The following is a 57,671-nucleotide window of genomic DNA, read 5'->3' as shown; positions in this document are numbered from 1 at the left end:
GTCCAGCGTCCGCCAGTCGAGGTGGACGATCGGGACCGTGACGGACCGCTCGACGACCTGCACGGGTTCGTCGAGGCCGTCCCAGACGACGCGGCTGCGCAGCACCGGCGTGTCCGCGACGACCTGCTGCCACGCCCGGGCGAGGCGCTCGGGGTCGGTGACGCCGGTCAGCCGCAGCCGCACCTGGTTGAGGTAGGTCCCGGCCGCGCCGTCGACGAGGCTGTGGAAGACCATGCCCGCCTGCATCGGGGTGAGCGGGTAGATGTCCTCGACCGTCCGGCCGGTGCCGGCGAGCCGGTCCACCGCGGCCTGGTCGAGCCGGGCCAACGGGAAGTCCGACGGCGTGCGGCCGCCCGCGTCCGGCCGGGCGCAGTGGCCGACGATCCCGGTGAGCGCGTCGAGGAGGGCCTCGGCCAGCCCGCGGACGGTGGCCTCGGTGTGAACGCCCGCGGAGTAGTGCCAGGTCAGTTCGAGTTCGTCGCCGACGACCGCGCCGACGACGTCGAGCTGGTGCGCGCGGGTCTGACCGGGGTGCGCGGCGCCGCCCAGGCCGCCACCGTGGTCGAAGCGGCCCAGGTAGTTGAAGCTGATCCGGGGTTCGACGCGCGGGGCGGTGCCGGCGAGGTAGCGCAGGGCGCCGTAGCCGATGCCGCGGCGGGGAATCGCGCGGAGCCGTTCCTTCGTCGTCTTCAGGGCTTCGCCCCAGTCCTCGCCGCACGACGTCAGCTCGACCGGGAAGATCGAGGTGAACCAGCCGACGGTCCGGGACAGGTCGATCCCGGGGAACAGGTCCTCGCGCCCGTGGCCTTCGAGGTCGACGAGGACGCGGTCGCGGCCCGTCCAGTCCCGCAGGACGCGGCCGAGCGCGGTCAGCAGGACGTCGTTGACCTGCGTCCGGTACGCCCCCGGCACGTCGTGCAGCACCGCCCGGGTCCGGTCCGCGGGCAGCCGCACGACCAGCGAGCGGGCCGAGCCGTAGGTGTTTTCGCCCGCCGCGTCGACCGGCAGGGCCGGGTCGGCGTCGATCGCCGCCCAGTGGGCGAGTTCGTCGTCGAAGAAGCCTTCCGCCGCGTGGCTGGTGAGGGCGCGAGCCCAGTCGCGGAAGGACGTCGTCCGGTCCGGGAGTTCGCCGCCTTCGAGAAGGGTTTCCAGGTCCTCCAGCAGGACCCGCCACGAGACGCCGTCGACGACCAAGTGGTGCGCGGCGAGCGTCAGCGTCGTGCCGGACAGCTCGGCGCGCAGCAGTGGTCCCTTTTCGAGGTCGATGGTGGCGTCGAGGACGTCCACGGCGTCGGGCACGTGATGCGCGCCTTCGGGCGTGAACCGCAGTCGCAGGGCGTCGTGGTGCAGCTGGAGGTCGCGCAGCGCGCGGCGCAGTACCGCCGGGTCCGGCACCTCGGGCAGTTCCACCGACACGGACTGGACGAACTGCTCCGGGTGCACCGGGCGCGGGTCGAGGTACCAGCGCTGCACCGGCGTCAGCGGCAGCTCGCCGGTCACCGGTCCGGCGACGGCCGCGACCGGCGCGGCCGGGGTCGCGGCGCGGGCGAGCGCGGCCACGGTCGGGTGGTCGAACACCTGCCCGGGCATCAGGTCGAGACCCGCCCGGCGGGCCCGGGACACCACCTGGATGCTGAGGATCGAGTCGCCGCCGAGCTCGAAGAAGTTGTCGTCGGCGCCGACGCGGTCCACCCGCAGCACCTCGGCCCAGATCCCGGCGAGCAGCCGCTCGGCGTCCGTCGCCGGTTCGCGGTACCCGGGCCCGCCGTTCCAGTCGGGTGCGGGGAGCGCCCGCCGGTCCACCTTGCCGTTTTCGTTGAGCGGCAAGGCCTCCAGCGGGACGAACACCGCCGGGACGAGGTAGTCCGGCAGGGATCGCAACAGGAACTCGCGCAGGTCCGGCGTCCCGGCCGCGACGACGTAGGCGACGAGCCGCTTGGTCCCACCGGACTCCACCGCGACGACGACGGCCTCGGTGACGTCCGGGTGGGCGGTCAGCGCGGTCTCGATCTCCCCCAGTTCGACGCGGAAGCCGCGGATCTTCACCTGGTCGTCGGCGCGGCCGACGAACTCCAGCACACCGGCGCGAGTCCACCGGACGAGGTCACCAGTGCGGTACATCCGCGCACCCGGCGCACCGAAGGGGTCGGCCAGGAACCGTTCCGCCGTCAGCCCCGGCTGCCCGAGGTAGCCGCGGGCCAGCCCGGTGCCGGCCAGGTACAGCTCGCCGACGGCACCGCGCGGCACCGGCCGCAGCCCGTGGTCGAGGACGTAAGCCGCCGTGTCGTCCAGGGGCCGCCCGATCGGCAGCACGTCCGGCACCGGCTCACCCGGTGGCAGGGGGAACCGGGTGGCGAACGTCGTGGTCTCGGTGGGGCCGTAGACGTCCACCACGGTGAGGCCCGGGCACGCGTCCGACACCTGGTGCACCGCGGCGGGACGGACCACCTCGCCGCCGGTCCACACCTCGCGGACGCCGCGCAGGCAGCCGGGATCCTCCTGCGCCAGCACGCGGAACAGCCCCGCGGTGATGAACACCGCGGTCACGCCGTGCGCGGTGATCACCCGGCGCAGCACGTCGGCGTCGATGTCCCCCGGCGGGGCGACGACGACCCGGCCGCCACTGAGCAACGGCACCCACATCTCATAGGTCGAGGCGTCGAAGGCCAGCGCGGAATGCATGAGCACGGTCCGGTGGGCGGGGACGGCGAAGGACCGCTCCCGGGCCAGGGCGATGATCGCCCGGTGGCTGACGGCCACCCCCTTGGGCGTCCCCGTCGACCCGGAGGTGTACATGACGTACGCCAGATTTTCCGGACTCAGCACGACATCCGGCGTCTCGGACCGCTCGTCGCCGACGTCGCCGATCGACACCACCGGTCCACTGTGGACTTCCTGGGCGAAGGACCGCCCGGCGTCGTCGGTCACCACCACGCGGACGCCGTCGAGCAGTGTCCTCAGCCGGGTCCGCGGCGCGCGGGCGTCCAGCGGCAGGTACGCGCCGCCGGCCTTGAGCACCGCCAGTTCGGCGACGACGACGTCGGCCGAGCGGCCGAGCAGCAGCCCGACCAGCCCGTCCCGCCGGGCGCCGAGGCCGAGCAGCCGGTGGGCCAGCCGGTTCGCCCGGGCGTCCAGTTCCGCATAGGTCAGGGTTTCCTCGCCGGTGACGGCGACCGCGTCGGGGGTGCGCCGCACCTGCTCGGCGAACAGGGCGGGCACGGTCGTGTCCGGGTGGTCCTGTGCGGGGCCGTTCCCCAGCTCCAGGACGTTCTGCCGGTCGGCGTCGGTGAGCATGCGCAGCCGGGAAAGGGGCTCGTGCGGCCGCGTCGCGAGCTCGGAGAGCAGGGTCTCCAGCTGCCCGGCGAACCCGGCGATCGTCTCGGCGTCGAAGAGCTCCGGGTCGTAGCCGAAGAGCAGTTCCAGGCGTTCCTCGCCGGGGTAGGCGACGACGCTGAGCGGGTAGTTGGTGGTCTCCACGCCCCGCAGGTCGCGCAGCCCCAGCTCGGCGGTGACGGGGTAGTTCTCGAACACGAGGAGGGTGTCGAACTCCCCGCCCCAGCTCTGCAGGCGCGCCAGGGAAAGGTGGTCGAACCGCCGCGCCTCCGCTTGGGCTTCCTGGAGGCCGCGCAGCCAGTCGACGGCACGGGCGCGCTCGTCGACGTCGGCGACGGCCGGCAGGGTGGTGATGAACATGCCGGTGATCTCGTCGGCGCCGGGCAGTTCGGCGGGCCGTCCGGCGACCGTGGTGCCGAAGCAGACCTCCGGCCGTCCGGTGTGACGAGCAAGCAGCATCGCCCAGGCACCCTGGACGAGCGTGTTGAGGGTCAGCCCGTGGCGTTGCGCGGCCGCGCGCAGCGGCGCCGAGGGCAGCTGGATCCGCAGCGCGGCCGTCGACTCGACCGGGTGACCGTCGGGCGCGTGGTCGGTGCGCAGCCGGGCCGGCTCGGGCCGTCCCGAAAGCTGCTCGCGCCAGAACCGTTCCGCCGCCGGCGTGTCCTGTTCGGACAGCCACCGGACGTGGTCGCGGAACGGGCGGCGGGCGGGCAGGGGCCGCCCGGCGTGCGCGGCCGAGACGTCGGCGAGGACCTGGAAGAGGCTCCAGCCGTCGAGCAGGAGGTGGTGGAACGTCCAGACCACGCGGACTTCGGTCGCCGAGACGCGGGCGAGCAGCAACCGCATCAGCGGGAGCTCGCCCAGGTCCAGTCCGGCGTCGCGGTCGGCCGCCAGCACCGTGTCCAGGTCTTCGGGTGCGGTCGTCCAGTCCCGGTGGTCGACGGGCAGGGTGACCTGCCGGTGGACGACCTGCACGGGCTCGTCGAGCCCGTCCCAGACGACCTGGGTGCGCAGCACCGGCGTCCGGTCCACGACCCGCTGCCAGGCGTGGGCCAAAGCCTCGGGGTCGGGGACGTCGCTCAGCACGAACGTCACCTGCTGGAGGTAGGCGTGGCGGCCGCCGCCGGTGAGCCGGTGGAACAGCATCCCGGCCTGGGCCGGGGTGAGCGGGTAGATGTCCTCGACGTCCCGGCCGTCGCCGGCGAGTCGGTCTACAGTGGACTGATCGAGGGCCGCCAGGGGGAAGTCCGACGGCGTGCGGCCGCCGGCGCCCGGTTCGGTGCAGTGCGCGACGATTTCGGTGAGACCGTGGACGAGGTCGTTGGCGACCGTGCGGATCGTGGCTTCCTCGTGGAGCTGTTCCGAGTAGAACCAGGTGATCTCCAGGCGGCCTTCGGTCACCCGGGCGACGACGTCGACGGCGTGCGCGCGGACGTCCTCGGGGTTCTGCTCGAGTTCCAGTTCCCGTTCGAGGCCCCGGTACAGCCCACCCTCGGCCTCGAACCGGCCGAGGTAGTTGAAGCTGAGCCGGGGCCCCACCGCGGGAGCAGTCTCGGCGCGGTGCCGCAGCACGCCGTAGGACAGGCCGCGGGCCGGGATCGCGCGCAGTTGTTCCTTCACGGACTTGAGCAGGGTCGCGGCGCCGTCGTCCGGCACGTCGAGGGCGACGGGGAACAGGGACGTGAACCAGCCGACCGTGCGGGACAGGTCGACATCGTCGAAGACGTCCTCGCGCCCGTGGCCTTCGAGATCGACCAGCACGCGCTCGGCGCCGCTCCAGCGCCGCAATGCCCCGCCGAGTGCGGCGAGCAGCACGTCGTTGACCTGGGTGCGGTAGACGCCCGGGACATCCTGCAGCAGCGCCCGGGTCAGCTCGGCGCCGAGCCGCGTGGTGACCGTCCGGGTGCTCGCCACCGTGTTGGCGCCGTCGGTGTCCAGGGGGACCTGGGCGCCCTCGACCGCCTGCCAGTACGGGAGGTCGCCGGTGAAGTCGTGCTCGGCGAGCCGGTTCGCCCATTCCTGGAAGGACGTCGTCCGGGCGCTGAGGGCGCGCCCGTGGTAGGCGTGGTCGAGGTCCTCCAGGAGGATCCGCCACGAGACGCCGTCCACGACGAGGTGGTGCACGGCCAGGCGCAGCGTCGTGCCGGTGAGTTCCGCGCTCACGAGCGGACCGCGTTCGATGTCGATCTTCGCGCCGAACACGTCGACTTCGCCGGGAGCGGCGTACTCCTGCGTCCAGCCATCGGCGTTACGGCGGAAGCGCAGCCGGAAGGCGTCGTGGTGGGCGACGACCGTGTTCACCGCGGTCCGCAGCCGGTCTTCGTCGACGTCGTCGGCGAGCCGGACGCCCAGCTGCTGGACGAAATGGTCCGGGTCGGCGGGGTCGGTGTCGAGGAACCAGTGCTGGATCGGGGTGACGATCACCTCGCCGGTCGCCGCCGCCCGCTCGGCCACGGGTGCGGCGACCCCGGCCGCCGCCGCGAGGGCCGCGATCGTCTGGTGCCGGAAGACGTCCTTGGTGGTGATCCGCAGGCCCGCCTTCGCGGCCTCGGAGACGAGCCGGATGCCGAGGATGGAGTCGCCGCCGAGTTCGAAGAAGTTGTCCTCGACGCCGACCTCGGGCAGCCCGAGGGCGTCGGCCCAGATGGCGGCGAGGAGCCGTTCGGTCTCGGTGCGCGGCGCGACGCGGGTGGTGGCGCCCGCCCAGTCCGGGGCGGGCAGGGCGCGCCGGTCGAGCTTGCCGCTGGGGTTGAGCGGCAGCCGGTCGAGGGGCACGAACGCCGACGGCACGAGGTGGGCAGGCAGCGAGGCGCCGAGGAACTCCCGCAGGTCCGCGGGAGCCTCCGGGACGACGTAGGCGACCAGCCGCTGGTGCCCGGCGTCGGTGCGCGCGACCACCACCGCCTCGGTCACGTCCGGGTGCTGCCGCAGCGCGGCCTCGACCTCCCCGGGCTCGATCCGGAAGCCCCGGATCTTGACCTGGTCGTCGGCGCGGCCCAGGTACTCCAGCTCGCCGCGGGTGGTCCAGCGGACGACGTCGCCCGTCCGGTACATCCGGGCGCCCGGCCCGCCGAAGGGGTCGGCCACGAACCGCCCGGCGGTCAGGCCCGGACGGCCGAGGTAGCCGCGGGCCACGCCGGCGCCGCCGAGGTGCAGTTCTCCCGGCACGCCGACGGGGACCGGCCGCATCCCGCGGTCGAGCACGTACGCGCGGATCCCGGCGATCGGACGGCCGATCGGCGGGGTGCGGTCGGTGTCGTGGTACCACGCCGTGGCGTACACAGTGGACTCGGTGGGCCCGTAGATGTTCGCGATCCGGCTGTCCGGCAAGGCTTTCCGGATGTCGTGCAAGGCGTGCAGCGTCAGCGCCTCACCGGCCAGGACCACAGTGGACGGCCGGACCGAGACCGCGCCCTGGGCGAGCAGCTGGGCGAACGCCGAGGGCACGCCGCTGACCAGGCCGACCGGCCGGTCGTCGTGCTCGCCCTCGCCGAGGGCCAGCACGTCCCGGACGATTTCGACGGTGGCGCCGGTCATCAGCGGCGCGAAGATCTCGAACACCGAGACGTCGAAGTTCAGCGACGTCGAAGCGACCACTGTGGACTCCGGCCGGAAGACGTCCCGGAAGTCGTTTCCCGCCCACGCCATCAGGTTCGCGGCGCTGCGGTGGGCGACCACGACGCCCTTGGGGCGGCCGGTCGAGCCGGATGTGTGGATCACGTAGGCCGGGTGGTCCGGGTTCGTGGCGCGGCCGAGCGGTGCCGGGGACCGGCCGTCGAGCAGGGCGGGGTCGTCGAACGCCAGGGCGGGCACCGATCCGGGGCTCCGGCCGTCCGGGGTGAGCAGCAGGGCCGGGGCGGCGTCGTCGAGGATCAGCTCCTTCCGCTCGACCGGGTAGGCCGGATCGACCGGGAGGTAGGCGGCGCCGGACTTGAGCACGCCGAGCAGCGCCACGAGGATCCGTTCCGTGCGCGGCAGGGAGACGGCGACGAACCGCTCGGGCCCGGCGCCCCGCTCGGCCAGGACGCGAGCCAGCCGGTTGGCTTGCTCGTCGAGCTCGCGGTAGGTGAGCGAGCGGTCCTCGCAGACGACGGCGACCGCGTCCGGTGTCCGGGCCGCCTGGGCCTCGAACAGGTGCGGCAGCGTGGTTTCCGGCGCTTCGAGCACCGGCCCGCGCGCCAGGTCTTCCAGGTGGGCCAGCTCGGCGTCGCCCATGAGCGGCAGCTCGGCGACCGGCCGGCGTGGATCGGCGACCACCGCCTCGGCCAGCACCCGCAGGTGCCCGGCGAAGCGGTCGATCGTCTCGGCGTCGAAGAGCGCGGTGTCGTACTCGATCGCCACGCTCCGGCCCTGCGGCTGGAACTCCAGCACCAGGTCGAACCGGGCCCGGGGGCGGGGCAGATCGTGCTCGCCCAGGCGGAGGGCGCCCGCCTCCCGGGGCCGGACGAGGTCCTGCCGCAACACCAGCAGCACCTGCACCAGCGGGGTCCGGCTCGGGTCGCGGGCCGGCCGCAGGTCGTCGACGACCTGGTCGAAGGGCACCTCGCCGGCGGCGAAGGCCGCCAGCGTCGTTTCCTTGACCCGGCCGAGGAACTCGTCGAACGGCCGGCCCGGATCGACCGCGGACCGCAGGACGAGGGTGTTGACGAAGAACCCGGCGAGCCGCTCGAGCTGGTCGTGGTCGCGGCCGGACACCGCGGTGCCGACGGCGACGTCGTCCTGCCCGGTGTACCGGGCCAGCAGCACCTGGACGAGCGCGGTCAGCGTCGTGAACAGGGTCGCGCCGGTGGCGGCGCCCAATTCGGCGAGACCGGCGGGCAGCTCGTACCGGCGGATCGCGCCCTCGGTGGCGCGGACGGGCGGGCGGGGCCGGTCGGTCGGCAGGTCCAGGGGTTCGAGGCCGGCGAGCTGCTCGCGCCAGTACGCCAGCTGCCGCTCGCGCAGCGGCCCGGCCAGCCGCTCGCGGTGCCACCGGGAGTAGTCGCGGTAGCCGATCTCCAGGGGCGCGAGCTTCTCCCCCGCGTAGAGCGCGGCCAGCTCGTCGACGAGCAGGCCCACCGACCAGCCGTCGGTGATGATGTGGTGCTGGCACAGCAGAAGCAGGTGTTCGCCCGGGCCGCGGCGGATCAGCGTGGCCCGGGTGAGCGGGCCGGTCGTGAGGTCGAAGGGGCGGTCCAGTTCGGCCGCGAGCTGCGCGTCCAGGTCCGCCTCGGCGTCGGCTTCCCGCAGCGGGACGGTTCCCTCGTCGGCGACGACCTGGACGCCCTCGCCGTCGACGGTCCGGAACGTCGTCCGCAGCGACTCGTGCCGCGCGGCCAGCGCGTCCAAGGCGGCGCGCAGGGCCTCGCGGTCCAGCGGGCCGGACAGGGTGAGGCCGACTCCGGCGTTGTATTCGGTGCTGCCGGGGTTCTGCTGGTCGAGTACCCAGAGACGGCGTTGCACCGGCGAGAGCGGCACCACGGCGTCGTGCGCCACGGGCTCGATCCGGCCGGCCGGAGTGCTGGATCGAGCCGGCAGCAGCTCGGCGAGTCTCGCGATGGTGCGGGCGTCGAACACCACCCGCGGGGACAGGTCGGCCCCGAACCGCGCGCGGATGCGGGCGAGTGCCCGCGCCCCGAGGATGGAATCGCCGCCGAGTTCGAAGAAGTCGGCGTCGACCCCGATGTCCGGCACGCCGAGGACGTCGGCCCAGATTTCGGCGAGCGCGTGCTCGACCGGGGTCCGGGGCGGCGTGTGGGCGGCCTGGACCTGCGCCTGCCAATCGGGTTCCGGGAGCGCGTCGCGGTCGAGCTTGCCGTGGTGGGTCAGCGGCATCGCGTCCAGGGGGACGAACGCGGCCGGGACCATGTATGGCGGAAGCCGGTCGGCCGCGGCCGTGCGCAAGGCCGCCGGATCGGCGTCGCCGGCGAAGTAGGCGACCAGGCGTTTGACACCGGGCCGGTCCTCGCGGGCGACGACGACCGCCTCCCGGACGTCCTGGCGGCTCAGCAGCAGCGCTTCGATCTCGCCGGGTTCGATCCGGAAGCCGCGGATCTTGACCTGGTGGTCGGTCCGCCCGACGAACTCCAGCTCGCCTGCGGCGGTCCGGCGGACGACGTCGCCGGTCCGGTACATCCGGGCCCCGGGACCGCCGAACGGGTCGGCCACGAACCGGCTCGCGGTCAGCCCGGGCCGGTCGAGGTAGCCGCGGGCCAGTTTCGGGCCGGCGAGGTAGAGCTCCCCGGTGGTGGCCGGGCGCAGGGCCTCGTCGAGCACGTACGCGGTCGCGTCCGGCAGCGGACGGCCGATCGGGGGCGTGCCGCCGGGGACGAGCGGGTCGCTCCAGGTCGCCACGACGGTGAACTCGGTGGGGCCGTAGGAGTTGATCATCCGGCGCCCGGGCGCCCAGGTCCGGACCAGTTCGGGCGGGCAGGCGTCCCCGCCGACGATCACCGTCCGGAAGTCCGGCAGCGCGGCGGCGTGTTCCGGTGACAGGGTGGCCAGCGCGACCGGCGGGACCAGCGCGTGGGTCACCTTTTCCGCGGCCAGGACCTCGGCGAGCCGGTCGCCGAGCAGCGGCCCGGGCGGCGGCACGACCAGCGCCGCGCCCGTCGGCAACGCCATGCACAGCTCCAGGATCGAGGCGTCGAAGCTGGGTGAGGAGAACTCCAGGACGCGGTCGCCGGGCCGCACGTCGTAGCGCTCCCGCATCGCGGCGGCGAAGCCGGCCAAGCCGCGGTGGGTGACGAGCACGCCCTTGGGGACGCCGGTCGAGCCGGACGTGTAGATGAGGTAGGCCGGGTTGTCGACGTGCGCGGGACGCGTTTGGTCCGGGTCGTCGCCGGGTAGGCCGTCCAGCAGCCCGGGCTCGTCGAGGTGGAGGGTGGTGGTGGCCGGCTCGGTACCGGCCCGGTGCACGGACGAACGCGTCACGACGAGCACCGGCCGCGCGTCGGCGAGCATGAACGCGATCCGTTCGGCGGGCTGGCCGGGGTCGACGGGCAGGAAGGCGGCGCCGGCCTTGGCCACCGCCAGCTGCGCGACGACCAGGTCGGCCGACCTCGGCAGGACGAGCGCGACGACGCGTTCCGGACCGGCGCCGTGGCGCACCAGCAATCGCGACAACCGGTTCGCCCGCGCGTTCAACGCCGCATAGGTCATCGTGCCGTCGGCACCGGTCAACGCAAGCGCTTCCGGGGTACGGGCGGTTTGCGCGCCGACCAGTCCGGCGAGGGTCGAACTGTCTTCGTCTCCCGGCACAACGGCGGCAGGAATCGAGACGTCGTATCGCGGCATTGCGGGAACCTTTCGAGCACAGGGGGACGTCAGCGCGGGGTCGCTTCTTGCCACTCGTTCAATAAACGTCCCGGCACTTCGAACGCCAGGTGAACGCGACGGAACAAGCGCGCGACACAGTGATCCTTTCCGCCGTGAAGCCGCGCAGCGAAGCCGGAGAAACAGTTCCGTTTTCGACGATCGCCACCGCGGTACCGATTCGGCCCCAGCGGCAGTCGAACGCTCGCGACAACCGGTGTTCTTGTGCGACAGGTAGTCATCCGGCGGTCGAGAGGCCCCCCAAGACCAGCCGGATTGGCCTCACGCTACCCAGCAGAAGCCCTGCTCGTACCGCCGAACGGAGCATTAAGAGAAATGCCGAAAAAACGCGGAAGAGAGCCCGAACGGGGAGTAGTTCACAGCGCGTTATTGTTCACTCTTCTGCCGGAAAATGTTACCTCGATTGGGAGGTTTGACTTCGCGGCGACGCGCTCACCTGCGAAGACTCGCCGTCACCGGAAGCCCTCAGTCGCCACCGGAGAACGGCCGGGATACCAGTCAGTATGCGGGGAACGAAAGTCGCGGCCCACCGGGTATCACCCGAATGGAGCGTAACGAGTGCGGCGCGAGCACTTCGCAGAAGTGCCTTACCGGCCGGTCATTCCGCAACTTTCGGGCGGACGGCGTCGACAACGAGATCGAGCAACCGCCCGATCCGCTCCGCGTCCCGATCAGCGGTGGCCAGGAAAACCCCGAGAAGCATCAGGACGACGTCCTCGGGGTCGACGTCGGCCCGCAGCGTGCCCGCGCTCGCCCCGCGCTCCAGAATCGCCCCGATCGCCGCCGTGAGCCGCCGGCGCGTCGCCGGGGTCGCGATGCGCCCCGAAGCCACGCTCGCGCGGAGCAGGTCGCCCATTCCCCGTTTCGCCTCGACGAAAGCCGCATAGCGGTCCATCCACGCGCGCAGCGCGACTTCGGGCGGGAATTCGGCCAGCAGCGCCGGAGCGCCGGCCGTGACGTCGTCGAGTTCGGCCGCGTACACCGACTCGACCAGCGCCTCGCGCGTCGGGAAGTGCCGGTAGAGCGTGCCGATCCCGACCCCCGCCTCGCGGGCGATCGCTTCGAGGGCGACGGCGCCGTCGGCCGTCGCGAAGGCGCGTCGCGCGACCGCGATGAGCTTCTCGCGGTTGCGGCGCGCGTCGGAACGGGCAGGACGGGACGGCGATTCGGGCGAAGACAAAGCGGAGGCACCTCCGGTTGTGCTACCTTGCGGTTAGCGGAGGCTCCTCCGCTTCGCCATCATCGCACGAAAGCGGGACAACCATGTCTTCTCTCCTGGCCGGCCGTGCCGTCTCCCGCGTCGGGTACGGCGCCATGCGGCTCGAAAGCCTGCACGGCGACCCCGGCGCGGCCGTCGCGCTCCTGCGCCGCGCCTTCGAACTCGGCGTCGACCACGTCGACACCGCCCAGTTCTACGGAAACGGCTTCGTCAACGACGTCATCCGCCAGGCGATCCGGCCGGGGGACGACGTCCTCGTCGCGAGCAAGGTCGGCGCGGACCCCGACCCCGGCGCGCCGATCCCGCTCCGCCTCGCGCAACGGCCCGAAGAGCTCCGCGCGAGCGTCGAGGACAACCTCCGGGCGCTCGGCCTCGAGGAGATCCCGCTGGTGAACCTGCGCCGCGCCGACCGGCGGCCCGGCCTGCTCGCCGAAGGCGACCAGCTCGTCGACCTCGACGACCAGCTCGCGGTGATGACGGCCCTGCGCGACGAGGGCAAGATCGGCGCGATCGGGCTCAGCGGCATCACCCTCGACATCCTGCGCCGGGCCCTCCCGGCCGGCATCGCCTGCGTGCAGAACGCCTACAACCTCGTCGGGCGCGACGACGAGGACATGCTGGCCCTGTGCGTCGCGGAGGACATCGCCTGGGTCCCGTTCTTCCCGCTGGGCGGCGCCTTCCCCGGAATGCCGGTGGTGACCGACGAGCCGGCGGTCCGGCAGGCCGCGCGGGCCCTCGGCCGCACGCCGGCGCAGATCGGCCTGGCCTGGCTGCTGCACCACACCCCGAACACCCACCTCATCCCGGGCACCGCGAGCGTGACGCACCTGGAGGAGAACATGGCGGCCGGCGACATCGTGCTCGACGCGGCCACGCTCGCCGCGCTCGACGCCATCCCGGCCCGCTCGATGAGCGTTCCGCTCGGCTGAGCCGAACCTCCCATCGGGCGTTGCGCGGACCGGCGGTGTACGCGGGCACCCCCGGACGACACTTTGGTCAGGAGGGCCACCGACCGTTCCGGGGGACGACTTGCCGCGGTTGCGCATCCACTTCACCGACGCGGATCTCGCGCACACGCGGCTGAAGCCGGAACCGGACCTGATGTGGGAGATCGTCAGCAGCGCCCAGATCCTGCAGCACGCGGACGGCGCGCTGTCCTTCGCCCGGTGGCGCCGGTTCGTGCGCGAGCAGGCCGCCCACGACACGCGGCTGCGGAGGGCACTGCACACCGTGGTGACCGTGGCGCCGCACGCGGCCTACTTCCCGGACCTGCTGACCCCCGCCCAGGACGTGACCGGCATCGACGAGGGCATCGACGCGGTCCTGTCGGTCTCCTCGCGGCGCCTGCGCGAGGAGATCGGCCGCATCCGTCCGGCGTCCGATCCGGCGGCGAGCCTGCTGCACGACCTCGCCCGGGGAAAGCCGGCCGCGCTCCGGCAGCTGCGACGGGACTTGCGGGTCTACTTCCGGTCCGCGATCGAGCCGCACCTGCCGGCGATCGAGGACGGGCGGCGCGCCGACGTGGCCGCCGGGATCCAGCGGTACCTGCACGGCGGGCCGGAAGGGCCGCTGCGCGGGCTCGGCCGGGCCGCGCGGTGGGATCCGCCGGTGCTGTCGGTCGACTACCCGCACGACCGGGACCTGCACCTCGACGGCCGGGGGCTCGTGCTGATCCCCTGCTACTTCGCCCTGCACCACCCGGTGGCCCTGGCGGATCCCCGGCTGCGCCCGGTGCTGGCGTTCCCGGTCCGCACCGAGGCCCGGCTCCTGGCCGGCGGGCGCCCGGCCGGCGACCACGTCACCGCACTGCTGGGCGCCACCCGGGCGTCGATCCTGCGGTCGGTGATCGGCGGGAACACGACCACCCGGCTGGCCGGGGTGGTCGGCGTCGCTCCCGCCACGGTGAGCCACCACACCCGCGTCCTGCGCGAGGCGGGGCTCATCACCACCGAACGCCACGAGAACCTGGCCCGGCACCTCATCACGCCGCTGGGGTTGCGGCTGCTCGGCGCGGACCGGTGAACACGGCGGGGCCACCGCGGCAGTGTCCATTCAGGACACTGCCGGGCGGCCCCCGTGATCAGCAGGTGGTGCCGCCGGCGCCGGCGACCCACTTGTGGGAGCGGATCTTCACGCCCGGGAACGCCGGGCCGGTCTGCACGCCTTGGCGGATGTAGTAGGCGCTGCCCGTGTAGTTCGCGCCGGTGTACAGGCACACCCTGTCGTAGGACGAGCTGGTCCCGTGGTTGTAGGCGACCATCACCGCCCGGGACGACGACCAGGAGCACCGCACCGACCCGGCCTGCCAGTCGTTGTCGGCGTTCGACCAGCTGCAGCGGCTGCTGCTGCCGTCGCTGACCGGCCACACGCACAGGTCGCCGGAGGGGCAGGACAGGGCCAGGGCCGAAGCCGGCGCGGGCACGGCGGGGGCCGCGGACGCGGTGCCCAGCAACGACATCAGCGCCGCGGCGACGATGAACAGGACGGACAGCGTTCGTTTCATGGCTCTCCTCGTGACGATCGACGAGCAGGACCCGCGGAGTATGCCGAGCCGGTCATCCGCCCGGAGGGTCCTTCGAACCTCGTCGAAACACCCTCGCACAGTTAGTAATGCTTGCTTGACTACTTGTTCGGTCTTTTTCTTGTTTGACCGCCAAGGTAGTAATAAGTACAGTACTAATCGTGGAAGATGAACTCGCCGCGGCCCGGGCGGTGCGATCAGGAGTCCTGCGGCTGGCGCGGCGGCTGCGCGGCGCCCGCCCGGCCCACGCCCTGAGCCCGGCCAAGGTCGGCGTGCTGGGCTACCTGTTCCGGCACGGCACCGCCAGCCCCGGCGAAATCGCCGCCGCCGACGGGCAGCGGCCGCAGGCGCTGACCAAGGTGTTCGCCGAGCTCGAGACCGAGGGGCTGATCACCAGAGCCCCCAACGAAAACGACGGCCGCGGCGCCGTCCTGGCCCTCACCGGCCGGGGCACGGCGGCCCTGCAGGACGACATGCGCGAACGCGACACCTGGCTGGCCTCGGCGCTCGACGAGCTCACCGAAACCGAGATCGGCCTCTTGAGGCTGGCCGCTCCCCTGCTCGAGCGCCTCGCCGACCAACCGGCGCCGCGGCCGCGCGAACACACCGCGGAGGACGTGTGAGCGAGCCTCTTCCGACCACCAGGAAGACGCGTGAGCAAGCTCTTTCCGTTCCCCCGCAACCACCTCCACGCCCCACCACCACGGCCCACCCAACGCGCCGACGACCAGGAGGACGCGTGACCGAACCATTCCCCTTCCCCCGCGACTGCCCCTACGACCCACCGCCGCGGCTCGCGCAGCTGCAGCGCGACGCGCCCATCAGCCGGGTGCGGATCTGGGACGGCAGCACCCCGTGGCTGCTCACCCGCTACGACGACGTCCGCGCCGTGCTCGCCGACCGGCGGTTCTCCGTCGACCCCGCGCGGCCCGGCTATCCCGCGCGCGGTCCGGCCGGCCGCGCGCGGCGGCGGGGCGCCGGCTCGTTCATCAGCATGGACGCCCCCGAACACACCCGCCTGCGCCGCATGCTGATCACCGAGTTCACCCCGCGCCGCATCGCCGCGCTCCGGCCCGCCGTCGAACGCACCGCCGCCGAACTGCTCGACCGGCTCACCGTCGGGCCGGAACCCGCGGACCTCGTCCGGGCCTACGCGCTGCCGCTGGCGTCGATCGTCATCGCCGATCTGCTCGGCGTGCCCTACGAAGACCACGAGTTCTTCGAAGAACGCGCCCGCGTGATGGTCGACGACTCCGCATCCGGGGAAGCCAACCGCGCCGCCACGGCCGACCTCGCCCGCTACCTCGGCGGCCTCCTGCGGAACCGGCGCGCCGACGACCTGCTCGGCAGGCTGAACGCACAGCAGGTCGAACCGGGCCGGCTCGACCGGGCCGGGGCGGTGTCGATGGCCGTCCTGCTGCTCGTCGCCGGGCACGAGACGACCGCCAACCAGATCGCCTTGTCGGTCGCCTTCCTGCTCCGGAACCCCCGGCACGCCCAGACCTTCCGGCGGCCGGACGGCCCGCCCGCCACCGCCGTCGACGAGCTCCTGAGGCTGCTGACGATCACCCACACCGGACGGCGCCGGGTCGCGACCGCCGACGTGCCGATCGGCGGGGTGACCATCCGCGCCGGCGACGGTGTCATCGCCGCGGCGGACATCGCCAACCGCGACCCCGGCCGGTTCCCCGGCCCCGCCGACCTCGGCCGGACCCCCAACCACCACCTGGCGTTCGGCCACGGCGAGCACCTCTGCCTCGGCCACCACCTGGCCCGGCTCGAACTGGAGGTCGCGCTCACGGCGTTGCTGCGGCGGCTGCCCGCCCTGCGACTCGCCGCGGCGGAGGAGGAGCTGCCCTTCCGCCACACCCACCCGATCTACGGGGTCGACCGCCTGCCCGTGGCGTGGAGCTGACCGATCACCAGGGCGGCGGCCCCGTACTCCCCCGCACCACCAACGACACCGGCACCGGCTCGACCGCCGTGACCCGGATTCCCGTCGCCGTCTCGTCGAGCAACGTCCGCACCACCCGGCGGCCCAGCTCGGAGAACGACTGCCGGACCGTCGTCAGCGGGGGCCAGAAGCTCGCCGCTTCGGGCATGTCGTCGAAACCCGCCACGCTCACCTCGCCCGGCACCGAACGCCCCGCTTCGTGCAGCGCGCGCAGCAGGCCCAGCGCCATCTGGTCGTTCGCCGCGAACACCGCCGTCACCGCGGGGTCGTGGCACAGCATCCGCCCCAGTGTGTAGCCGGATTCGGCCGTCCAGTCCCCGACCACCGGCAGCGGGACCCGGCGGTCGAACCGGTTCAGCGTCGCGCGCCAGGCCTGTTCGCGGCGCTCGGCCGCGAACGAATCCGTCGGTCCCGCGATGTGCCAGACCGTTTCGTGGCCCAGGCGGAGGAGGTGCTCGGTCGCCAGCGTGGCGCCCTGCGCCTGATCGGTGTCGACGGCCGGGTAGCCGGCGCGGGGGTTCGAGTCGACCACCACCACGGGCACGTCCCGTGGGAACTCGATGCCGGGCCAGTCCAGGTCGTATTCCTCGACGAGGACGACCATGCCCTCGACGTTCTGCGTCCCGAGCTGCCGGAACGCCCGCGTCACCGCGGACCGGGTCGGCTTGCCGAGTGACATCAGCTTGACGGCGTACCCATCGGCGGCGGCCGCCTGCGCGATCGCGTCGAGCGTCCGGCTGTTGCCCAGCGTGGCGAGCGTCGAGGTGAGCACGCCGATCGCGCGCCCGGGGTCCGGCAGTACGGCGGCGCCGCCCGGCAGGGGATCCCCTGTCGTCCGCTCCAGCATTCCGCCTCACCCCTCACCGGCTCCGAGTCGACTTCGAGGTCACCACAATGACGCTCATTGTTCACCTCGATGTCGACAACACCACTCGTGAACAACGTCACTGACCGGTAAAAGCACCGGGCGGTGGCGCACGGAACGCCACCGCCCGGGAATGCGCTAGCGCTGGGTGTAGACGAAGCCGGCCTTGTCGAGCTCGTCGCCGGAACGGCCGTGGAAGCCCGCGATCTGCCAGCCGGCCGGGGCCGTGCGCGTCACGCAGTCCGACGTCGTCGAGCCGCCCGCGAGCACCCGCCCGAGGTTGGTGGTGAACCGGGCCGAGAAGATCCGCGTCGTGTTGTTGTACTTGCCCTGGCACAAGGTCGCCGTCGTGACGTACTCGCCGCTGCCCATCGTCAGCGACGACGCCGTCCCCCCGGATCCGCCGTGCGCGAGGGTCGTGCCGTTCTCCAGCGTCACGCCGACCTGGTCGACCCGGTTCCCGGCGCGCAACGACCACGTCCGGACGCGCGCCCCGGCCGGCACGGCGTCGACGTCGGTGAAGTAGTCGCCGTGCGGGCCGCCGTACTGGTCGGAAAGCCGCAGCGCGGGGTTGCGCGTCCAGTCGAACCGGACCGTGACCGGGTCGTGGTCCGACAGCATCCGGCCGGCGTCGTCGAGGAACTTCGCGTGTTCGTTGTTGTACGCCGTCGCGGTGAGCGAAACGAGCTTGCTGCCGCGGTAAAGGATCTTGTCGACGACCTCGCAGTCGTTCGTGACCTGCGCGTCGCAGAGCAGCGCGGGGCTGCCGGGCGCGGGTGCCACGCCGCCGCGCACGAGCTTCACCCAGGCGTCGGTGAGGCCGTTGTCCCCGGCGAACTGGGCGATCGTGTCGGCCGCGCGGGTGTAGCGCGTGTTGGTGTCGCCCATGACGATGACCGCGTTCCCGGCCGAGTGCGTCCGGATGAAGTCCGTCAGCTGCGCCAGGTTCGACGCGCGGGACGCCTCGTCGCCGTCGTTGGTCCCGGCGTTGGTGTGCAGGTTGTAGACGTCGGTGTAGACGCCTTCGGCCAGCCGGAGCCGCATGAACGTGAAGCCCTTGGGGGTCAGGCAGTCCCCCGAGTCGAGCTGGCAGGACTTCCAGCGCGCGCGCTCGAAGTCGTCGGTGTCGTAGGGCAGCGAAGAAAGCGTGTTCAGGCCGCTGCCGATCCCGGCGCCCCCGCTGGTGGGCGTGCGGTACGGGTGGTTGTCGGCGGCGTAGAGCGCGGCGTGGAAGTTGAAGTCCTCCTCGACGTGCACCAGGTCGTACGCGCCGATCCGCTGCCCGATCGCCGTCGTGGCCGGCTCCCGCGGCTTCGGCGCGCTGTTGATGGCTTCCGGCAGGCCGGCGACGTTGTAGCTCAGCACCGAGAAGCTGCCGCCGTCGGTGGCGTCGGCGTGCGCGACGGCCGGGGCCAGCGCGCACGCCGCGGCCACGGCGGTCAGGACGGCAAGGCGTTTCTTCACGAGAACTCCCGCAGGATTCGGAGGGACAAGCCGGTCGGGGTGTAACGCGGGACCACCCGGAAGCCCGGGCGGTCGGCCTTGACGACGGCGAACCGTCCCTGGACGCGGCGGGCGCTCAGCACCGGGATCTCCCGGACCGGGCACGAGCCGTCCACCTGGATCTCCAGCGTGCTGCCCGGGCCCAGGGCGACCGTGCCGGAAACGGCCAGCGCCGGGCCCGCGCCGGGCCGCACGGACAACGTCCCGCCGGCCTGGTGGTACCCGCCCACGCGCAGGCCGGAGACTCGCAGGACACCGCCCGTCACCTCGACGGCCCCGGTGCCGAGCGCGCACGCCGACGCCGCGGCCAGCGTGCCCGCCGTCAGCCGCGTGCCGCCGCGGTAGCTGTTGTCGCCGTGCAGCGTCAGCGTCCCGCTGCCCGCCTTGGTGAGCCCGCCGAGGCCGCCGATGTCGTTGCGCCAGCTGTCGTTCGCGTGGAACCCGCCGCGAGCCGCGTCCTGCTCGACGCGGACGTCGGCGTCGAAGGCGCCGTACCCGTCGGCGGCCGCGAACAGGTTCAGCCGCCCCCACTGCTCCGGGCCGTCGAGCAGCGGGTGGCCCGCCGGGAACGCGGTCGTGCGCAGCACCTCCCGCCGCTGCGCGGCGGTCAGGTACGGGAGCCGGGTCTCCAGCAGTACTTCGGCGCCCTTCGGCACGGTCATCGGGACGTTCCGGCCACGGCGCGGGAGCCCGTACGTCGCGCGCCGCGCGACCTGGGCGGCGTTCGCGCACCGGTCGCCGTACTCGTCCGCGCCGGTGTGCGCGCGGGCGAACAGCGTGTCGGCCGTCGTCCCGGTCTTCGCGGTGAAGTACGCCAGGGCCTGCTCGCGCGCGCTCGCCTTGAGCGTGGCGTTCTCCGGGTCCGCGAGCGTCGCGGCGGCCAGGGCCGTGGCCAGGATCCGCCCGCCGATGACGTCGGCCGGGGAGTGCATCCCGGCGACGATCCGGGTGTCGGACAGGTCGTACGCCCGCGCCACCAGCTCCTGGAACCGCTCGGGCACGGCGTAGGCGAGCGCGAGGCAGGCCAGGTGGAAGGCGTTGGTGTGGCCGCTCGGGAAGCCGGCGTCGTCGACCGGGCTGGTGCTGCGCTGCCGCAGCAGCTGCGGGGCGACGACCACGTCGGAGCGGTAGACCGGGTAGCCCAGCGAGTCGACCCGGCCGGTGTCGACGACCCGGCTGTCCTCGGTCAGCCGCCACGGACGCGGGTACTGGTAGGCGTACTTGCTGGGGTTGCCCGACGCGAAGGTGCCGCGCAGGGTGTCGACCAGCCGGGCCACCAGGCCGAGCTCGGAGTCGTACGAGCCGGCGCCGAGCGCCGATCCCGCGGGTGCGTCCGCCGGGACGGCGTCGTCGATCTTGGTCGCGGGGGTGCCGTCCGGCGCGCCGGTGATGCTCGTGACGGCCTTGGCGCCGCCGCGGTAGAGGTCCGCGAGGGGTCCGAGGCCGCCGATGGCGGCGTAGGACTGGTGCTGGCGGTCGTAGACGAAGGCCCGCTTCGCCTCCGCGGCGGTCCTGGCCCGGGTGACGGCGACGACGTGGCGGACGTTCGCCCGCAGCACCTCCGCGTCGAGCACGGTCCCGGTGTCCCACGACGGCCCGGTGCGCCACAGCCGCTGCATCCCGCTCAGCGCCCGGACCGCGGCGTTGGTCTCCGGCGTCCGGTTGGCCGGTACGTTGGTGCGGTAGGCGTCGACGAACGCGGCTTCCTCCGCCCAGGCGGGGACGCCCAGCAACGCGGGCGCGGCGACGACGGCGGGAACCAGCGCGGTCCGGCGCAGGAAACTCCGTCTGTCCAATGTGTTCGGTGTCAACTCGTTCTCCTGGTGACGCCTGCACGGCGGATCGTCGAGGTGCGCACTCGCCCGCGCCGGAACGCCGGGTGGGCGCGCGAAAGCCAGGTCGGCCGACGGGAATGATCAGCGCCGTGATCACCCGCGTCAAGGGCCGTCGGCAGGAATTCGGCCAGGAGTAACCGGCTGTCCGCACAGGCGGTTCGTGAATTCGTCGAATTCGACCCCTTCGCCGGCCCCGCCCGGTCCGGTCGGCGTAACCGCGGTTGGTCCGGTCGCGCTCAGTCCACTGTGGACGGTTTCACTCCCCGGCGCGCTCGAAGGCCAGCGTCGGCACGTCCACGACGTGCGCGCCGCCGTCGACCACCAGGACCGCGCCGGTGATGTAGGACGACTCCGGGGAGCCGAGGAACCGGATCACCGCGGCGATCTCCGCCGGTTCGGCCGGACGGCGGAGCGGGACTTCGGCCGTCACCCGCCGGTACCCCTCTTCGCGGCCGCCGTCGAACCCGGCGTCGGCGGCGAACTGGTCCATCTCGGCGTCGGCCATCGGGGTGCGCACCCAGCCGGGGCAGACGGCGTTCGCCCGGACGCCGTGCGGCCCGAAGTCGCGGGCGATCGACCGCGTCAAGCCGACCAGCGCGTGCTTCGCGACGGTGTAGCCCGCCACGTTCGGGCCCGCGAACAACCCGGCCAGCGACGACACGACGACCACCTGGCCGCCGGTCGCGATCAGCGACGGCAGGGCGGCCCGGCAGAACACGAACGCGCTCGAGAGGTTGACACGCAGCGCGCGTTCCCATTCTTCGTCGCCGGTTTCGGTCACCGGGGAAAGCCCGTGCCCGCCGGCGTTCGCCACGGCGACGTCCAGCCGCCCGAACCGCCCGGTGATTTCGGCGATCGCGGCGTCCGCCTCCGCGCGCACGCTCGCGTCGCACACGATGACGTGCGCACCGGTCCGCGCGGCCACCTCTTCCAGCGGCTCGCGGCGCCGCCCGAGGACCACGACGCGCGCACCCTCGTCCGCGTAGCGCCGGGCCACCGCGGCCCCGATGCCCGTCCCGCCGCCGGTGATCGCGACAACCGCCCCTGTTGTGTCCATTGTGGATCCCTCCCTGACGGGGAACGACGCGGTCGCCGTTATCTTCCCCCACTACTCCGAACAGCCCATGAACCGGCCATCCGGGTGCAACTTGCAGATCCGCGTTGCTCCCTGTCGCCAATTCCGGGCTTGCGGTGACTTCTCTCCCGCAGATCAAGGATTCGTCGCGAAGACCCGGCACGAGTACTCAATTGATACAGGCAACGCGCCGTGGGGAGGAATTCCCTCGCAGGGCGGGATGTGTATAGACTCCATAGTGGAGCAGTGAATTCTCACCGTCGGTCACAATAGCGTCACGCTGCTGGTCCCCGCGTTGTTCAAGGAGCAGGAATGGCCCAGAAGGTCCTCGTCGAGATGCTCGACGACATCGATGGCACGCCCGCCGCCCGCACCATCCCGTTCGCCCTCGACGGCGTCACCTACGAGATCGACCTGTCCGAGGAAAACGCCGCCGCGCTGCGCGACGAACTGGCCCGGTACATCAGCGCGGGCCGCCGCATCGGCGGCCGCAAGGTCCGCGTCGCGACCGGCCAGCCGTCCACCACGACCGCGTCCGACCGCGAGCGCAACCAGCAGATCCGGTCGTGGGCCAACGCGAACGGCTACGAGGTTTCCGAGCGAGGACGCCTGGCTTCCGAGGTCATCGCCGCCTTCGAGCAGGCGCAGATCGCCGAAGCGGAGGAGTCGGCGAAGGGCGCGCGCAAGCGGGCGCCGCGCAAGAAGGTCGCCGTCGCGAAGAAGTGACCACGGCATCGTCGTTGTCACTTCTTCACGACGCGGAACCCGCCTGAAGAATCGACGAGCCGCGCCGGCGTCCGCCGGTCGCGGCTCGTGCTCGCCCCCACCTCGGTGATCGGGTATCCGCGCGCTCTTGGATCTCCGCCGCGAATCAGCGCGTATTGCCGCATCGCCCCCGGACGGCCGTCCCCCAGCGGCTCGAGGACCATTTTCGGCCGCTTACCGGCGACGACCCGGGCGGCGCCGGGCAGGGGCGATGAGTAGCCTGAACGGGTGGTCGACGCACGCTCTCGCCCGGTCATCCCGGATCTCGGTCCCCCGCCGGAGCGCCTCACCGTCCACGTTGGACAGGTACGCCGCTTGATCGGCGAGCAGTTCCCCCGGTGGGCCGGCCTCCCGGTCCGGCCCGTGGCACGGGTCGGGTGGGACAACTTCACCTTCCACCTCGGCGACACGATGGTGGTGCGGCTGCCCAGCGCGGCCGAGTACGCCCTGGCGGTCGGCAAGGAACAGCGGTGGCTTCCCGTGCTCGCTCCCCAGCTGCCGCTGCCCGTCCCCGTGCCGCTGGCCCACGGGCGGCCCGGCGCGGACTACCCGTTCCCGTGGTCGGTCAATCCTTGGCTTCCCGGCGAACCCGCGAGCACGGGGCGGGTTTCGGACCCCGTCCCCTTCGCGCTCGACCTGGCCGGGTTCGTGGCCGCCTTGCAGAAGGCCGGCACCGAAGGCGGTCCCCGGCCGGGAAAGCACAACTGGTTCCGGGGCGCCACCCTGCGCACGTACGACGCGCAGGCCCGGCGCGCGCTCGCGGCGCTGGACGGTCACCTCGACGTCGGCCCGGCCGACGGGATCTGGCGGACGGCGCTGGCCGCGCCGTGGGACGGCGTCGACGTCTGGTTCCACGGCGACCTCGCCCCGGGCAACCTCCTGCTCGGCGACGACGGGAAACTGGCGGCCGTCATCGACTTCGGGACGTGCGGCATCGGCGACCCGTCGTGTGACATGGCCATCGCGTGGACGCTCCTGACGGCCGACGGACGGCAGGCGTTCCGCGAGCGGTTGTCCGTCGACGAGGCGACCTGGGCACGCGGACGCGGCTGGGCCCTGTGGAAGACCCTCGTCACGTGCGCGCGGACGGTGGGCCGGACCGATGAAGAGGCCGCGAACGCGCGCCGCGTCCTCGGCGAGATCTTCTCCGGCTAGCTCACACCCCGCCGCGCGTGTTCCGGTCAGCCGCTCCGGACAGCGCACGAGCGGCCCGCCGGCTCCAGACCGCGGCGGCGACCGCCAGCAACAGCACGGCCGGCAGGCCGCCGAGGAGCCAGCCGTCGGCCTGAGCCACCGAGACGTCCGGGGACGTGCCACTGTGCGCCAGCACCAGGTTGGCCTCCGGCGGCCCGCCGCCACAGCCGTTCTGGGCGTGCCAGTGCTGGGCGACCGCGTACTCGATGGCGGTGGGCATCCCGGGTACCTCCTCGTGCCGAGCCGACTCTCGGGAACCACCAGACAGTGTGACGTCGCGGGTGGCGGAACTCCACCAGGTGTCAGGTCATCGTGATGGCGTTGAGCTTTTCCCGCAGGTAGTCCGCCGCGATCACCTCGGGGTAGACCCGGTTGCCCAGCGGCGGCGCCAGTGACGTGATCCGCGCGTCGTGGTCGGTTTCGTAGAAGAAGATCAGCGACACCAGGTCCTCTTCCGGCGCCGTCGCCGACGGCGGGAGGACGCGGTGGCGGGTCGAGCGCCAGCGGTCGCCCGTCCAGCGGGCCATCAGGTCGCCGATGTTCACCGTGAACGCCTCCGGGTGGAACGGGGCATCCTGCCACTCGCCGTCGGCCGTGCACACCTGCAGCCCGCCGACGCCGGCCTGGCGGTCCAGGACCGTCACCGTGCCGAAGTCGGTGTGCGGGCCGATGCGGAACTGGTCCGGCTCCGGGACGCCGACCCGGCTCATCGGCGGGTACCAGTTGATGTTGAACGTGTACGTCGGGTGCGCGGTGTGCCGCGTGAAGTGGCTTTCCGCGAGGCCGAGCGCCGCCGCGAAGATCTCCAGCAGGTGGTCCGACAGCGCCCGCATGCGGCGCATGTACTCCGTCGCCGTCTCGCCGAAGCCGGGGACCTCCGCCGGCCAGACGTTGGGCTGGAACCAGAATCCGTCGATGTCGGCGACGCCGGTGCGGGTGTCCGCGCCCGCCGAGTACGACTCCTTCAGGTCCGGCGGGGTCTCGGTGCCCTCGGCGTAGCCGTTGGCCTCCACGCCCGGCGGCAGCCAGCCGCGGCCGCCGACGGTGACGGCGTAGCGCTGCTTGACGTCCTCGGGCAGCGCGAAGAACTCCCGCGCCAGCTCGCGCGTCCGGGTGCGCAGGTCGTCCGGGACGCCGTGCCCGGTGACCAGCAGGAAGCCGGACTCACGCAGCGCGGCGTCGATCCGGGCCGCCACCTCGGCCCGGCCCTCGGACGTGCCCGCGAACCACGGCGAAAGGTCCACGAGCGGAACGGATGACGGCATACCGGCTCCTCAAGCACTGTCCTGTTCGGACTTCTCGACCCCGATGTCCTCGAACCACAGGTCCGGGCGCGCGGCGATGAACTCCTTCATCAGCGCGGTGCACGCGGGATCGTCGAGCAGGGTGATCTCCACGCCGAGCCCGGCGAGCCAGTCGTGCCCGCCGTGGAACGTCTCCGCCTCGCCGATGACGACGTGCCCGATCCCGAACTGACGGACGAGCCCGGAGCAGTACCAGCACGGCGAGAGCGTCGTGACCATGATCGTGTCACGGTAGTGCGGGCGGCGGCCGGCGTTGCGGAACGCCGCGGTCTCGGCGTGCATCGACGGGTCGCCGTCCTGCACGCGCCGGTTGTGCCCGCGCCCGAGCAGGGTGCCCGCGGTGTCGAACAGCGCGGCCCCGATCGGCACGCCGCCTTCGGCCTTGCCCAGCTCGGCTTCTTCACGGGCGACGGCGAGCAACGCGTCCGGGTCGATCGGCATGCGCCACTCTTTCCGGCCGGGGCGGTCCCTGGCAAGTGTTCGACCGGACTGCTGCCCCATCCGGCGGATCGCGGACCGGAGCTGTCCTCGATGTCTGACACACTGCGTGGCATGTACGGGACTTCGGAACGCCTGCTCAGGCTGCTTTCCCTGCTGCAGGCGCGGCGCGACTGGCCGGGCGCCGACCTGGCGTCGCGGCTGGAGGTCGACGTCCGCACGATCCGCCGGGACGTCGAGCGGCTGCGCTCGCTCGGCTACCCGGTGCACGCGACCCCGGGCGTGGCCGGCGGCTACCGGCTCGGCGCGGGCGCCGCGCTGCCGCCGCTGCTGCTCGACGACGACGAGGCCGTCGCGGTCGCGGTCGGCCTGCGCACCGCGGCGAGCGGCACGGTCAGCGGCATCGAGGAGACGTCGGTGCGCGCGCTGGCGAAGCTGGAGCAGGTGCTGCCCGCCCGGCTGCGGCCGCGGGTGGGCGCGCTGCACGCGGCGACGCTCTCGCTGCCCGGCACCGGCCCGACGGTCGACGCCTCGGTGCTGACGGCGATCGCCGCGGCCTGCCGCGACCACGAGCGGCTGCGCTTCGGCTACGGCGACCGCGACGGCGCGCGGACGCAGCGGTCGGTCGAGCCGCTGCGGCTGGTCCACACCGGGCGGCGCTGGTACCTGGTCGCCTTCGACCTCGACCGCGCCGATTGGCGCACCTTCCGCGTCGACCGGATCGCGGACGTGCCGGTGGCGGGCTTCCGGTTCACCCCGCGCGAACCTCCGGCCGACGACCTCGCCGCGTATGTCTCGCGCCAGATCTCGACGGCGCCTTACCCGCACCAGTTCGTGCTGCGGGTGGCCGCCCCGGCGGAAGCGGTGGCGCGGCGCGTCCCGCCCACCGCCGGGGTGGTCGAGGCCGTCGACGAGCACAGCTGCCGGGTGCGGACCGGGGCGAACACCCTGGACACCGTGCCGTACTACCTGGCGCAGTGGGGCTTCGACTTCGTGGTCGAGGAAGCGCCGCCCGGGCTGGTCGAGCGGCTGCGGGAGGTCGCCGGCCGGTTCGCCAGGGCCGTGGGGTGAGCTGGTCCGGCGGCCTGGCGACCGCACGGCCGGCGACCCGTTGCCGGTCAGGGCGTTTCCACCCGCACCCGGTCGCTCTCGCCGTCGCTCAGGAACGCGGCCAGCGCGCTGCCCTCGGCCGCGACCTCGCCGCGTTCCGGCCGGGACAACCGCCGCAGCGGCCGCACCACCACCGCGGCACCGTCGACCGTCCACGTCGCCGAAACGCGGCCGTCCACCAGCACCACCCGTTCCCCGGCCACGGACAGCCCGCGGTGGGCGTCGTCGATGATCCGGGAGCGGTCGTCGTAACCGAGGATCGCGTTGTCGAACGCGGGCAGGAACCGCACCGGCGCCGGTGTGCCCGGATCAGGACGCGGTGCTTCGGGCAGGTCGAGGAGCTCGCGGCCCCGCTCGTCGCGGAAGACCACCAGTTCCTCGCGCACGGCCTTCACCGCCGCCGGCAGACCGGCCAGGCCGGACCACGCACGCAGGTCCGCCGTGGCCGCCGGGCCGAACGCGGCCAGGTAGCGCCGCACGAGCGGCCGGTCGTCTTCGGCGAGCGGCTCGATCTCCCGGCCCAGCCAGGCCGACAGCGGGAGGTTGCGCACGCCGCCCTTGGTGCGCCACAGCCCGCGGGGCGGTAGCTGCGCCGCCGGGATCAGCGCGGCGATCAGCATCTCGCCGAGCGGCCGCGACCCGGGTCCGGGCCAGCGCGCGGCGACCGCCCGCGCGAGCTCGCCCATCGAGCGCGGCTCGCCGTCGGCCAGCACCGCCCGGCCCGCGGCCGCGAGCTCGTCGAGGTCCACACCGGTCAGCTCGCGGCGGTAGGTGCCCAGAACCCGCTGGCGCAGCATGGTGTCGAAGCGCGCCCGCCACGCCAGGACGTCCTCGGCGGTGAGCAGGTGGACGGTCCGGCGCATGAGGTGCGTCCGCACCACGCGACGTCCGGTCAGCAGGTCCGACAGCTCCGCCGGGTCGAACGCGCGCAGCCGCGACCACAGCCCGGCGAAGGGTTCCTGCGGTTCCTGCGCCTGCAGGCCGCACAGGTGACCGACGGCGGCGTGGACCGGCAGGGCGGAGCGGTCCAGCAGCAGCTGGCGGGCGAGCGTCGCGCGGTTGAGCGACCGGACGTCCAGCACGGTGGGGTTCGGCATGGGACCCACCGTGTCAGAAGTAGCGGACAGCATATGACCGCTTTCGCCGGTGGGTTTGACCGACTGCTTAGTTCGTGACGGGCGTCTCAGGCGTGACGCCGAGCATGCGCAGCACCAGCCCGCCGTACTCCTTGCCCAGCGCGGTCGGCGTCTGCCGCGCGCGGTCGCTGTACCAGCGGGCGACGTCGACGCCGAGCGAGAGCACGGCCCGGGCCGAGATGTGCGGGTCGGACACCGCGAACGCGCCGCTCGCGACCCCCTCGGCGATCACCTCGCGCACGATCCGCTCGATCCGGCGCCGCAGCTGCGCGACCACCTCGAACTCCTCCTCGGGCAGCGCCTGCAGCTCGTACTGGACGACGCGCGCCACGGTGTGGCGCCGCGCGTGCCAGGCCACGAAGTCCTCGACGATCAGCCGGATCCGCTCGACGGGATCGGATTCCTTCGCGACGACGTTCTCGACCAGCGCGAGGGTCTGCTCGTGGCCGTACCGGCTGATCGCGAACAGCAGCGCGGCCTTGGAGGGGAAGTGCACGTAGAGCGCGGCCGGGGACATTCCCGCGGCGCCGGCGATGTCCCGCGTGGTGGTGGCGTGGTAGCCCCGCTTGGCGAAGGCCTCGACGCCGGCCAGCATCAGCCGCCGCGCGGTTTCCGGCTGCACGTCCGGCCACAGTTCGGCCGACAGCGACATCGTCATCCGGTGATCCTCCCAGATCGCCCCGCCCGCGGGCCGGGCACGACGGCCGGCCCGGTCGTGACCATTGTAAGCGCCCGCTAACCTGAGGCCGGGGCGAACCATCTCGTCGAAGGGATGACGGACCGGAAACGGTCACCGGGGACACCGTCGCGCCGGGCGGCCGCGAACACGGCCGTCGCCGGCGGACTTATTCCGGTTCGGCGCAAACGGTCCGGTTGCGCCCCGCCGCCTTCGCCCGCAGCAATGCCGCCTCCGCGGCCACCAGCGCCTCCGAGAGCAGGCCGGCCGCGCAGCCCGCCACGCCGATCGACACCGTCACGCCGACGAACTGGGGGCCGTCGCCCGAGGCCTTCAGCGCCACCAGTGTCGAGGCGATGCGCAGGCGGATCCGCTCGGCGATCGCCATCGCGTCGAACGGGCCGGTGCCCGGCAGCAGCACCGCGAACTCTTCGCCGCCGGAGCGGCCCACGAGATCCGCCGCACGGACCTCGTCGCGCAGCGTGCCGGCGACCGCGCGCAGGACCGCGTCGCCGATGCGGGCGCCGTAGCGGTCGTTGAGCTGGCGGAAGTGGTCCAGGTCGAGCAGCAGCACCGCCGGGCCCGGGCCGTGCCTGCCGAGCCGGTCCAGCTGCGCCTCGGCCGCGCCGCGCCACGACGTGGCCGTCAGCACGCCGGTGCCGGGATCGAGGGTGACGTGGTCGCGGCGGCCGGCGCCGAGGCCGCCGCGGTGCAGCACGACGGTGGCGCCGCCCAGCAGCGGCACGAGCAGCGGCGCCGCTCCGGCGGCCCAGGCGAGCGGCAGGCCGAGCGCGGTCATCGCGGCGTCGAAGGCGTATCCCGCCGCGGCCTCGCGCGGACGGCGGGGGCCGTCGGCGGCCGTCACCAGCGCCGCGTTCACCGCGAGGAACGCCAGCCCGGCGACGGCGAGCAGGGCGACCGTGCGGGCGTCGAGGACTTCGCCGAGGGGCCGGACGCCGGTCGCGGTGAGGAAGGCGCCGGCGACGAGACCGGCCAGCGCCGTCGCCGCGGCCCCGAACACCTGCCGGTACACGGGTCTTCTGCGGACCCGGACCCATTGGTGCAGCGCGGAGAGCGCGATCAGCGCGGCGGCGAGCCCCGGCCGCAGCACGAGCACGCCCGCGAAGATCCACGGGGTGTCGACACCCGGGCCGAGGAGGGTGTCCTCGCGGTGGCGCTCCACCGGCCGCGCGAGCTCGGCCGACACCAGCATCCCGCCCAGGAGCAGCGCGAACGGCACCAGCATCGCCGCGAGCGGCGGGAACCGGAGGGCGGCGAGCACGACGGCGGCGACGGCGAGGACGTCGATCAGCACGAAGTAGCAGACCTGGCCGCGGCGCGGCAGCCGCCACAGCGCCCAGCGGGCCAGGACGACGGCGGGCAGGAACCGGCCCGGGCGGCGTTCCCCGCCGGCGGCGACCGTGGAATCCCCCACCATTTCGGCAAAGTAGCCGGTATACGGGTTCCTGTCACTCCGCCTTCAGGGGAATTTCACCTCGGCGGCGAACCCGGACACCGTGGGTCATTTTCCGACCGAAGAAGGGTTGACACCAAACATTGGTCTAGTCCACTGTGTGGTGGCACACAGCACTCCTCCCGGGTTGATCCCGCCGCCTCAAACCGGAGGTGCTCCACCCTGCACGTCTGGAGGACCCCCATGAAATCTGTGCGCCGTCTGCTCACCCTCGCGGTCGCGGCTTCGGCCTCGATGGCGACGGCGATCGGGCTCGCCCCGCAGGCCATGGCCGCGGTGGACCCGGTGCTCGCGTCCCCGTACCTGTACCAGTGGGGCGGGCAGACCAGCCCGACCGCGGCGATGTCCGCGACCGGCGTGAAAGCGTTTACGCTGGCGTTCGTGCTGTCGGACGGCGGCTGCAACCCGAAGTGGGACGGCAGCCGCTCGCTGACCGGCTCGGACAAGACGATGATCCAGAACATCCGCAACGCGGGCGGGGACGTGATCCCGTCCTTCGGCGGCTGGTCCGGCACGAAGCTGGGCTCGAAGTGCACGTCGGCTTCGGCGCTGGCCGGCGCGTACCAGAAGGTGATCGACGCCTACGGCCTCAAGGCGATCGACCTCGACATCGAGAACACCGACGAGTTCGAAAACAACACGGTCCAGGACCGGATCTTGGGCGCCGTCAAGCTCACCAAGCAGAAGAACCCGAACCTGCGCGTGGTGATCACCATCGGCACCGAGACCACCGGCCCGAACAGCTGGGGCAAGCGGCTGATCACCCAGGCCAAGGCGATCGGCGCGAACGTCGACGTCTGGTCGGTCATGCCGTTCGACTTCTCCAGCGGCGGCGACATGGCCGCGCACACGAAGTCCGCGGTCGACGGGCTGAAGAACCAGCTCAAGACCACGTTCGGCTGGAACGACGACACCGCCTACCGGCACAGCGGCCTCTCCTCGATGAACGGCAAGACCGACAACGCGGGCGAGACGGTCACCGTCGCGAACTTCGACACGATCCGCGGCTACGCGGCGAGCCACCACCTGGCCCGCTTCACCTTCTGGGCCACCAACCGCGACTGCAGCGGTGGCGGCGAGTGCAGCGGTATCAGCCAGAGCAAGTACGCGTTCACCAAGATCGTCGCCGGCTACACCGGCTGACACGGGCCCGTAGTGGGGCTGTCGGAGGCCCTCTCACCGGCATCGGGGTCGGTGAGAGGGCCTTCGCGGGTCAGCGCACCGGCTGGCCGTTGGCGTACCCGGGACAGCCGTACGGGGAGCACCCGTAATAGCCGGGATAGCCGTAGTAGGGCGGATAAGACGGGTAGGACGGCGTGCTCTTCGGCGTCGTGCTCGGCGGGGGCGGCAGCTCCACCGTCACCGTGGGCGTCGGGGTCGGGGTCTTGCGCGCGTGCATCACCACCGGGGACGGCGTGGTCGTCTCGGTGGGCGCCGGCGCGGCGACCGCCGTCGACGACACGACGGCCGTGGCCGGTTGCAGCTGCGGGAACTGCGTCGACCCGGGCACCGGGTCCGGCCGCGTCGCCAGGATCACCACCAGCCCGCCCAGCACCACGATCACCGCCGACGCCAGGGCGAACCGGACCGCCGTCCCGCGCGACTCGGGCTCGGGCCCGCGGCGGGCCGCCGCCTCGGCCGAGCGCGAGCCGGGTTTGCGCGGCCGCGCCCCCGCCTCCCGCAGCAGTTCGTCGACCGTGACCCGGTCCCGCCGGCTACGCGCTTTGCGCGCCATGAACGACCTCCACCACCCCAGTGCTGATCCGGGTGGATATTAGGAAGCCGGGCCGGAATTGTAAACGCGCTGATCGCAGCGCTCTCGTTATCGTTCCGAGACAACCGGATCGCGTTCCCGGCCGTAGCCGTCAACGAGCCGCGAACCGCCGTCGCAGGCCGGCCACCCGGCGGGTCACCGGCGTGAACTCCGGGAGCTTCAGCACCGCCAGCAACCCGAACGGCACGGCCATCCCGAGCAGCCCCTGGACCGGCAGTTTCACCCAGGCGGCGGGGATCGTGCCGAGCGACGCGGGCACGGCGTAGCCGGCGAGCACGGCGGCCACCACGCCGAGCCCGCTCACCGACAGGGTGATCAGGCCGACCCGCAGCGACCGCTTGCTGCGCAGGTGCCCCAGCCGGACCCACAGCCAGACCTGGCCGAGGACGGCGCCGACCACGAACCCGGCGCCGTTCACGAGCATCACGCCGTAGACGATGTGCTCGCCGTCGAGCAGGCCGCGGCAGAGCAGCAGCAGCGGGATCTTCACGGCCGTCATGACGACCATGATCAGCGTGGGCGTGCGGGCGTCCTTCATCGCGTAGAACACCCGCAGCTGCAACATGACCAGCGCGAACGGCAGCAGCCCGACGGCGGAGACGGCGAGGGTCTGGCCGAGCCGCTCGGCGTCGTCCAGGGTGCCGCGGCCCCAGGTGAAGATCGCGATGCCGACGGGGGTGCCGACGACGGCCAGCACGGCCGAGATGGGCACGAACAGCACCGTCGACATGCGGGACGCGAGCGAGAGGTCGCCGACCAGCGACACGGTGTCGCCGTCCGCGGCCGCGCGACTCATCCGGGGCAGCAGCGCGGTCAGCAGGGAGACGCCGAGGATGCCGTACGGCAGCTGGAAGAGCAGGGACGCGTAGCTGTAGGCCGTGACGCCGCCGCTGGTGCCGCCGGTCAGCACGCGGGTGGTGATGACGAACCCGACGTGGCTGACCACGACGTAGCCGAGGATCCACGCGGCGAGCCCGCCGAACTCCTTGATCCGCGGGTCGAAGCCCCAGCGCCAGCGGAACCGGAACCCGGTGCGCAGCAACGCCGGGATGAGCACGAGCGCCTGCGCGACGATCCCGAGCGTGGTGCCGAGGCCGAGCACGAGCAGTTTCGGGTCGCTCATCCGGACCGGGTCGAGGGTCAGCTCCCCCGGCACGACGGCGAACACGACGAGCGTGCCGGTGACGACGACGTTGTTGAGCACCGGCGCCCAAGCCGGCGGGCCGAAGACGTTCTGGGCGTTGAGGATCGCCGAGAGCAGCGCGAACAGGCCGTAGAAGAGGATCTGCGGCAGCAGCAGGTAGGCCAGCGCGGTGGTCAGCCCGGGGTTGGCCGTCGGAGACGATTTGTCGACGTAGAGCGCGGTGAACACCGGGGCGATCGCCACCGCGACGACCGTGCCGACGACGAGCAGGACGAGTCCCATCGAGATGAGCCGCTGCGTGTAGGCGCGGCCGCCGTCCGGGTCGTCCTGGGAGCGGACCAGCAGCGGCACGACCACGCTGGCGAGGACGCCCCCGAAGAGCAGCTCGAACACGATGTTGGGCAGGGTGTTCGCGACGGTGAAGGAGTCGTTGACGACCCGCGTCCCGACCACGGCGGCCAGCAGCAGCTTCGCCACGAACCCGGTGACCCGGCTGACGGCCGAGGCGACGGCCATCCGGCCGCTGGAGCGGGCGAGCGAAGAACCGGCGCCCTCGCCGCGTCCGGCGCTGACGGGCGAAGCGGGCGGCCGGGCGGCGATCTGGGTGGCGAACTCGTCGTAGGGCCGCCGGGAGACGTCGAGGTCGCGGGTCGGCCAGTGCTGACCGCGCAGCTCGCTGGGGAGGAAGACCGTCGCCTCGTCGTCCACCGGTGGGTGCTCCGCCATGGCGACAAGACTGCCAGCTCAGCGGCCCGCGCGGGACCGCTTTCGTGCTCGAACGAGCGAGCGACGGCCGCGACGCTCCGTGAGATCCGTCAGGCGGCGGCGCTGACGGCGAGGGCGGCCCGGCCGGCCTCGGTCAGCTCGGCGGGCACGCGCCCAGCGGCGCTGTCGACGGCGGGCCGCAGGTAGCCGCCGCGGGCCAGCGCGTGCGCGGTCATCTGATCGCAGCAGGCGAATCCGTCGATGAAGAGGTCGGGCTCGCAGCTGCACGACATCTGCGCGCGCCCCTCGGCCACCGCCCTCAGCATCGCCATCGCACGGTGGGTGAGCTCGACTCCTGAACCGGACACCGGACTGCCTTCCTCTGCAAAACCACTACTGATAGTCATTCGCCCGTTGGGCCGATTGTGTTACTTACGGCACTATGACGTTTCGGACCCGGTGGGGGTTCCGTGTGACCGGCCCGGCGGGCGGAATGTCTGCCGCAAGGCAGACGCGCCGGGCGGGGCGGGCTGGTCGAATCGGGCCCATGAACGCATCGATCAAGCGGGTGGTGGTCGCGACCGCCGCGGCGGGGCTGCTCGCCGGCGGGGCCGGGGCCGCCGGCGCGGGCGAGGTCCTGGCGTGGCGGGACTGCTACGACGGGCTGTCGTGCACGGAGATCCGGGTCCCGGCCGACTGGGGCCGCCCGGACGGCACCACCCTCGCCGTGCCGCTGCTCAAGATCCCGGCACGGGACCGCAAGCTCGGCACCCTCCTGGTGAACCCCGGCGGACCGGCGCGGTCGATCCCGAACTTCGCGGTGCCGGGCTTCCGCGAGCAGTTCGCGGACCTCGCCGCGCGGTTCGACGTCGTGGTGTTCGACCCGCGCGGCCTCGACGTCACCTGCCCGTCGCCCGCCCCCGAGCCGCTTCCGGTCCCACTGACCGAGACCGCCCATGCCGCCTACGCCGCCGCCAACGAGAAGTTCGCGGCGGACTGCGCGGCCGCCATGGGTGCCGTCCGCGGTCACCTCGGTGCCGGTCAGGTCGCGCACGACATGGACGCGATCCGGAGCCGGCTCGGCGAGCCGCGGCTGAACTACTTCGGCAGCTCGTACGGCACGGTGTACGGACAGGCCTACGCCGCGCTGTTCGGCTCCCGCGTCGGGCGGATGTACCTCGACAGCGCGCTCGACCACACCCGGCCGGATGCGGTGGCGTGGGCCCGGGCGGGTGCGGTGACCGCGGAACGCGACCTCTTCCGCATGGCGCGCTGGTGCGCGGCGGACGCCGGCTGTGCACTGCACGGCCGCGACGTGATCACGGTGTGGGACCGGCTGCTGACGACCCCGGAAGCGGCGCTGGTCACCCGCTGGGCCGCGGCCCGGATCGGCGACGACCGCGGCTGGCCCGCGCTCGCCACCGGTCTGGCCCGGGCCGACGCCGGCGACACGTCGGCGATGGTGCCCCGGCCCGGTCCGCCCGACACCCGCCTCGCGCGGACGGCGTTCTGCGCGGACTTTCCCGCCCCGGACGGGTTTCCGGGCCTGAAGCGAGTGGAGGACGAGCTGCGGGCGGCCGCACCCCGGCTGGGGTGGGCGGTGCAGCCGTGGCGGGTGTCCGGTCACTGCTCCGGCCTGCCGCGGATCGGGCTGAACCCGCCGTCCGCGCTGCCGCCGATGCCGCGCGTGCTGGTCGCGAACGGCGACGACGACCCGCTGACGCCGGCGGAGCACGGCCGCCGGGTCGCGGCGCAGCTCCACGGGACGTATCTCGCGGCAGCGGGGAACCACGCGCTCTACCTGCGGGGCAACGCCTGCGTGCGCGACCACGTGCACCGCTGGCTGTGGGCCGGGGAGCTCCCCGCACCGGGAACGCGTTGCGGAACCCCGGGCTGACCGGGCGAACGCACCGGACCGGCGACGATCGGACGTGTACAACGTGGACATGACTGCCGACCCTCCCCGCGGACCGGAACCGTGGCGGGCGCTGACCCGGCTCGGTGGCACCGTGACCGGCGACGTGCTGGTCACCGGCGCGGCCGCGGCCGTCGTGCTCGTCCTCGGGCTGGGCGAGCGAGCCCCCGCCGACCCGCTCGCCGCGGCCGTGGCGGCGGTCGCGGTCGCCGTGCCGCTGCTGCCGCGCCGCCGGTTTCCGCTGACCGCGGCGGTGGCCTGCGCCGCCGTCGTGACCGGGGTCGCCGTGCCGGACTGGCCGGGGCGGCTGGTGGCGATGGCCGCGTTCGGGTCGGCCGCCTACCACCGGCCGCGGCCGGTGGTCCTGGCCTGCTCGGTGGGCTGGCTGCTCCTGCTGGCCGTCGTCGGCGTCCGCCCGGCCGGGGCCGCCACCTACACCGACCTGGTGCTGCTCGGCGTCGCGCCGGTCGCGGCCGGCTGGGCCCTGCGGCTGCAACGGGACCGCGCCGACCACGCCGCGCGCCTCTACCGGGAAGAGACCCGGCGCGTCGTCGCCGAGGAGCACGCCCGCGTCGCCCGCGAGGTGCACGACGCCGTCGGCCACCACCTCACGCTGATCCGGTTGCAGGCCGGGGCGGTCCGCCACGTCACCCGCGAGCTCCCGCCGGCGACCGACCGCGCGCTGGCCACGATCGCCGAGGCTTCGGCCGCCGCGCTGGCGGAGGTGCGCGCCGTGCTGACCACCTTGCCGGGGCACGGGACCTCACTGTCCGATTTGGACACCTTGGTGGCGCGCACGACCGGCCCGGTCCGCACCGTCACGCTCACCCGGACCGGTTCGCCGGACCCCGTGCCGCCGCTGGCCGACCACGCCGGCTACCGGCTGGTCCAGGAGGCGCTCACCAACGCCCTGCGCCATTCCGACGCGACCCGCGTGGACCTGCGCGTCGACCACCGGCCGGACGCCGTCGTGCTCACCGTGGCGGACAACGGTTCCACCACCCCGGACGGCCCGGCCGAGGGCACCGGCCTGCGCGGGATGCGGGAGCGGGTCCGGCTGCTCGGCGGCACCCTGCGGATCGAACCCCACCACCCGACCGGCTGGCGGGTCGAAGCCCGGCTTCCGCGATGATCCGCACGCTGGTCGCGGACGACCAGGAGCCGGTCCGGTGGGCCCTGCGCCTGGTCCTCGACGCCGAAGAGGACATCGAGGTGGTCGGCGAAGCCGCCGACGGGGCCGAAGCCGTCGAGAAGGCGCGGTGGTGCGGCGTGGACGTCGTGGTCCTCGACCTGCGGATGCCGCGCCTGGACGGGATCGCCGCCATCCGCCGGATCGCCGAATCGGCCAACCCGGCGCCGGCAGTCGTCGCGCTGACCACGTTCGACGTCGACGAGTACCTGTTCGGCGCGCTCCAGGCGGGCGCGGCGGGCTTCGTGCTCAAGGACAGCGAACCGGCGCTGCTGGTCGACGCCGTCCGGGCCGCCGCGAAGGGCCAGGGCCTGCTCGACCCGCAGGTCACCCGCCGCACGATCCGCCGGTTCGCCGAACTCGCGCCCCGGCCCGCGCCGTCCGGTCCGGACCGGCTCACCCCGCGGGAGCGCGAGGTGCTGCAGCACGTGGCCCGGGGCATGAGCAACGCCGAGATCGCCGCCGCCCTCACCGTCGGCGAAGGCACGGTGAAGACCCACGTGGCGCGGGTGCTGGCCAAGCTGGGCCTGCGCACCCGGGTGCACCTGGTCATCCACGCCTACGAGCACGGGCTCCTCGAGGAGCCCTGATTCACCCCGCCAGCCGCAGCTCCAGCGTCCGCGCCCACTCGCGCACGATCTGCCGCCGCCTCCGGGTGTCGTCCGTCAAGAGGTTCGCCAGGCCCAAGCCGCGGGCCAGGTCCAGCGTGGCCTGGACCAGCTCGCGGACCCCCGGCCGGGACTCGTCGACGCCCAGCAGTTCGACCGTCACCCGGTGCGCCTCCCGGCCGACCCTGGCCTCCAGGGGCACCAGCACGTCGCGCAGGGCGTCGTCCGTCGCCGCGACCGCCCACAGCTGCAGGGCCGCCCGGAACAGCGGGCCCGTGTACAGGTTCAGCACCATCTCGACGACGCGCTCGATGCGGGACGCGCCGCTCGGGAGGTCGGCCGCCTGGGCGCGCAGCTCGTCGATCTGGGCCTCGCCGAGCAGGTCGACCGCCGCCACCACCAGGTCCTCCCGGGCCGGGAAGTGGTGCTGGGCGGCGCCGCGGGAGACGCCGGCGCGCTCGGCGATGCCGGCCACCGTCACGCCGTGCCAGCCGCGCTCGCCGAAGCTGTCGAGCGCGGCCTCGATCAGCCGCCGCCGGGTGGTGCGGCTGCGCTCCTGCTGGGGTTCGCGGACGCCGGTCAAGCAGACACTCCTAATAGGACTTGGGCAGGCCGAGGCTGTGCTGGCCGACGAAGTTGAGCACCATCTCGCGGCTGACCGGGGCGATCCGGCCCAGGCGCACCGCCGTCACCAGGGTGCCGAGGCCGTATTCGGTGGCCAGGCCGTTGCCGCCGTGGGTCTGCACGGCCTGGTCGGTGGCGCGGATCGCCACCTCGGCGGCCGCGTACTTCGCCATGTTGGCCGACTCCCCCGCGCCGAAGTCGTCGCCGGAGTCGTAGAGCGACGCCGCCTTCTGCGTCATCAGCTTCGCCAGCTCCAGCTCGATCTTGATCTCCGCCAGGGGGTGGGCGAGACCCTGGTGCGTGCTGATCGGGGCACCCCAGACCTGCCGCTCGTTGGCGTAGCCGACGGCCTTGGCCAGTGCGTACCGGGCGATGCCGAGCGAGAACGACGCGCCCATGATGCGTTCCGGGTTCAGGCCGGCGAACAGCTGCGCGATCGCCGCGTCCTCCTCGCCGACCAGCGCCTCGGCCGGGAGCTTGACGTCGTCGAGGAACAGCGAGAACTGGTTCTCCGGCGCGATGATGTCCATCGGGATCTTCGTGTACTCGAAGCCCGGGGTGCCGGTCGGCAGGATGAACAGCGCGGGCTTGAGCTTGCCGGTCTTCGCGTCCTCGGTGCGGCCGACGACGAGCACGGCGTCGGCCTCGTCCACCCCGGAAATGTAGACCTTCCGTCCATTGAGGACCCAGCCGCCGCTGTCCCGCCGCGCGGTCGTGGTGATCTTGTGCGAGTTCGAGCCGGCATCCGGTTCGGTGATCGCGAAGACCATCCGCTTGGTGCCGTCGGCGATGCCGGGCAGCCACTGCTTCTTCTGCTCGTCGGTGCCGAAGCGCGAGATCACCGTGCCGCAGATCGCCGGTGAGACGACCATGAGCAGCAACGGCGAGCCCGCGGCCGCCAGTTCCTCGAGGACGGCGGCGAGGTCGGCGATGCCCGCGCCGCCGCCGCCGTACTCCTCGGGGATGTTGACGCCGAGGTAGCCGAGGCGGCCGGCCTCGTCCCACAGTTCGTGCGTCTTCTCGTCCGCGCGGGCCTTGCGGGCGTAGTACTCGTGCCCGTACTTGGCGCCGAGGTCGGCGACGGCCTTGCGAAGCGCGATCCGCTCCTCCGGCTCGATGAAGTTCATGGCGTTCATGCGTTGTCTCCCACCACCGCGAGGATCGTGCCCACTTCGACCTGCTGTCCCACTGTCACCGGCAGTTCCGCGACCACGCCGTCGGCGGGCGCGGCGATCCGGTGTTCCATCTTCATCGCTTCGAGCCACAGCAGCGGGTCGCCTGCCTGCACCGGGTCCCCGGCCCGGACGGCGAGCCGGACGACCGTGCCGGGCATCGGCGCGACCAGCGACCCGGCGGCCAGGGCCGCGTCCGGGTCGGCGAACCGCGGCTGCGCCTTCAGCGCCACCGAGCCGAGCGGCGAGTCCACATAGGACACGTCAGCGTGCCGGGCGACTTCGAAGGTGCGTCGCACCCCGCCCACCTCGAGCACCACCCGCCCCGGTTCCGCGGTGACCAGCCCGGCCTCGAAGCCCGCGGCCCTGAGCCCGCCGCGGGTCAGCGAGTAGACGACCTCGTATTCGCGGTCGGCCGCGGTGAAGACCTTGCGCTGCCCGGCCGAGCGGACGTTGCGCCAGCCGCTGGGCAACCTGCCCTGCGTGGTGGCCCGCGCCCGGTTTCCCGCGGCGTCCGCCAAAGCCGCCGCGAGCGCGGAGAGGCGTTCGGTGTCCGGCGTGGCCAGCGGTGCGGCGAGGGTGTCGAGGCCGTGGCGGTCGAAGAACGCCGTGTCGGTCTCCCCGGCCAGGAACGCCTCGTGGCGCAGGATGTGCACCAGGAGATCGCGGTTCGTGACGACACCGTGGATCTTCGCGCCGGCCAGCGCCTTGGCGAGCCGGCGCGCGGCCTCCGCACGGGTCGGCGCCCAGGTGATCACCTTGGCGAGCATCGGGTCGTAGTGGACGCCCACCACCGAACCGCTCTCGAAGCCGGAGTCGAGCCGCAGGCCGGGCCCGTGCGTGAACGAACGGTCCACATCGGGCACTTCGAACGTGTGCAGCGTGCCGCTCTGCGGCTGCCAGCCCGCCGACGGGTCCTCGGCGTAGAGCCGGACTTCGATGGAGTGACCCACCGTGGGCGGCGGGTCGGCCGGGAGCCGCTCGCCCTCGGCGATCCGCAGCTGCAACGCGACCAGGTCGAGGCCGGTGACGTTCTCGGTGACCGGGTGCTCGACCTGCAGCCGGGTGTTCATCTCCAGGAAGTAGAACCGGCCGTCGGGGCCGGCGAGGAACTCGACCGTGCCCGCGCCGACGTAGTCGATCGCCTTGGCGGCCCTGCGCGCGGCCTCGAACAGCTCCTCGCGCATGGCCGCGTCGACGAACGGCGACGGCGCCTCTTCGACGACCTTCTGGTGCCGCCGCTGGATCGAGCATTCCCGCTCGCCCACCGCCCACACCGTGCCGTGGGAGTCGGCGAGCACCTGGACCTCGATGTGCCGCCCGGTCTCCAGGTACCGCTCGCAGAAGACGGTCGGGTCACCGAACGCCGACCCGGCCTCAGCACTGGCGCCTTCCACCGCTTCGGCCAGCTCGTCGAGGGAGCGGACCACGCGCATGCCACGGCCACCCCCACCGGCGGACGCCTTGACCAGCAACGGCAGGTCATCGGAAGTCACCGACGCCGGGTCCAGTTCGAACAGGACGGGCACCCCGGCCGCGGCCATCAGCCGCTTGGACTCCACTTTGGAGCCCATGGTCTCGATGGCCTCCGGCGGCGGCCCGACCCAGGTGAGCCCGGCGTCGAGGACGGCCCGCGCGAAGGCGGCGTTCTCGGACAGGAAGCCGTACCCGGGGTGGACGGCGTCGGCGCCGGTCTCGGCCGCGGCCTTGACCAGCAGATCCGCGCGCAGGTACGTCTCGGAGGGTGCGTTGCCGGGCAGCCGGACGGCCGCGTCGGCTTCGAGGGCGTGCGGGGCGGCGGCATCGGCGTCGGAAAACACCGCCACCGTGCCGATCCCGGCGTCGCGGCAGGTGCGGAAGACACGGCGGGCGATCTCGCCGCGGTTGGCGACCAGCAGGTTCTGGATCACTGCGCCCTCACATCCGGAAGACGCCGAAGCCTTCGGCGCCCTTCACTGGTCCATTGTGGATCGCGGACAGGCTCAGCCCCAGCACGGTCCGGGTGTCGCGCGGGTCGATGATGCCGTCGTCGTAGAGCATGCCGGAGAGGAACATCGGCATCGACTCGGCCTCGATCTGCCCCTCCACCATGGCCCGCATGGCCTTGTCGTGCTCCTCGTTGTACTCCTGGCCGCGGCTCTCGGCCGCCGCACGGGCCACGATGGACAGCACACCGGCCAGCTGCGCCGGACCCATCACCGCGGACTTCGCGCTCGGCCAGGCGAACAGGAACCGCGGATCGTAGGCGCGGCCGCACATGCCGTAGTGGCCGGCGCCGTAGGACGCTCCCATGAGGACGGACAGGTGCGGCACCTTCGAGTTCGACACGGCGTTGATCATCATCGCGCCGTGCTTGATGATGCCGCTCTGCTCGTACTCCTTGCCGACCATGTAGCCGGTCGTGTTGTGCAGGAACACCAGCGGGGTGTGGATCTGGTTGGCCAGCTGGATGAACTGCGCGGCCTTCTGCGACTCCTCGCCGAACAGCACGCCCTGGGCGTTGGCCAGCACGCCGACCGGGTAGCCGTGGATGCTCGCCCAGCCGGTGACCAGCGAAGAGCCGTACAGCGGCTTGAACTCGTCGAAGTCGGAGCCGTCGACGACGCGGGCGATGACCTCGCGCGGGTCGAACGGCACCTTGAGGTCGGTCGGCACGATCCCGAGCAGGTCTTCGGCATCGTACAGGGGCTCGTCGTAGTCCGGCTTCGGCGACGGCCCCTGCTTGGTCCAGTTGAGCCGCTTGACGATGTTCCGGCCCAGACGGATCGCGTCCTGCTCGTCGACGGCCAGGTAGTCGGCCAGGCCCGAGGTCCGGGCGTGCATCTCGGCGCCGCCGAGCGACTCGTCGTCGGACTCCTCGCCGGTGGCCATCTTGACCAGCGGTGGTCCGCCGAGGAACACCTTCGCGCGTTCCTTCACCATCACGACGTAGTCCGACATGCCCGGCAGGTACGCGCCACCGGCGGTGGAGTTGCCGAAGACCAGGGCGATCGTCGGGCAGCCCGCGGCGGACGCCCGCGTGATGTCCCGGAAGATCCGGCCGCCCGGGATGAAGATCTCCTTCTGCGTCGGCAGGTCGGCGCCGCCGGACTCGACGAGGTTGATCGTCGGCAGCCGGTTCTGCGCGGCGATGTCCGCGGCCCGGAAGCTCTTCTTCGTCGTCCAGGGGTTGCTCGCGCCGCCCTTGACCGTCGGGTCGCTGGCCGAGATCAGGCACTCGACGCCTTCGACGACGCCGATGCCGGTCACGACGCTCGCTCCGACGCGGTAGTCGGTACCCCAGGCGGCCAGCGGCGACAGTTCCAGGAACGGCGAGTCCTCGTCGAGCAGCAGCTCGATCCGCTCCCGGGCGAGGAGCTTGCCGCGCTTGCGGTGCCGTTCGACGTACTTCTCGCCGCCGCCGGCGACGGCCTTGGCGTGCTCGGCGTCGATCTCGGCGAGCTTCTCCAGCATCGCCTCGCGGTTCGCGCCGAACTCGGCGGCCCGCGTATCCACTGTGGACCTCAAAGCAGTCACGAGGTGTATCCCAATCGCTTCGCGGCCAGGCCGGTGAGGATCTCGGTGGTGCCGCCGCCGATGCCGAGGATCCGGACGTCGCGGTAGTGCCGTTCCACTTCGGACTCGCGCATGTAGCCGAGCCCGCCGTGCAGCTGGACGGCCTCGTCGACCACCCACTCGGCGGCCTCGACGGCGGTGTTCTTGGCGAAACAGGCTTCGGCGACGACCTCTTCCCCGGAGACGTGCCGGACCGCGACGTGCCGGGTGTAGGTGCGGGCCACGTCGACGCGCCGGGCCATCTCGGTGAGCTTGTGCTGGACGACCTGGCGCGAGATGAGCGGACGGCCGAACGTCTCGCGCAGCCGGCACCAGTCCAGCGTCAGGTCCAGGGCCCGCTGCGCGTGCGCGTAGGCCTGCACGGCGAGCGAGAGCCGTTCGGTGACGAACTGGGTGGCCACCTGCGCGAACCCGCTGTTCTCGGCGCCGACGAGGTTCTCCACCGGCACCCGCACGTCCACGTAGGACAGCTCCGCGGTGTCGGAGCAGAGCCACCCCATCTTCTCGAGCTTGCGGGACACGGTGAAGCCCGGCGTCCCGCGCTCGACGACGAGCAGCGACAGCCCGTGCGCGCCGTCGCCGCCGGTCCGCACGACCGTCGTCACGAAGTCCGCGCGGCAGCCGGAGGTGATGAACGTCTTGGCTCCGTTGACGACGTACTCGTCGCCCTCGCGAACCGCTGTCGTCCGGATGCCCGCGACGTCGGACCCGCCGTCCGGCTCGGTCACGGCCAGCGAGCCGATCTTGTCGCCGTTCAGCGCCGGGCGCACCCAGCGCTCGATCTGCACCGGATCGCCCGCCTCGGCGATGTGCGGGACGGCGATGCCGCAGGTGAACAGCGACGCGAACAGCCCGCCGGAACCACCGGCGTAGTGCAGCTCCTCGGCGACGACCACCGAGTCCAGGTAGTTGCCGTCGCCGCCTCCGACCTCCTCGGGGAACGCCACGCCCAGCAAACCGAGGTCCCCGGCCTTGCGGTGCAGGTCCCGGGGCAGCTCGCCGGCGCGCTCCCAGTCGTCGAGGTGCGGCAGGACCTCCTGCTCGACGAACTTCCGCACGGTCTCGCGCAGCTCGGTCCGTTCGGGCGTCCGGAAGGGGTCGGTCACAGGAGGACCTCCGGGACGTCGATCTCCCGCGACCGCAGCCATTCGCCCAGTGCCTTGGCCTGCGGGTCGAACCGCGCCTGCGACGCGACACCCTCGCCGAGGATGCCTTCGACGACGAAGTTCATCGCCCACAGGTTCGGCAGCAGGTACCGCGTCACCGGGAGGCCGGCGGTTTCGGGCAGGAGCAGCTTGAACTCGGCGACGGTCAGCCGGTGCACGAGCCACCGCCAGGCCGCTTCGGACCGGACCCAGACGCCGAGGTTGGCGTTGCCGCCCTTGTCACCGCTGCGGGCCCCGGCGATCGTGCCCAGGGGCACCCGCCGGACCGGACCGTGGTCCAAGGGCTCGGGCAGCGCGGGCTCATCCACTTCGGACAGGTCCTGAGTGGACAGCGAAGGCGCTATGTCGACACGCATGCCGTCCGGCAGCACCGCCACGTGCGGAACCTGTCCGGCGTCGACGTAGGCCGCGGTGTAGACGCCGTACGGCGAGGCGTCCGACGGCGGCGCGGTGACGTGGAAGCCGGGGTAGCTGGCGAGCGCGAGTTCGACGGCCGCGCCGGTGAACGCACGTCCCGCGATCTGGGGATCGGCGTCCTTGACGGCGACGTGCAGCAGCGCACTGGCGGTCTGCTCGGTGCCGGCGTCCGGGTGGTCGGTGCGGGCGAGCGTCCAGCGGACGTCGGCGGGTGGCCGATCCTTCATGGACGCTTCGAGTTGTTCGCGCACCAGCGCGGCTTTCGCCTCGATGTCGAGTCCGGTGAGGACGAACGTCGTCTCGTTCCGGAACCCGCCCAGGGTGTTGAGGGCGACCTTCAGCGTGGGTGGCGGGGCTTCGCCGCGGACGCCGGAGATGCGGACGCGATCGGGCCCGTCTTGAGTCAGGGAGAGCGTGTCGAACCGGGTCGTCACGTCCGGCCCGGCGTACCGCGCGCCGGTGATCTCGTACAGCAGCTGGGCGGTGACCGTGCCGACGTTGACGACGCCGCCGGTGCCCGGGTGCTTGGTGATGACGCTGGAGCCGTCGGCCTCGATCTCGGCGATCGGGAAGCCCGGCACGCCCAGGGAATGCTCGGTGAAGAAGGCGTAGTTGCCGCCGGTGGCCTGGGCGCCGCACTCGATGACGTGCCCGGCGGCGACCGCGCCGGCCAGGGCGTCGAAGTCGTCGCGAGCCCAGCCGTAGTGCGCGGCGGCCGGGCCGACGATGACGGAAGCGTCCGTGACCCGCCCGGTGACGACGACGTCCGCACCGGCGTTCAGGCACTCGGCGATGCCCCACGCGCCGAGATAGGCGTTGGCGGTCAAGGGTTTCCCGAGGCCCAGCTCCTCGGCGCGCGCCACCAGGTCGTCGCCCTCGACGTGCGCGATCTTGACGTCGAGGCCCAGCCGATGAGCCAGCTCGCGGAGCGCCTCGGCGAGCCCGGCTGGGTTCAACCCGCCCGCGTTGGCGACGATCTTGACGCCTTTTTCCCGCGCCAGCCCGAGGTTCTCCTCCATCTGGCGGAGGAACGTCTTGGCGTAGCCGCGGGTGGGGTCCTTCATCCGGTCGCGGCCGAGGATGAGCATGGTCAGCTCGGCCAGGTAGTCGCCGGTCAGGACGTCGAGGGGCCCGCCGGTGAGCATCTCGCGCACGGCGGAGTACCGGTCGCCGTAGAACCCGGACGCATTGGCGATCCGGTAAGGCTGTGTCACTGCCGGCTCCGCGGGGAAGAGTGCGTCGCCGGGCCGAACTGCCCCGGCTTCCGGCCGTTCCCGGGCGGCCCCGCGAAGGCCTGGGCGATGCCGAGCCACTCCTCGACGTCGGCGCCGTGCGCGACGAGGCCGGTGTCCGCCGGGTGCCGCCGCTGGGTGACGACGAGGCAGAAGTCGAGTGCGCTGCCGGTCAGCTTCTGCGAGGCGTTCTCGGAGCCGAACGCCCAGGTGGCGCCGTCGGGCGCGGTCAGTTCGACGCGGAACTCCTCGGCCGGCGGAGCCAGCGAGTGGACCTTGTAGGCGAATTCGCGGGTGCGGACGCCGAAGCGGGCGATGTGCCACAGCCGCGTGGTGGGCTCGCGCGTCAGGCCGAGGGTGTCGAAGATGTCCTGGCCGTGGGCCCAGGTCTCCATCATCCGCGCGGTGGCCATCGAGGCGGCGCTCATCGGCGGGCCGTACCAGGGCAGTTTCCGCCCGTCGGGCACCGCGGCGAGCGCTTCGGCCAGCTGTTCGCGGCCCGCCCGCCAGTCTTCGAGGATTTCCCGCGGCGGCCGCTGCGCCCCGGCGGCGGCACCGTCGTCGACGTAGGTCTCCCCCGCCTTGAGCAGCTCCTCGACCTCGGCCTGCCAGTTTTCCGGGTGTGCCGCGGCGATCAGCGCCTTGCGGTCGGTCCAGGCCAGGTGCGCGATCTGGTGCGCGATGGTCCACCCCTCGGCGGGTGTCGCGCGCGCCCAGTCCGCCGCGGGCAGGTCCGCCACCACGTCGTCGATCGTCCGTGTCTCCGCGTCGAGATCCCCGAGGATCACGCCGAGGTCCGCCATCCGCCGCCTCCTTGCGTCCTGGCTCCCAGCGTCGCACCGGGTGGCGGAAAAATCAAGCACGCCTGATTGTTTCTGGCCGCTATTGACATCTTGCCAGTAGCGGCGGCCTGCAATAGCTTCGTCGCATGGCCGACTACGCCGAGATCACCTACGTCCTCGCGGACCGCGTCGCCACGGTCACGCTGAACCGTCCCGAGGCGCGCAACGGCTACACGATCCGGATGGCCGACGAGCTGGGCGCCGCGATGGACCGCGCCGACCGTGACGAGGACGTCCGCGTAGTCGTGCTGACCGGCGCCGGCAAGGACTTCTGCGTCGGCGCCGACCTGGCCCAAGGCGGCTTCGACTTCGATCCCGAAGAGGGGCCCGGCGAAAAATGGCAGGAACCCGCCGGCCGGTGCTCGAAGCGGATCTTCACCATGAACAAGCCGGTGATCGCGGCCCTGCACGGCGCGGCCGTCGGCGGCGGCGTCACCATCACGCTTCCCTGCGACTACCGGCTCGCCTCGGAAGACTCGCGCTTCGGCTTCGTCTTCACCCGCCGCGGCCTCTACCCCGAAGGCGCGTCGGCCTGGTTCCTCCCCCGGCTCGTCGGAATGGGCACCGCCCTGGACTGGATGATCAGCGGCCGCGTGTTCGAAGCGACCGAGGCCCTCGAGAAAGGCCTGGTGCACAAGGTGTTCCCGGCCGGGACCGTGCTCGACGAGGCCTACGAGCTCGCGCGCGAAATCGTCGAAGCCACCGCGCCGGTGTCGGTCGCGGTGACCCGCCAGTTGCTGTACCGGATGGCGAGCGCGGAGTCGCCGTTCCCCGTACACGAGCTGGACTCGCGCCTGATCGGCGGCCTGGGCGCGAGCCCGGACGCCGTCGAAGGGGTCATGTCGTTCCTGCAGAAGCGGCCGCCCGCGTTCGGCATGCGCGTCGGGAAGGACCTGCCCGCCTACCTGCCCTGGCTGGAGAAATGACCCGCTACCCGCCGCAGCCCTGGAACCTGGTCGCCGACGCCCACGTCTCGATCTGGCGGGTCCCCGCGCGCGACGTCCACCCGGACGCCCTCTCCGTCGCCGGGCACACCACCGTGTTCACCGCCTGGATCGCCTACCGCGAGCCCGGGCAGCTCAGCTACCACGAGCTGCTCGCCGCCGTCCCGGTGCGTGGGAAGCGCACCACGTGCACGATCACGCAGATCTGGGTCGACTCCGAAGTCTCCCTCGCGGGCGGCCGTGAGCTGTGGGCCATCCCGAAGGACCTCGCCGACCTGAAGTTCACCGACCGCACCTTCACCGCGGCGACCGGCGATGACTGGATCGCCACCGCCGCCTTCACGCCCAGGCCGGGCTCGCGGCTTTCGCTCCCCGCCCGGTTCGACGTCCGCCAGGACCGCGACGGCACCTCGGTCCGGACGCCTGTGCGCGCGAGGATCAGCCCCCGGCTCGCCGCGGCGGACTGGACCGTCAACGCCGCCGGTCCGCTCGGCTATCTTGCCCGGCGGCGCCCGTTCGTGAGCCTCGCCCTGCCCGGCGCGGAGCTGGAGTTCGGCACCTCTGGGTGATCACGTAATCCCGTCAGGGTGAACTCGTGACACGCCATCTGGGGTCCCGTGCGAGCACCGACCCCTACATGTAGTCTCTGGGAACCGGCAGCCCCCAGCGACGGGGAGACCGCTGCGGAGGGTGGCCGGGCAGCTTTGGAGAAACCCCTGCGCACGGCCTTGTGAGGCCGTGTGGCGATCGAACGCGCCCAAAATTTGGAGACACGCATGTCAGTCGAAACCGGTCAGCGGCCCTCCGCCGCCGACGTACCCACCGCGATCCGGGTCATCCGGCGGGACGGCAGCGTGTCGCCGTTCGACGCCGGCAAGATCTCGGTCGCGCTGACGAAGGCGTTCCTCGCGGTCGAGGGCGGCGACGCCGCCGCGTCCTCCCGCGTGCACCACGTCGTCGCCGAGCTGACCCAGCAGGTGGAGGCGTCCCTGCTGCGGCACGCCGGCCCCGAGACCGCCCTGCACATCGAGCAGATCCAGGACCTGGTCGAGCTGGCGCTGATGCGCGGCGAGCACCACAAGGTCGCCCGCGCCTACGTCCTTTACCGCGAGGAGCGCGCGAAGGCCCGCGAGGTCGCGAAGCCGGTCGCTGCCGAGGTCGCGCTGAACGTCAAGGGCACCGACGGCGTCCTGCGCCCGCTCGACTGGGCCCGCGTTTCCCACGTGGTGAGCGAAGCCGTCGCCGGGCTCGAAGACGTGAGCGCCGAGCCGGTGCTGGCCGAGGCCAAGCGCAACCTCTACGACGGCATCAGCGCCGACGAGCTGGCCCTGGCCCAGATCATGGCCGCCCGCGTGCTCGTCGAGCAGGAGCCGAACTACTCCTACGTCTCCGCCCGGCTGCTGCTGGACAAGCTGCGCGGCGAGGCGCTGAGCTACCTCGCCGGCACCCCGCGCCAGGCCAGCCAGGACGAGATGGCCGCCGAGTACCCCGCGTACTTCCGCGCCTACCTGCGCCGCGCGATCGAGCTGGAGCTGGTCGACGGCGAGCTGCAGCGCTTCGACCTCGACAAGATCACCGCGGCGATCCGCCCGGAGCGCGACCTCGACTTCGGCTTCCTCGGTCTGCAGACGCTCTACGACCGGTACTTCCAGCACCACGACGGCACGCGCTTCGAGCTGCCGCAGGCGTTCTTCATGCGCGTCGCCATGGGCCTCGCGATCCGCGAGGACGACCGGGAAGCCCGCGCGATCGAGTTCTACGAGCTGCTGTCGAGCTTCCACTTCATGGCGTCCACGCCGACGCTGTTCAACTCGGGCACCACGCGCCCGCAGCTGTCGTCCTGCTTCCTGACCACGGTGGACGACGACCTGGACTCGATCTTCCAGGCCTACAAGAACAACGCGCTGCTGGCGAAGTACTCGGGCGGCCTCGGCAACGACTGGACCCCGGTCCGCGGCCTCGGCGCGCACATCAAGGGCACCAACGGCCAGTCGCAGGGCGTCGTCCCGTTCCTCAAGATCGCCAACGACACCGCCGTCGCGGTCAACCAGGGTGGCAAGCGCAAGGGCGCGGCCTGCGCGTACCTCGAGACCTGGCACGTCGACATCGAGGAGTTCCTCGACCTGCGCAAGAACACCGGTGACGACCGGCGCCGCACCCACGACATGAACACCGCGAACTGGGTGCCGGACGAGTTCCTCCGCCGCGTCGAGGCCGACGCGCAGTGGACGCTGTTCTCGCCGAACGAGACCCCGGACCTGCACGACCTGTACGGCAACGACTTCTCGCAGCGCTACCGCGAGTACGAGGCCGCCGCCGACCGCGGCGAGATCAAGGTGTTCCGGCGCGTCCGCGCGGTCGACCTGTGGCGCCGCATGCTGACCATGCTGTTCGAGACCGGCCACCCGTGGATCACCTTCAAGGACCCGTGCAACCTGCGCTCGCCGCAGCAGCACGTCGGCGTCGTGCACTCGTCCAACCTGTGCACCGAGATCACGCTGAACACCAACAGCGAAGAGGTCGCGGTCTGCAACCTCGGCTCGGTGAACCTGCTCAAGCACGTCACGCCGGCCGGTTTGGACACCGAGCGGCTCGAGAAGACCGTGCGCACCGCCGTCCGCATGCTGGACAACGTGATCGACATCAACTTCTACACGATCCCGGAGGCGCGCCGCTCCAACCTGCGCCACCGCCCGGTCGGGCTGGGGCTGATGGGCTTCCAGGACGCGCTGTTCGAGCTGGGCCTGCCGCTGTCGTCGGAGGCCGCGGTGCAGTTCGCCGACACGAGCATGGAGCACATCTCCTACTACGCGATCTCGGCGTCGACCGACCTCGCCGAGGAGCGCGGCCAGTACCAGTCGTTCGAGGGATCGCTGTGGAGCAAGGGCATCCTGCCGATCGACTCGATGCAGCTGCTCATCGACGCGCGCCAGGGTGACAACCTCGACGTCGACCTGTCGACCACTTTGGACTGGGCGCCGCTGCGCGAGCGCGTCAAGACCGTCGGCATGCGCAACTCCAACGTGATGGCGATCGCGCCGACCGCGACGATCTCCAACATCTGCGGTGTCGGCCAGTCGATCGAGCCGCTGTTCCAGAACCTGTACGTCAAGTCGAACATGTCCGGCGACTTCACCGTGGTGAACCCGCACCTGGTCCGTTCGCTCAAGGCGCGCGGGCTGTGGGACGAGGTCATGGTCAGCGACCTCAAGTACTTCGACGGCAGCCTCGGCCAGATCGACCGCGTCCCGGACGACCTGAAGGCGCTGTACGCGACGGCGTTCGAGATCGAGTCGAAGTGGCTGGTGGACGCGGGTTCGCGGCGCCAGAAGTGGATCGACCAGGCGCAGTCGCTGAACCTGTACATCGCGGCGCCGAGCGGCCGGAAGCTGGACCAGCTCTACCGCTACGCGTGGCACAAGGGCCTCAAGACCACGTACTACCTGCGGGCGCAGTCCGCGACGCACGTGGAGAAGAGCACCCTGCGCGGCACCGACGGCAAGCTGAACGCCGTCTCGGCCACCCCGGCTCCGGCTCCCGCCGCGGCTCCGGCTCCCGCGCCGACGCCTGCTCCTTCGCCCGCCCCGGCCCCGGACGTCGACTTCGTGGCCACCGAAGGCGCCGCCTGCCGCATCGACGACCCCGACTGCGAAGCCTGCCAGTAAAGGAACCCCTGCACAGATGACCAACGTGGAGACGACGGACGCGACCGGCCTCGGGGAGATCGAGGTCGGCGCCGCCCGGATCAACGTCGACGACAAGCGCATGATCAACGCGCGCGCCGACGTCAACCAGCTGCTGCCCATGAAGTACAAGTGGGCGTGGGAGAAGTACCTGGCCGGCTGCAACAACCACTGGATGCCGACCGAGGTCGCCATGCAGGCGGACATCGCGCTGTGGAAGTCGCCGGACGGCCTCACCGAGGACGAGCGGCAGATGCTCAAGCGCAACCTGGGCTTCTTCGCGACCGCGGAGTCCTTGGTGGCCAACAACATCGTGCTCGCGGTGTACCGGCAGATCACCAACCCCGAGTGCCGCCAGTACCTGCTGCGCCAGGCGTTCGAGGAGGCCGTGCACACGCACACGTTCCAGTACATCTGCGAAAGCCTCGGTCTGGTCGAGGGCGAGCTGTTCAACATGTACCGCGAGGTTCCGTCCATTTCGGACAAGGACGCGTGGGCGCTGAAGTACACGCAGAACCTGGAGAACCCGGACTTCGAGACCGGGACGCCGGAGGCCGACCAGGCGTTCCTGCGTGATCTCGTCGCGTTCTACGTGATCTTCGAAGGCATGTGGTTCTACACGGGCTTCGCGCAGATCCTGTCGCTGGGCCGCCGGAACAAGATGGTCGGCATCGCCGAGCAGTACCAGTACATCCTGCGTGACGAGTCGATCCACCTGAACTTCGGCATCGACTGCATCAACCAGATCAAGATCGAGAACCCGCACCTGTGGACTCCCGAGTTCCAGGAAGAGGTGCGCGGAATGCTGAAGGAGGCGTGCGAGCTGGAGGTCGCGTACGCCCGCGACACGATGCCGCGCGGCATGCTCGGCCTGTCGGCCCAGCTGTGCGAGCAGTACATGCACTTCATCACCGACCGCCGCGCGCAGCAGATCGGCCTCCAGCCGATCTTCGGCGAGACCGAGAACCCGTTCCCGTGGATGTCCGAGGCGATGGACCTGAAGAAGGAGAAGAACTTCTTCGAGACCCGCGTGATCGAGTACCAGTCGGGCGGCGCCCTCGACTGGGACTGAGGTTCCGGTGTCCGTGACGGCCCCGCCCCGGTTCGCCGGGGCGGGGCCGTTTCACGTCCGGGTCCGCGCGGCGATCTCCGCGTCGAGCGGGCTCATGCCGGTTTCGACGGGCTCGCGAGGCGACCACCACCGGAAGCCGAGCCCTTCCTCGCTCAAGGTGAGCCGGGGCGCGGTGGCAAGCTCGGCCCGGTAGACGGCGAGGAGTTCCCGGCGCCCGCGATCGACCAGGTCGAACTCGGCCACAGCGGCGAAAGTCAGCGCCACGCCGTGGATACCGGTCTCCTCGGCCAGTTCGCGGGCCGCGGTCTCGCGCGCGGATTCCCCCGGTTCCCGCATCCCGCCGGGCAGTTCCCACTGCCGGCGCCGCTTGTCGAACATCAGCAGGACGGCGCCGGCGTGGACGACCACGACCACGGCGGCGGGCACCGGTGGCAGGTCGGTCTCGGCGACGCCGCGCACGGCGAGCAGCACGTTGCCCGCCCGGTCACACAGCGGAAGCTCGGCCATCCCCCCATTCTCAATAGGCGTAGCGGCGCACGGTTTCCGGGTGGATCACCAGCCGCACCTGGTCCGTCTTCAGGATCGCCTCGAGGTCGGCCGCGCGGGCCGGATCGCCGAGGTCCCAGTACCGCGCCGCCAGCCGGGCAGCCAGCTCATGCGCACCGTCGGGTTCGATCGAAACCCGGCCCGCCACCGATACCCAGCGCTCCCGCTCCCCCACCGGAGCCGCGACGACGATCGACGCTCGCGGGTCGCGGCGCACGCGCCGTACCTTGGGCGCGCCCGGTTCCGAGAACAGCTGGATCGTGCCGTCGCCTGCCGCCTCGAACCACACCGGGCGGGGTTGGCCGCCGGCGACGGTCAAAAACCCGTGCAGGGGGCGGCGGAGGAACTCGAGATCGTCGGAAGTCAATGCGGTCATGCCCCCGATTGAACCGGCCGGGCACGGACGATCCCATGGGTAAAACGCCGGGATCCCTGTCCATTCGTCTAACCTCGGCACCGTGGACGACCTCTTCCGCGGCGTGCGGGCCCACGGCTCGCTGTTCGGCAGCTCGGCCCTGTCCCCGCCCTTTTCCCTCCACTTCGTCGACGGCGCGCCGCTGACGCTGTGCACCGCGCTCTCCGGCGGCGGCTGGATCGTCCCCGAACACGGCGAACCCGAGCCGCTGCGTGCCTACGACACCGTCGTCGTGCGCGGGCCGGGGACCTTCACCTTCGTCGACGAGATCGGCACCGACGCCGAACCCATCGCGTGCGGCGAATTCTGCGCGGCACCCGAAGAAGGCGGGACGCGGTACCGGCGCGGCTGGCGCGACGACGGCGACGGCCCGACCACCCTGATCGTGGGCGCCTACCCGGCCGGCGGGGAGGTCAGCCGTCCGCTGCTGGACGCCCTGCCCGCCGTGCTGCGCGTCGACGGCGGGGGCACCGGGGACGCCGTCCTGGACCACCTCGCCGCGGAGGTCGCCGCCGACACGCCCGGGCAGCAGGTGGTCCTCGACCGGCTGCTGGACTGGATGCTCGTCTGCACCCTGCGCGAGTGGTTCGACCGCCCCGGCGGCGAACCCCCGGCCTGGTGGACCGCCCAGCGCGACCCGGTGGCCGGTCCCGCGCTACGCCTGCTGCACGACGAACCCGCGGCGCCCTGGACCGTCGCGGCGCTGGCCGTCCGCGTCGGCGTGTCGCGCTCGACGCTGGCCAAGCGGTTCGCCGAGCTGGTCGGCGAACCGCCGCTGACCTACCTCACCCGCCGCCGCATGGCGCTCGCGGCGGACCTGCTGGCCGGGCGGCCGTCCGCCACCGTCTCGGAAGTGGCCCGCCACGTCGGGTACGCCGACGCCTTCGGGTTCAGCGCGGCCTTCAAACGGGTCCGGGGCGTCACGCCGAGCGAGTTCCGGCGCAGACCACCCGAAAAGACGGCCGGCGAGGTGTTGTCACGACGTCAACAAGGGTGCATCGTGGAGGGGTAGCCGTTCTCGACGGGGAGATGGTCATTTTGCCGGGCACCGTGAGCCGAGCCGCCGAAGCACTGCGCGAGCGCGTGCCGCCGCTGACCGCGCTCCCCCTGCCACACCGGGTCGACGAGCGCTGGCTGCGGTCGCGCTGGCCCGTCAAGGAGCTCGCGACGCCGCCCGCGGGCAGCGGCCTCAAGCCCGTCCTCGGCGACGAGGGACCGCCGCTGGTCGGGCACATGCTCGAAATGATGCGGTTCGGCCCGGCGTTCGGCCTGCGCCGCCACGAGCTCTACGGCCCGGTGTCGTGGACCGGCGGGTTCGGTCGCCGGATCGTCGCGCTGTCCGGCCCCGAAGCCACGCAGATCGCGCTCGTCAACAAGGACAAGGCGTTCTCCCAGGAAGGCTGGAAGTTCTTCATCGAGAAGTTCTTCGAGCGCGGCCTGATGCTGATGGACTTCGGCGAGCACCACCTGCACCGCCGGATCATGCAGGAGGCCTTCACGCGCCCGCGGCTGGCCGGCTACGTCGGCGAGATGGGCCCCGCGCTGCGCGAAGGCGTCGCCGCGTGGAAGGACAGCGAGCGGCCCCGGCTCTACTGGGCCCTCAAGCAGCTGACGCTCGACGTCGCGACGCGCGTGTTCATGGGCATGCCCAGCGGCGACGACGCGGCCCGGATCAACCGCGCGTTCGTCAGCTGCGTGCGCGCCGGCACCGCCTTCGTGCGCTTCCCGGTGCCGGGTGGGCGCTGGTCGGCCGGGCTGCACGGCCGGAAGGTCCTCGAGCGCTACTTCGGCGAAAACCTGCCCGCCAAACGGCGTTCGGGCTCCGGCGACCTGTTCTCGGCGCTCTGCCAGGCCACCACCGAGGATGGCGACCGGTTCTCCGACACCGACGTCGTCAACCACATGATCTTCCTGATGATGGCCGCGCACGACACGACGACCATCACCAGCAGCGCCATCGCGTACTACCTGGCCAAGTACCCGGAGTGGCAGGAGCGCGCCCGCGAGGAGTCCCTGGCCCTCGGCGACGACGTCCTCGACATCGACGCCGTCGAAAAGCTCGAAACGCTCGACCTCGTGATGAAGGAAGCGCTGCGGCTGGTGGCGCCGGTGCCGTCGCTGACCCGCCAGACCGTCAAGGACACCGAGGTGCTCGGCCACTACATCCCGGCGGGCACCCTGGTCGGCGTCTCGCCCACCGTCAACCACTTCGCGCCCGAGTGCTGGACGAATCCCTTCGCCTTCGACCCGGAACGGTTCGCCGAGCCCCGCCGCGAGGACAAGTCGCACCGGATGGCGTGGATGCCCTTCGGCGGCGGCGCGCACAAGTGCATCGGGCTGCACTTCGGGAGTCTCGAGGTGAAGTTGCTTTTGCACGAAATGCTGCGGGCGTACCGCTGGTCGGTTCCGGAGAGTTACACCGCGCGCTGGGACTACGTCTCCCTGCCGGTGCCGATGGACGGTCTTCCGGTCCGCCTGACCCCGCGCTGACCCCGGCACTGTCCACCACGGCATACAGTCGGTGACAAGATGTCACCACTTGTGGAGATTCGTTCACTCGTTCAGCCGGTAGACACCCCGTTACGCGCATGATGGCGTGGCATCGGTCGCGGGCGAGGGGTGCTTAGTGTGGCTTCATGATCCCCGACACCGTGTCCGACCTGGCCTGACCTGTGCATGAAGAGGTGGAGTGTGCCTGAGCCCGGTGCCGCGCCAGGACTGCTGGACGTGGCGCGCCGGTGGGCGGCGACGTTGGCCGACACCAAAGGAGTAACACTTCCCCCGGAGGAGCTCGAACCGCTCCTGCTGGAGGTCGCGCACGACGCGGTCGGCTCGAGGCACGACGGCGCGCTGCTGCGGTTCACCGCGCTGTACGCCGCGTCGCCGATGGGGATCGCGCTGGCGGACCCGGACGGCGGCATCGTCGAGGCCAACCTGGCGCTGGGGCAGCTGCTCGGCTGTTCCCCGGAGCGGTTGCGGGGCAAGCACATCACCGACCTCGGCTCGACCGACCACGACGTCTCGCGGCTCAAGGCGGGCCTGGAGCAGGTGCGGTCGGGGCGCGAGCGCTACCAGGAACGGATGCTGCTCGACCACGCCGAAGACGGGCAGCTCTGGACCGACGTCACCCTCGCCCGGCTGCCGGGCGACCGGCCGGGGTCGGTCTACCCCGTGCTGATGGTCTCCGACGCGAACGAGCTGCACCTGCTGCAGGAACGGCTGCTGCACCAGAACGTGCACGACCCGCTGACCGGGCTGCCGAACGCGTCGTCGTTCACGACCAAGCTCGAAGCCGCGCTCGGCGCCGGCGCGCGCGACGACATCGCGCTGATCTACCTCGACGTCGACGGCTTCAAGGTGATCAACGACGGCCTCGGCGCCGGCGTCGGCGACCAGGTACTGCGCGGGGTCGCGAACAAGCTGTCGGCGGTGTTCACCGGCCACCACGACGGGTTCGTCGCCCGGCTGTCCGGCGACGGCTTCGCGGTGCTGCTGCGGGGCGAGCTGGCGGCCACCGAGGTCGTCGGGCTGGTCGAACGCGCGCTGGAGGACCTCAACGAGCCGATCTACCTGGGTGGGCACGGCATCGGCGTCAGCGCGAGCGCGGGCATCGTCGTCCGGGCGGCCGTCGAGGGCGGCGCGGCGGAACTGCTGCGGGCGGCGGAGATCGCGCTGCACCGGGCCAAGGAGGCCGGCAAGGCGCAGTGGATGCTGTTCGACCCGGAGCTGGACGCGCGCGACCGCGGCCGCTACCAGCTGGGCGCGGTGATCGCCGGCGCGCTGGAGAACGGGGAGTTCTCGCTCGTCTACCAGCCCACGGTGAAGCTGGCCCGCCCGGAAGAGCTCGCCGCGGTCAACGCCGGGCTGCGGTGGAACCACCCGGAGAAGGGCGAGCTCGGCGCCGAGGAGTTCTACCCGCTGGCGCAGACGACGGGCATGACAGTGCCGCTGGGCCGCTGGCTGCTGGCCGAATCGCTGGCGGCGACGGCCCGCTGGCGGTCGCGCCTGGGCGACGCCGCCCCGGACGTCTGCGTCCGCCTGCCGGCGCGGCTGGCCATCGACCCGGACCTGGTGCTGCTGGTGAAGGAGCAGCTGGACAAGCACGAGCTGCCGGCGAAGGCGCTGCGGCTGTGCGCCGACCGCGACACCCTGCTGGACCCGCGGGGCGAGGTGCTGGACTCCCTGGCGGTACTGGCCGACCTCGGGGCGCAGCTGGTGCTGACGATCTCGGGTTCGGCGGACCTGGAGCTGATCCCCCAGCACCACCTCCCGGTCCGGCACGTGATCCTCTCGGGCCCGGTGGTCGACGCCCTCGACGCGGAAGCCCCGACCGACGCGGCGATCCGCCACCTGACACAGCTGATCACGAGGGCCCACGAGCTGCACCTGCGCGTGGGAGCGGAGGGAGTCCGCACGCACGAGCAGGCGGCCCGGCTACGCCAGCTGGGCGTGGTGGCGGCCCGCGGCCCGTTCGTGAGCGACTCGGCCACCGGCGACGAAGTCGACGAGCTGATCAACCGCCACCCACGCGGCTGAGGCGGGGCCGAGGTCGGATCAGTCGCGCCTACCGCGGGCCGGCTTGCCCGCTGCCGGCGCCGGGGCGGCCCGGCAGGGCCACTCACGCCCGCGCGGGCAGAGGCCTGTCCCCACAGACCGCCTTACCCGCTCCCGGCCGCCGCGCAGCCCGGCAGGGCCACTCACGCCCGCGCGGGCAGCCTGTCCCCACAGACCGCCTTACCCGCTGCCAGCGGCAGCGCGGCCCGGCAGGGGCGCTCGCGGGCCGCCTTGCCCGCTGCCAGTGGAACCGGCCCGCCCACCGACGGCCCGGTCGGCCCGCCCCGCAGCCCGCATCGGCTCTGCCCGGCTCCCGGCCGCCCGGCTCGGCCCGGCCAGGCCCCAAGCGCCCCAATGTGGCGTTGGGTGCGTCCCACCCCCCCCACGGGGCGGTAGGT

43 protein-coding genes (1 of these 43 running past the window's edge) are annotated in these 57,671 nt (G+C 72.4%); 18 read left to right on the top strand and 25 right to left on the bottom strand.

Annotated elements, in window-relative coordinates; translation table 11 throughout:
* Positions 1 to 10,608: the 5' portion of a non-ribosomal peptide synthase/polyketide synthase gene (locus AB0G28_RS22410; RefSeq protein WP_361091931.1), read on the bottom strand. The gene continues 7,038 nt to the left of window position 1, outside the view; 10,608 of the gene's 17,646 nt are visible here — the first part of the coding sequence; it begins with the start codon at positions 10,606 to 10,608; the stop codon falls past the left edge of the window.
* Positions 10,609 to 11,245: 637 nt separating this feature from the next.
* Positions 11,246 to 11,827: a TetR family transcriptional regulator gene (locus tag AB0G28_RS22405; protein ID WP_361091928.1), complete on the bottom strand. Its 582-nt coding sequence runs from the start codon at positions 11,825 to 11,827 to the stop codon at positions 11,246 to 11,248.
* Between the two features lie 83 nt (positions 11,828 to 11,910).
* Between AB0G28_RS22405 and AB0G28_RS22400 the strand changes: the two genes are divergently transcribed.
* Positions 11,911 to 12,795, top strand: a complete 885-nt coding sequence (locus tag AB0G28_RS22400; RefSeq protein ID WP_361091925.1) for an aldo/keto reductase — start codon at positions 11,911 to 11,913, stop codon at positions 12,793 to 12,795.
* Between the two features lie 100 nt (positions 12,796 to 12,895).
* Positions 12,896 to 13,888 (top strand): helix-turn-helix domain-containing protein, encoded by a 993-nt coding sequence (locus tag AB0G28_RS22395; RefSeq protein WP_361091922.1) that lies wholly within the window; start codon positions 12,896 to 12,898, stop codon positions 13,886 to 13,888.
* A gap of 58 nt (positions 13,889 to 13,946) precedes the next feature.
* Here AB0G28_RS22395 and AB0G28_RS22390 read toward each other — a convergent pair whose 3' ends face one another.
* Positions 13,947 to 14,369 (bottom strand): peptidase inhibitor family I36 protein, encoded by a 423-nt coding sequence (locus tag AB0G28_RS22390; RefSeq protein ID WP_361091919.1) that lies wholly within the window; start codon positions 14,367 to 14,369, stop codon positions 13,947 to 13,949.
* Between the two features lie 179 nt (positions 14,370 to 14,548).
* On the opposite strand from AB0G28_RS22390, the gene AB0G28_RS22385 reads away from it, so the two are divergent.
* Both AB0G28_RS22385 and AB0G28_RS22380 read left to right on the top strand, forming a co-directional pair.
* On the top strand, positions 14,549 to 15,010 hold the full coding sequence (locus AB0G28_RS22385) for a MarR family transcriptional regulator (protein ID WP_361091916.1): 462 nt from the start codon (positions 14,549 to 14,551) through the stop codon (positions 15,008 to 15,010).
* A 116-nt stretch (positions 15,011 to 15,126) separates the two neighbouring features.
* Positions 15,127 to 16,302 carry a cytochrome P450 gene (locus AB0G28_RS22380; RefSeq protein ID WP_361091912.1) on the top strand — a complete coding sequence of 392 codons (1,176 nt, stop codon included), beginning with the start codon at positions 15,127 to 15,129 and terminating at the stop codon, positions 16,300 to 16,302.
* Positions 16,303 to 16,306: 4 nt separating this feature from the next.
* On the opposite strand, the gene AB0G28_RS22375 is transcribed toward AB0G28_RS22380, so the two are convergent.
* The 4 genes from AB0G28_RS22375 to AB0G28_RS22360 all read right to left on the bottom strand — a co-directional run bounded on the left by AB0G28_RS22375 (position 16,307) and on the right by AB0G28_RS22360 (position 21,601).
* Complete coding sequence (locus tag AB0G28_RS22375; protein WP_361091909.1) at positions 16,307 to 17,188, bottom strand: substrate-binding domain-containing protein; 882 nt, start codon at positions 17,186 to 17,188, stop codon at positions 16,307 to 16,309.
* 156 nt (positions 17,189 to 17,344) lie between these two features.
* Positions 17,345 to 18,670 (bottom strand): jacalin-like lectin, encoded by a 1,326-nt coding sequence (locus tag AB0G28_RS22370; protein WP_361091906.1) that lies wholly within the window; start codon positions 18,668 to 18,670, stop codon positions 17,345 to 17,347.
* Positions 18,667 to 20,505 (bottom strand): phosphatase PAP2 family protein, encoded by a 1,839-nt coding sequence (locus AB0G28_RS22365; protein ID WP_361091903.1) that lies wholly within the window; start codon positions 20,503 to 20,505, stop codon positions 18,667 to 18,669. Before AB0G28_RS22365 ends, AB0G28_RS22370 begins: the two co-directional genes overlap by 4 nt.
* Before the next feature lie 295 nt (positions 20,506 to 20,800).
* Positions 20,801 to 21,601 (bottom strand): SDR family oxidoreductase, encoded by an 801-nt coding sequence (locus tag AB0G28_RS22360; protein ID WP_361091900.1) that lies wholly within the window; start codon positions 21,599 to 21,601, stop codon positions 20,801 to 20,803.
* A gap of 330 nt (positions 21,602 to 21,931) precedes the next feature.
* Here AB0G28_RS22360 and AB0G28_RS22355 point away from each other — a divergent pair, with 330 nt between their 5' ends.
* Both AB0G28_RS22355 and AB0G28_RS22350 read left to right on the top strand, forming a co-directional pair.
* The gene (locus tag AB0G28_RS22355; RefSeq protein ID WP_361091897.1) at positions 21,932 to 22,345 is read left to right on the top strand and encodes an Lsr2 family protein; all 414 of its coding nucleotides are present in this window, start codon (positions 21,932 to 21,934) and stop codon (positions 22,343 to 22,345) included.
* A 294-nt stretch (positions 22,346 to 22,639) separates the two neighbouring features.
* The gene (locus tag AB0G28_RS22350) at positions 22,640 to 23,539 is read left to right on the top strand and encodes an aminoglycoside phosphotransferase family protein (RefSeq protein ID WP_361092080.1); all 900 of its coding nucleotides are present in this window, start codon (positions 22,640 to 22,642) and stop codon (positions 23,537 to 23,539) included.
* A 1-nt stretch (position 23,540) separates the two neighbouring features.
* Here AB0G28_RS22350 and AB0G28_RS22345 read toward each other — a convergent pair whose 3' ends face one another.
* The 3 genes from AB0G28_RS22345 to AB0G28_RS22335 all read right to left on the bottom strand — a co-directional run bounded on the left by AB0G28_RS22345 (position 23,541) and on the right by AB0G28_RS22335 (position 25,323).
* Positions 23,541 to 23,798: a hypothetical protein gene (locus tag AB0G28_RS22345; RefSeq protein ID WP_361091894.1), complete on the bottom strand. Its 258-nt coding sequence runs from the start codon at positions 23,796 to 23,798 to the stop codon at positions 23,541 to 23,543.
* 82 nt (positions 23,799 to 23,880) lie between these two features.
* Positions 23,881 to 24,843 carry a 2-oxoglutarate and iron-dependent oxygenase domain-containing protein gene (locus AB0G28_RS22340; protein WP_361091891.1) on the bottom strand — a complete coding sequence of 321 codons (963 nt, stop codon included), beginning with the start codon at positions 24,841 to 24,843 and terminating at the stop codon, positions 23,881 to 23,883.
* 9 nt (positions 24,844 to 24,852) lie between these two features.
* Positions 24,853 to 25,323 carry a nucleoside deaminase gene (locus AB0G28_RS22335; protein WP_361091888.1) on the bottom strand — a complete coding sequence of 157 codons (471 nt, stop codon included), beginning with the start codon at positions 25,321 to 25,323 and terminating at the stop codon, positions 24,853 to 24,855.
* A gap of 111 nt (positions 25,324 to 25,434) precedes the next feature.
* Between AB0G28_RS22335 and AB0G28_RS22330 the strand changes: the two genes are divergently transcribed.
* A complete protein-coding gene (locus AB0G28_RS22330) occupies positions 25,435 to 26,391 on the top strand; it encodes a YafY family protein (RefSeq protein ID WP_361092077.1) in 957 nt (318 codons plus the stop codon).
* Positions 26,392 to 26,438: 47 nt separating this feature from the next.
* Here the strand turns inward: AB0G28_RS22330 and AB0G28_RS22325 are convergent, their stop codons facing one another.
* From AB0G28_RS22325 to AB0G28_RS22315, 3 genes are all read right to left on the bottom strand, one after another.
* Positions 26,439 to 27,527: a winged helix DNA-binding domain-containing protein gene (locus tag AB0G28_RS22325; protein WP_361091885.1), complete on the bottom strand. Its 1,089-nt coding sequence runs from the start codon at positions 27,525 to 27,527 to the stop codon at positions 26,439 to 26,441.
* 67 nt (positions 27,528 to 27,594) lie between these two features.
* On the bottom strand, positions 27,595 to 28,224 hold the full coding sequence (locus AB0G28_RS22320) for a TetR/AcrR family transcriptional regulator (RefSeq protein WP_361091882.1): 630 nt from the start codon (positions 28,222 to 28,224) through the stop codon (positions 27,595 to 27,597).
* Between the two features lie 187 nt (positions 28,225 to 28,411).
* Positions 28,412 to 29,680, bottom strand: a complete 1,269-nt coding sequence (locus AB0G28_RS22315) for a GGDEF domain-containing protein (RefSeq protein WP_361091879.1) — start codon at positions 29,678 to 29,680, stop codon at positions 28,412 to 28,414.
* Positions 29,681 to 29,899: 219 nt separating this feature from the next.
* Between AB0G28_RS22315 and AB0G28_RS22310 the strand changes: the two genes are divergently transcribed.
* Entirely contained in the window at positions 29,900 to 30,859 is a 960-nt protein-coding gene (locus AB0G28_RS22310; protein ID WP_361091876.1) for a chitinase, read from the top strand.
* Between the two features lie 70 nt (positions 30,860 to 30,929).
* Here the strand turns inward: AB0G28_RS22310 and AB0G28_RS22305 are convergent, their stop codons facing one another.
* The 3 genes from AB0G28_RS22305 to AB0G28_RS22295 form a co-directional block, all read right to left on the bottom strand.
* The gene (locus AB0G28_RS22305; protein ID WP_361091873.1) at positions 30,930 to 31,451 is read right to left on the bottom strand and encodes a hypothetical protein; all 522 of its coding nucleotides are present in this window, start codon (positions 31,449 to 31,451) and stop codon (positions 30,930 to 30,932) included.
* Positions 31,452 to 31,581: 130 nt separating this feature from the next.
* On the bottom strand, positions 31,582 to 33,360 hold the full coding sequence (gene murJ / locus AB0G28_RS22300; protein WP_361091871.1) for a murein biosynthesis integral membrane protein MurJ: 1,779 nt from the start codon (positions 33,358 to 33,360) through the stop codon (positions 31,582 to 31,584).
* A gap of 89 nt (positions 33,361 to 33,449) precedes the next feature.
* Positions 33,450 to 33,707, bottom strand: coding sequence for a hypothetical protein (locus AB0G28_RS22295; protein WP_361091868.1), 258 nt, complete (start codon positions 33,705 to 33,707; stop codon positions 33,450 to 33,452).
* A gap of 179 nt (positions 33,708 to 33,886) precedes the next feature.
* On the opposite strand from AB0G28_RS22295, the gene AB0G28_RS22290 reads away from it, so the two are divergent.
* From AB0G28_RS22290 to AB0G28_RS22280, 3 genes are read left to right on the top strand one after another with little or no spacing between them, the layout of a single operon-like run.
* Positions 33,887 to 35,236 carry an alpha/beta fold hydrolase gene (locus tag AB0G28_RS22290; RefSeq protein ID WP_361091865.1) on the top strand — a complete coding sequence of 450 codons (1,350 nt, stop codon included), beginning with the start codon at positions 33,887 to 33,889 and terminating at the stop codon, positions 35,234 to 35,236.
* A 49-nt stretch (positions 35,237 to 35,285) separates the two neighbouring features.
* Complete coding sequence (locus AB0G28_RS22285; RefSeq protein WP_361091862.1) at positions 35,286 to 36,386, top strand: sensor histidine kinase; 1,101 nt, start codon at positions 35,286 to 35,288, stop codon at positions 36,384 to 36,386.
* Positions 36,383 to 37,033, top strand: a complete 651-nt coding sequence (locus AB0G28_RS22280; RefSeq protein ID WP_361091859.1) for a response regulator transcription factor — start codon at positions 36,383 to 36,385, stop codon at positions 37,031 to 37,033. The genes AB0G28_RS22285 and AB0G28_RS22280 overlap by 4 nt, the downstream gene beginning before the upstream one ends.
* A 1-nt stretch (position 37,034) precedes the next feature.
* On the opposite strand, the gene AB0G28_RS22275 is transcribed toward AB0G28_RS22280, so the two are convergent.
* Genes AB0G28_RS22275 through AB0G28_RS22245 form a run of 7 tightly spaced genes read right to left on the bottom strand, consistent with a single transcriptional unit; the run spans position 37,035 to position 46,020 of the window.
* Positions 37,035 to 37,634: a TetR/AcrR family transcriptional regulator gene (locus AB0G28_RS22275; RefSeq protein ID WP_361091856.1), complete on the bottom strand. Its 600-nt coding sequence runs from the start codon at positions 37,632 to 37,634 to the stop codon at positions 37,035 to 37,037.
* Positions 37,635 to 37,644: 10 nt separating this feature from the next.
* Positions 37,645 to 38,811: an acyl-CoA dehydrogenase gene (locus AB0G28_RS22270; protein WP_361091853.1), complete on the bottom strand. Its 1,167-nt coding sequence runs from the start codon at positions 38,809 to 38,811 to the stop codon at positions 37,645 to 37,647.
* Positions 38,808 to 40,757: a biotin carboxylase N-terminal domain-containing protein gene (locus AB0G28_RS22265; protein WP_361091850.1), complete on the bottom strand. Its 1,950-nt coding sequence runs from the start codon at positions 40,755 to 40,757 to the stop codon at positions 38,808 to 38,810. Before AB0G28_RS22265 ends, AB0G28_RS22270 begins: the two co-directional genes overlap by 4 nt.
* A 7-nt stretch (positions 40,758 to 40,764) precedes the next feature.
* Positions 40,765 to 42,363, bottom strand: a complete 1,599-nt coding sequence (locus AB0G28_RS22260) for a carboxyl transferase domain-containing protein (protein ID WP_361091847.1) — start codon at positions 42,361 to 42,363, stop codon at positions 40,765 to 40,767.
* A complete protein-coding gene (locus AB0G28_RS22255) occupies positions 42,360 to 43,508 on the bottom strand; it encodes an acyl-CoA dehydrogenase family protein (RefSeq protein WP_361091844.1) in 1,149 nt (382 codons plus the stop codon). Before AB0G28_RS22255 ends, AB0G28_RS22260 begins: the two co-directional genes overlap by 4 nt.
* Entirely contained in the window at positions 43,505 to 45,199 is a 1,695-nt protein-coding gene (locus AB0G28_RS22250; RefSeq protein ID WP_361091841.1) for an acyclic terpene utilization AtuA family protein, read from the bottom strand. Before AB0G28_RS22250 ends, AB0G28_RS22255 begins: the two co-directional genes overlap by 4 nt.
* Positions 45,196 to 46,020, bottom strand: a complete 825-nt coding sequence (locus tag AB0G28_RS22245; RefSeq protein WP_361091838.1) for a TIGR03084 family metal-binding protein — start codon at positions 46,018 to 46,020, stop codon at positions 45,196 to 45,198. The genes AB0G28_RS22250 and AB0G28_RS22245 overlap by 4 nt, the downstream gene beginning before the upstream one ends.
* A gap of 125 nt (positions 46,021 to 46,145) precedes the next feature.
* Here AB0G28_RS22245 and AB0G28_RS22240 point away from each other — a divergent pair, with 125 nt between their 5' ends.
* The 4 genes from AB0G28_RS22240 to AB0G28_RS22225 all read left to right on the top strand — a co-directional run bounded on the left by AB0G28_RS22240 (position 46,146) and on the right by AB0G28_RS22225 (position 51,758).
* On the top strand, positions 46,146 to 46,985 hold the full coding sequence (locus tag AB0G28_RS22240; RefSeq protein ID WP_361091835.1) for an enoyl-CoA hydratase-related protein: 840 nt from the start codon (positions 46,146 to 46,148) through the stop codon (positions 46,983 to 46,985).
* Positions 46,982 to 47,572 (top strand): acetoacetate decarboxylase family protein, encoded by a 591-nt coding sequence (locus AB0G28_RS22235; protein ID WP_361091832.1) that lies wholly within the window; start codon positions 46,982 to 46,984, stop codon positions 47,570 to 47,572. The genes AB0G28_RS22240 and AB0G28_RS22235 overlap by 4 nt, the downstream gene beginning before the upstream one ends.
* 207 nt (positions 47,573 to 47,779) lie before the next feature.
* Positions 47,780 to 50,668, top strand: a complete 2,889-nt coding sequence (locus AB0G28_RS22230; RefSeq protein ID WP_361091829.1) for a ribonucleoside-diphosphate reductase subunit alpha — start codon at positions 47,780 to 47,782, stop codon at positions 50,666 to 50,668.
* Positions 50,571 to 51,758 (top strand): ribonucleotide-diphosphate reductase subunit beta, encoded by a 1,188-nt coding sequence (locus tag AB0G28_RS22225; RefSeq protein ID WP_361092074.1) that lies wholly within the window; start codon positions 50,571 to 50,573, stop codon positions 51,756 to 51,758. Before AB0G28_RS22230 ends, AB0G28_RS22225 begins: the two co-directional genes overlap by 98 nt.
* A gap of 51 nt (positions 51,759 to 51,809) precedes the next feature.
* Here AB0G28_RS22225 and AB0G28_RS22220 read toward each other — a convergent pair whose 3' ends face one another.
* The gene (locus tag AB0G28_RS22220; RefSeq protein ID WP_361091826.1) at positions 51,810 to 52,265 is read right to left on the bottom strand and encodes an NUDIX hydrolase; all 456 of its coding nucleotides are present in this window, start codon (positions 52,263 to 52,265) and stop codon (positions 51,810 to 51,812) included.
* A 10-nt stretch (positions 52,266 to 52,275) separates the two neighbouring features.
* Positions 52,276 to 52,680, bottom strand: coding sequence for a pyridoxamine 5'-phosphate oxidase family protein (locus AB0G28_RS22215; RefSeq protein ID WP_361091823.1), 405 nt, complete (start codon positions 52,678 to 52,680; stop codon positions 52,276 to 52,278).
* Positions 52,681 to 52,762: 82 nt separating this feature from the next.
* Here AB0G28_RS22215 and AB0G28_RS22210 point away from each other — a divergent pair, with 82 nt between their 5' ends.
* The 3 genes from AB0G28_RS22210 (at position 52,763) to AB0G28_RS22200 (ending at position 57,255) form a co-directional block, all read left to right on the top strand.
* Positions 52,763 to 53,731: an AraC family transcriptional regulator gene (locus AB0G28_RS22210; protein ID WP_361091820.1), complete on the top strand. Its 969-nt coding sequence runs from the start codon at positions 52,763 to 52,765 to the stop codon at positions 53,729 to 53,731.
* 17 nt (positions 53,732 to 53,748) lie between these two features.
* Positions 53,749 to 55,209, top strand: coding sequence for a cytochrome P450 (locus tag AB0G28_RS22205; RefSeq protein ID WP_361091817.1), 1,461 nt, complete (start codon positions 53,749 to 53,751; stop codon positions 55,207 to 55,209).
* A gap of 237 nt (positions 55,210 to 55,446) precedes the next feature.
* The gene (locus AB0G28_RS22200; RefSeq protein WP_361092071.1) at positions 55,447 to 57,255 is read left to right on the top strand and encodes an EAL domain-containing protein; all 1,809 of its coding nucleotides are present in this window, start codon (positions 55,447 to 55,449) and stop codon (positions 57,253 to 57,255) included.
* Positions 57,256 to 57,671: the final 416 nt, after the last annotated feature.

Origin of the sequence: Amycolatopsis sp. NPDC021455, from assembly GCF_040640995.1 — a bacterium.
GTDB lineage: Bacteria > Actinomycetota > Actinomycetes > Mycobacteriales > Pseudonocardiaceae > Amycolatopsis.
The sequence above is the reverse complement of the archived record's forward strand: the minus strand, read 5'-3'. Positions and strand labels throughout refer to the sequence as shown.

What these genes read in the sequence shown, in the direction of transcription:
- AB0G28_RS22400 (WP_361091925.1), top strand. Translation starts at nt 11,911, where the DNA reads ATGTCTTCTCTCCTGGCCGGCCGTGCCGTCTCCCGCGTCGGGTACGGC.
- AB0G28_RS22390 (WP_361091919.1), bottom strand. Translation starts at nt 14,369, where the DNA reads ATGAAACGAACGCTGTCCGTCCTGTTCATCGTCGCCGCGGCGCTGATG.
- AB0G28_RS22375 (WP_361091909.1), bottom strand. Translation starts at nt 17,188, where the DNA reads ATGCTGGAGCGGACGACAGGGGATCCCCTGCCGGGCGGCGCCGCCGTA.
- AB0G28_RS22360 (WP_361091900.1), bottom strand. Translation starts at nt 21,601, where the DNA reads ATGGACACAACAGGGGCGGTTGTCGCGATCACCGGCGGCGGGACGGGC.
- AB0G28_RS22355 (WP_361091897.1), top strand. Translation starts at nt 21,932, where the DNA reads ATGGCCCAGAAGGTCCTCGTCGAGATGCTCGACGACATCGATGGCACG.
- AB0G28_RS22345 (WP_361091894.1), bottom strand. Translation starts at nt 23,798, where the DNA reads ATGCCCACCGCCATCGAGTACGCGGTCGCCCAGCACTGGCACGCCCAG.
- AB0G28_RS22340 (WP_361091891.1), bottom strand. Translation starts at nt 24,843, where the DNA reads ATGCCGTCATCCGTTCCGCTCGTGGACCTTTCGCCGTGGTTCGCGGGC.
- AB0G28_RS22335 (WP_361091888.1), bottom strand. Translation starts at nt 25,323, where the DNA reads ATGCCGATCGACCCGGACGCGTTGCTCGCCGTCGCCCGTGAAGAAGCC.
- AB0G28_RS22330 (WP_361092077.1), top strand. Translation starts at nt 25,435, where the DNA reads ATGTACGGGACTTCGGAACGCCTGCTCAGGCTGCTTTCCCTGCTGCAG.
- AB0G28_RS22325 (WP_361091885.1), bottom strand. Translation starts at nt 27,527, where the DNA reads ATGCCGAACCCCACCGTGCTGGACGTCCGGTCGCTCAACCGCGCGACG.
- AB0G28_RS22320 (WP_361091882.1), bottom strand. Translation starts at nt 28,224, where the DNA reads ATGACGATGTCGCTGTCGGCCGAACTGTGGCCGGACGTGCAGCCGGAA.
- AB0G28_RS22315 (WP_361091879.1), bottom strand. Translation starts at nt 29,680, where the DNA reads ATGGTGGGGGATTCCACGGTCGCCGCCGGCGGGGAACGCCGCCCGGGC.
- AB0G28_RS22310 (WP_361091876.1), top strand. Translation starts at nt 29,900, where the DNA reads ATGAAATCTGTGCGCCGTCTGCTCACCCTCGCGGTCGCGGCTTCGGCC.
- AB0G28_RS22305 (WP_361091873.1), bottom strand. Translation starts at nt 31,451, where the DNA reads ATGGCGCGCAAAGCGCGTAGCCGGCGGGACCGGGTCACGGTCGACGAA.
- murJ (WP_361091871.1), bottom strand. Translation starts at nt 33,360, where the DNA reads ATGGCGGAGCACCCACCGGTGGACGACGAGGCGACGGTCTTCCTCCCC.
- AB0G28_RS22290 (WP_361091865.1), top strand. Translation starts at nt 33,887, where the DNA reads ATGAACGCATCGATCAAGCGGGTGGTGGTCGCGACCGCCGCGGCGGGG.
- AB0G28_RS22285 (WP_361091862.1), top strand. Translation starts at nt 35,286, where the DNA reads ATGACTGCCGACCCTCCCCGCGGACCGGAACCGTGGCGGGCGCTGACC.
- AB0G28_RS22280 (WP_361091859.1), top strand. Translation starts at nt 36,383, where the DNA reads ATGATCCGCACGCTGGTCGCGGACGACCAGGAGCCGGTCCGGTGGGCC.
- AB0G28_RS22270 (WP_361091853.1), bottom strand. Translation starts at nt 38,811, where the DNA reads ATGAACGCCATGAACTTCATCGAGCCGGAGGAGCGGATCGCGCTTCGC.
- AB0G28_RS22245 (WP_361091838.1), bottom strand. Translation starts at nt 46,020, where the DNA reads ATGGCGGACCTCGGCGTGATCCTCGGGGATCTCGACGCGGAGACACGG.
- AB0G28_RS22240 (WP_361091835.1), top strand. Translation starts at nt 46,146, where the DNA reads ATGGCCGACTACGCCGAGATCACCTACGTCCTCGCGGACCGCGTCGCC.
- AB0G28_RS22235 (WP_361091832.1), top strand. Translation starts at nt 46,982, where the DNA reads ATGACCCGCTACCCGCCGCAGCCCTGGAACCTGGTCGCCGACGCCCAC.
- AB0G28_RS22230 (WP_361091829.1), top strand. Translation starts at nt 47,780, where the DNA reads ATGTCAGTCGAAACCGGTCAGCGGCCCTCCGCCGCCGACGTACCCACC.
- AB0G28_RS22220 (WP_361091826.1), bottom strand. Translation starts at nt 52,265, where the DNA reads ATGGCCGAGCTTCCGCTGTGTGACCGGGCGGGCAACGTGCTGCTCGCC.
- AB0G28_RS22215 (WP_361091823.1), bottom strand. Translation starts at nt 52,680, where the DNA reads ATGACCGCATTGACTTCCGACGATCTCGAGTTCCTCCGCCGCCCCCTG.
- AB0G28_RS22205 (WP_361091817.1), top strand. Translation starts at nt 53,749, where the DNA reads ATGGTCATTTTGCCGGGCACCGTGAGCCGAGCCGCCGAAGCACTGCGC.